The organism is Streptomyces fructofermentans (genome assembly GCF_014651055.1).
GTDB lineage: Bacteria > Actinomycetota > Actinomycetes > Streptomycetales > Streptomycetaceae > Streptomyces > Streptomyces fructofermentans.
Map to the genome: position 1 here is coordinate 1 of NZ_BMWD01000035.1, position 57,671 is coordinate 57,671.

The 57,671-nt window shown below is 73.3% G+C and carries 33 protein-coding genes (1 of these 33 running past the window's edge); 19 read left to right on the forward strand and 14 right to left on the reverse strand.

The window, feature by feature from the left end; translation table 11 throughout:
* Positions 1-239 precede the first annotated feature (239 nt).
* The 3 genes from IE265_RS33465 (at position 240) to ppk2 (ending at position 2,499) form a co-directional block, all read left to right on the forward strand.
* Entirely contained in the window at positions 240-743 is a 504-nt protein-coding gene (locus IE265_RS33465) for a GNAT family N-acetyltransferase (protein WP_190039520.1), read from the forward strand.
* A gap of 180 nt (positions 744-923) precedes the next feature.
* Positions 924-1,166 carry a DUF6411 family protein gene (locus tag IE265_RS33470; protein ID WP_190039521.1) on the forward strand — a complete coding sequence of 81 codons (243 nt, stop codon included), beginning with the start codon at positions 924-926 and terminating at the stop codon, positions 1,164-1,166.
* A 304-nt stretch (positions 1,167-1,470) separates the two neighbouring features.
* The gene (gene ppk2, locus IE265_RS33475) at positions 1,471-2,499 is read left to right on the forward strand and encodes a polyphosphate kinase 2 (protein ID WP_190039522.1); all 1,029 of its coding nucleotides are present in this window, start codon (positions 1,471-1,473) and stop codon (positions 2,497-2,499) included.
* A gap of 45 nt (positions 2,500-2,544) precedes the next feature.
* Here the strand turns inward: ppk2 and IE265_RS33480 are convergent, their stop codons facing one another.
* The 5 genes from IE265_RS33480 to IE265_RS33500 form a co-directional block, all read right to left on the reverse strand.
* Positions 2,545-4,452 (reverse strand): M48 family metalloprotease, encoded by a 1,908-nt coding sequence (locus IE265_RS33480; protein ID WP_190039523.1) that lies wholly within the window; start codon positions 4,450-4,452, stop codon positions 2,545-2,547.
* Positions 4,452-5,519 (reverse strand): hypothetical protein, encoded by a 1,068-nt coding sequence (locus IE265_RS33485; RefSeq protein WP_190039524.1) that lies wholly within the window; start codon positions 5,517-5,519, stop codon positions 4,452-4,454. Before IE265_RS33485 ends, IE265_RS33480 begins: the two co-directional genes overlap by 1 nt.
* Positions 5,520-5,586: 67 nt before the next feature.
* Entirely contained in the window at positions 5,587-6,447 is an 861-nt protein-coding gene (locus tag IE265_RS33490) for a hypothetical protein (RefSeq protein WP_190039525.1), read from the reverse strand.
* A gap of 223 nt (positions 6,448-6,670) precedes the next feature.
* Positions 6,671-7,249 carry an MSMEG_1061 family FMN-dependent PPOX-type flavoprotein gene (locus IE265_RS33495; protein ID WP_190039526.1) on the reverse strand — a complete coding sequence of 193 codons (579 nt, stop codon included), beginning with the start codon at positions 7,247-7,249 and terminating at the stop codon, positions 6,671-6,673.
* 226 nt (positions 7,250-7,475) lie between these two features.
* Positions 7,476-8,369: a siderophore-interacting protein gene (locus IE265_RS33500; RefSeq protein ID WP_190039527.1), complete on the reverse strand. Its 894-nt coding sequence runs from the start codon at positions 8,367-8,369 to the stop codon at positions 7,476-7,478.
* A gap of 148 nt (positions 8,370-8,517) precedes the next feature.
* Here IE265_RS33500 and IE265_RS33505 point away from each other — a divergent pair, with 148 nt between their 5' ends.
* From IE265_RS33505 to IE265_RS33555, 11 genes are all read left to right on the forward strand, one after another.
* Positions 8,518-9,393: an ABC transporter ATP-binding protein gene (locus IE265_RS33505; RefSeq protein ID WP_190039528.1), complete on the forward strand. Its 876-nt coding sequence runs from the start codon at positions 8,518-8,520 to the stop codon at positions 9,391-9,393.
* Positions 9,390-10,364: an ABC transporter substrate-binding protein gene (locus IE265_RS33510; protein ID WP_190039529.1), complete on the forward strand. Its 975-nt coding sequence runs from the start codon at positions 9,390-9,392 to the stop codon at positions 10,362-10,364. The genes IE265_RS33505 and IE265_RS33510 overlap by 4 nt, the downstream gene beginning before the upstream one ends.
* Positions 10,365-10,370: 6 nt before the next feature.
* Entirely contained in the window at positions 10,371-12,437 is a 2,067-nt protein-coding gene (locus tag IE265_RS33515) for an iron ABC transporter permease (RefSeq protein WP_190039530.1), read from the forward strand.
* A 553-nt stretch (positions 12,438-12,990) separates the two neighbouring features.
* Entirely contained in the window at positions 12,991-15,396 is a 2,406-nt protein-coding gene (locus IE265_RS33520) for a ricin-type beta-trefoil lectin domain protein (RefSeq protein WP_373303081.1), read from the forward strand.
* Between the two features lie 543 nt (positions 15,397-15,939).
* Positions 15,940-29,016, forward strand: a complete 13,077-nt coding sequence (locus tag IE265_RS33525; RefSeq protein WP_190039532.1) for a non-ribosomal peptide synthetase/type I polyketide synthase — start codon at positions 15,940-15,942, stop codon at positions 29,014-29,016.
* Between the two features lie 155 nt (positions 29,017-29,171).
* Positions 29,172-30,821 carry a GMC family oxidoreductase gene (locus IE265_RS33530; RefSeq protein ID WP_190039533.1) on the forward strand — a complete coding sequence of 550 codons (1,650 nt, stop codon included), beginning with the start codon at positions 29,172-29,174 and terminating at the stop codon, positions 30,819-30,821.
* Between the two features lie 231 nt (positions 30,822-31,052).
* On the forward strand, positions 31,053-31,703 hold the full coding sequence (locus tag IE265_RS33535; protein ID WP_190039534.1) for a DUF4328 domain-containing protein: 651 nt from the start codon (positions 31,053-31,055) through the stop codon (positions 31,701-31,703).
* Positions 31,704-31,909: 206 nt separating this feature from the next.
* Positions 31,910-32,761: an ATP-grasp domain-containing protein gene (locus IE265_RS33540; protein WP_190039535.1), complete on the forward strand. Its 852-nt coding sequence runs from the start codon at positions 31,910-31,912 to the stop codon at positions 32,759-32,761.
* A 180-nt stretch (positions 32,762-32,941) separates the two neighbouring features.
* Positions 32,942-33,391, forward strand: coding sequence for a DUF6325 family protein (locus IE265_RS33545; RefSeq protein ID WP_190039536.1), 450 nt, complete (start codon positions 32,942-32,944; stop codon positions 33,389-33,391).
* 75 nt (positions 33,392-33,466) lie between these two features.
* Positions 33,467-33,751, forward strand: coding sequence for an SHOCT domain-containing protein (locus IE265_RS33550; protein WP_190039537.1), 285 nt, complete (start codon positions 33,467-33,469; stop codon positions 33,749-33,751).
* A gap of 599 nt (positions 33,752-34,350) precedes the next feature.
* Positions 34,351-34,881: a lamin tail domain-containing protein gene (locus IE265_RS33555; RefSeq protein ID WP_190039538.1), complete on the forward strand. Its 531-nt coding sequence runs from the start codon at positions 34,351-34,353 to the stop codon at positions 34,879-34,881.
* A 705-nt stretch (positions 34,882-35,586) separates the two neighbouring features.
* On the opposite strand, the gene IE265_RS33560 is transcribed toward IE265_RS33555, so the two are convergent.
* Positions 35,587-36,879, reverse strand: coding sequence for a DUF2254 domain-containing protein (locus tag IE265_RS33560; protein WP_190039539.1), 1,293 nt, complete (start codon positions 36,877-36,879; stop codon positions 35,587-35,589).
* 260 nt (positions 36,880-37,139) lie between these two features.
* Here IE265_RS33560 and IE265_RS33565 point away from each other — a divergent pair, with 260 nt between their 5' ends.
* Positions 37,140-39,062 (forward strand): glycoside hydrolase family 15 protein, encoded by a 1,923-nt coding sequence (locus IE265_RS33565; RefSeq protein WP_373303082.1) that lies wholly within the window; start codon positions 37,140-37,142, stop codon positions 39,060-39,062.
* Between the two features lie 118 nt (positions 39,063-39,180).
* Here IE265_RS33565 and IE265_RS33570 read toward each other — a convergent pair whose 3' ends face one another.
* The 6 genes from IE265_RS33570 to IE265_RS38760 form a co-directional block, all read right to left on the reverse strand.
* Positions 39,181-40,227, reverse strand: a complete 1,047-nt coding sequence (locus tag IE265_RS33570) for a cytochrome d ubiquinol oxidase subunit II (protein WP_190039541.1) — start codon at positions 40,225-40,227, stop codon at positions 39,181-39,183.
* Positions 40,224-41,693 (reverse strand): cytochrome ubiquinol oxidase subunit I, encoded by a 1,470-nt coding sequence (locus IE265_RS33575; RefSeq protein ID WP_190039542.1) that lies wholly within the window; start codon positions 41,691-41,693, stop codon positions 40,224-40,226. Before IE265_RS33575 ends, IE265_RS33570 begins: the two co-directional genes overlap by 4 nt.
* Positions 41,694-41,729: 36 nt before the next feature.
* Positions 41,730-42,569, reverse strand: coding sequence for an SDR family oxidoreductase (locus tag IE265_RS33580; protein WP_190039543.1), 840 nt, complete (start codon positions 42,567-42,569; stop codon positions 41,730-41,732).
* Positions 42,570-42,733: 164 nt separating this feature from the next.
* Complete coding sequence (locus tag IE265_RS33585) at positions 42,734-44,314, reverse strand: GMC oxidoreductase (RefSeq protein WP_190039544.1); 1,581 nt, start codon at positions 44,312-44,314, stop codon at positions 42,734-42,736.
* Between the two features lie 138 nt (positions 44,315-44,452).
* Entirely contained in the window at positions 44,453-45,403 is a 951-nt protein-coding gene (locus IE265_RS33590; RefSeq protein ID WP_190039545.1) for a cyclase family protein, read from the reverse strand.
* A complete protein-coding gene (locus IE265_RS38760; protein WP_190039546.1) occupies positions 45,400-46,932 on the reverse strand; it encodes a gluconokinase, GntK/IdnK-type in 1,533 nt (510 codons plus the stop codon). The genes IE265_RS33590 and IE265_RS38760 overlap by 4 nt, the downstream gene beginning before the upstream one ends.
* Positions 46,933-47,455: 523 nt before the next feature.
* Here IE265_RS38760 and IE265_RS33600 point away from each other — a divergent pair.
* Both IE265_RS33600 and IE265_RS33605 read left to right on the forward strand, forming a co-directional pair.
* A complete protein-coding gene (locus IE265_RS33600; RefSeq protein WP_190039547.1) occupies positions 47,456-49,792 on the forward strand; it encodes a SpoIIE family protein phosphatase in 2,337 nt (778 codons plus the stop codon).
* A 136-nt stretch (positions 49,793-49,928) separates the two neighbouring features.
* A complete protein-coding gene (locus IE265_RS33605) occupies positions 49,929-50,363 on the forward strand; it encodes a DUF7144 family membrane protein (protein WP_190039548.1) in 435 nt (144 codons plus the stop codon).
* Between the two features lie 84 nt (positions 50,364-50,447).
* Here the strand turns inward: IE265_RS33605 and IE265_RS33610 are convergent, their stop codons facing one another.
* Positions 50,448-51,641 carry an acyl-CoA dehydrogenase family protein gene (locus tag IE265_RS33610; protein ID WP_190039549.1) on the reverse strand — a complete coding sequence of 398 codons (1,194 nt, stop codon included), beginning with the start codon at positions 51,639-51,641 and terminating at the stop codon, positions 50,448-50,450.
* A 235-nt stretch (positions 51,642-51,876) separates the two neighbouring features.
* Between IE265_RS33610 and IE265_RS33615 the strand changes: the two genes are divergently transcribed.
* Positions 51,877-56,070, forward strand: a complete 4,194-nt coding sequence (locus IE265_RS33615) for a SpoIIE family protein phosphatase (RefSeq protein ID WP_229916819.1) — start codon at positions 51,877-51,879, stop codon at positions 56,068-56,070.
* The gene (locus IE265_RS33620; RefSeq protein WP_190039551.1) at positions 56,070-56,408 is read left to right on the forward strand and encodes an STAS domain-containing protein; all 339 of its coding nucleotides are present in this window, start codon (positions 56,070-56,072) and stop codon (positions 56,406-56,408) included. Before IE265_RS33615 ends, IE265_RS33620 begins: the two co-directional genes overlap by 1 nt.
* A gap of 16 nt (positions 56,409-56,424) precedes the next feature.
* Here the strand turns inward: IE265_RS33620 and IE265_RS33625 are convergent, their stop codons facing one another.
* On the reverse strand, positions 56,425-57,671 hold the 3' portion of the coding sequence (locus tag IE265_RS33625) for a serine/threonine-protein kinase (protein WP_308434839.1). 355 nt of this gene lie beyond the right edge of the window; 1,247 of the gene's 1,602 nt are visible here — the last part of the coding sequence; the start codon falls outside the window, past its right edge — the gene reads right to left on this strand; the stop codon is at positions 56,425-56,427.

A 57,671-nucleotide genomic window follows, 5' to 3' on the forward strand; every position in this document is an offset into this window, starting at 1 on the left:
CCGGCCCGGAGGCACACCCCGCCGCCTCGTACCCGCGCCCACGCCCACGCGGGCGGGGCCCGGAGGCGCCAGGCCGTACCCCCGACACCCCTGGCACCCCACGCCCCACGCCCCACGCCCCGCCGGACGGCATCACGGGCCGTGGTCCGGCTCCGCCCGCCCGTCCGTCCGTCCCGCAGGGAGCGCGGGCCGGCGGGGCGCCCGCACGCACACCGACCTGGAACGGGTACTCCCTCACCATGCAGAACTGGATCACGCGCACCGAGACCGGCGCGGACGTCCCCGCCGTCCGCGAGATCGTCCTCGCCGCCTTCGGTACGCCCGCGGAGGCCGACCTCGTCGACGCGCTGCGCGCCGACGCCGCCTGGATCGACGGTCTGTCCGTCGTCTCCGCCGGCGACGACGGCAGGCCCGTGGGCCACGCGCTGCTGACCCGCTGCCACATCGGCGACACCCCCGCGCTGTGCCTCGCCCCCTGCGCCGTTCTGCCCGAGTACCAGCGCACCGGTGCCGGCTCCGCCGCCATCCGCGCGGCGCTCGCCGCGGCCCGGGAGCGGGGCGAGCGCTTCGTCACCGTCCTCGGGCACCCCGACTACTACCCGCGGTTCGGCTTCACGCGTGCCTCGGCCCACGGCATCGGGCTGTCCATCGAGGTCCCCGACGAGGCGCTGATGGTCCTCGCACTCCACGACGACGCGCTGCCCTCCGGAACCATCCGCTACGCCGCGCCCTTCGGCATCTGACCGCCGGCCGCCCCTCCTGTCGCCCGGCACGGCCGGCGGGACGGCCGACCGCGTCGCCGGAACCGGGTGCACGGCAGCCCCGCGCGGCCCGTCCGATCGCGGACAACAGGCCCGCGGCCCACATACCGGCGACCGAACGGGGCACCCGGACAACTCCCACCGATTCGAGGGAGTTCGCTCGTGATAGTTGTCGCCATCGTCGGCGTGTGTGTCGTCCTCGCCGTACTCGCCTTCCTCGTCCCCCGCTTCTCCCGCCACCCCGAACGCGGTACGCAGCGTTCGCTCGGCGCGGGCGCCCAGGCGGGCGGCAAGGCACCGGGTGTGCTGGGCAGGCTGCTCAGCAAGCCCTTCCGTTCGAGTTCGCGCGCCGTGGGCCGCAGTGGTTCGGCCGGCCGCCGCACGCGCGGACGCATGCCCTTCTGAGGGCCGGTGCCGGAGCCTGCGGCAGCCGCCCGGCCGGGCCCGGCCCCAGCCCCGTCCCGGCGCCCACCCGTCCGAGCCCGACCGCGCGTGCCCGCCGCGAAACCGTCGTGCGGGCCCTGCCCACGGCCCGCACGACGGTTTCGTGGAGGGGCCGACCCGGTCCACCGGGTCGGCCCCTCCACGGAGGCCACAGGACGCCGAGCGGGCGCGCGCGTGACATTCTTGGCGATGCCGGTCCTGTCCGACGGGCACGCGTTCCGTCCATCCGCGCGAGCGACCGCTCCGCCCTGCGAAGGGACCCCCCGTGGCTGATCCCCAGAAGCCGACGGCCTCCGGGCACGGCTCCGACGCGTCCGCGGACGCGGGGCTGCTGACCGGACTACTGGTGGACGAGGAGCGCCCCGAACAGCCCGTGCTGCTGGACCAGGAGGGCAACCCCCTCGCCACCTGGCGCGAGAACTACCCGTACGAGCACAAGCTCCGGCGCCGCCCGTACGAACGGGAGAAGCGGATCCTGCAGATCGAACTCCTGAAGCTCCAGAAGTGGGTACGGGAGACGGGTCAGCGCGTGGTCGTGGTCTGCGAGGGCCGGGACGCGGCGGGCAAGGGCGGCACCATCAAGCGCTTCACCGAGCGGCTGAACCCCCGTGGCGCGCGCGTGGTCGCGCTGGACAAGCCCACCGAGCGCGAGGCGGGGCAGTGGTACTTCCAGCGCTACGTGCCCCATCTGCCGGGCCCCGGCGAGATCGTGTTCTTCGACCGGTCCTGGTACAACCGGGCCGGTGTGGAGCGGGTCATGGGGTTCTGCACGCCGGACCAGTACCAGCACTTCTACACACAGGCCCCGATCTTCGAGAAGATGCTCACCGACGACGGGGTCGTACTGGTGAAGTTCTGGTTCTCGGTGTCGCGCACGGAACAGCGCACCCGGTTCGCGATCCGGCAGGTCGACCCGGTCCGGCAGTGGAAGCTCTCCCCGACCGACCTGGCCTCGCTCGACCTGTGGGACGCGTACACGGAGGCGAAGGTCGCCATGTTCCGTGCCACGGACACCGCCTACGCGCCGTGGACCGTGGTGAAGAACAACGACAAGCGCCGCGGCCGCCTCGAGGCGATGCGCCATCTCCTGCTGCGCTGCGACTACGGGGCCAAGGACGAGAGCGCCGTCGGCAAGGAGGACCCCCTCATCATCGGCGCGGCCAACACCCTGCTGGAGAGCGGCGAGGAGCCGACGGACCTCTCCCCCACGACGCTTTCGCCCCACAGCCACGGTCCCGGCCGGCACCCCCGGGAACCGGAGGCCGAGTCCCGGGAGCCCGGTACGGCGGGCTGACGCGCGCAGTCACCGGAGCCGCGGCCGGACGCGCCGCCCGGCCCGTCACTCCGCCCGCAGCCGGAGGGTCACCCGCATCACGGTCCGGGACACGGCCGTCGACTCCCGGCAGGCGACGACGGCCCGCAGGACCTGGGTGACCGCTCTGACGAGTTCCAGCCGTACCGACCCGTTCCCGTCGGCGCCGAGCCGGGCCTCCGTCCAGGTCGTCGTCGCGCTGACGTCGGTACGCGTCGTGCGGCGCCCGCCCAGCAGGCGCGTCGGCCCCTCGGCGGCGGTGGTGCGCAGCACCGGTACGTCAGCCGCGTCCGAGGTCAGCCGGCCGTCGGCGTGCAGCGTCCAACGCGCCCCTCGGAGACGGTCCCCGAAGTCCCGCGCCCAGGCCGCCCGTCCCGACAGCCCCTCGGCCGACTCGACCGCCGCCGTGCGGTAGGCGCCGGGCGCCGGAGGCGCGGTCCCGGCCGGAGCGGGCGGCGGTCCGAAGGTGGGCAGGCCGGTCGGCGCGGCCGGTGCCGGTGGCGCGGAGGCGCTGGGACAGCTCTCCGGCCGGGCCCCCTCCGCGCCGGGCCGCGCGGACGCGGTCACGCGCGGGGCGGGGTTCCGGTCCCGGGCGTACAGGTCGTCCGCCGTCCCCGGCGCCAACGGCAGCAGACCGACCGTCAGGAGGCAGGCCGGCAGCAGGGCGGCGACCGCGTGGGGCCGGGACGGCAGGAGCCTTGGGCGACCGCCGCCCGACCGCGCCCCGGCAAGGAGCGGCCACAGCAGGACGACGGCGAGCGTCGCCCACCACGCGGGGTCGGCCGTGAGCGAGGAGTGGGCCAGTGCCAGCACATGTCCCGGTACGCGCTCGGGCCGCGCCCCCAGCAGCACGAACGCCGTCGCGGCGCCCAGCGTGGTGAGCAGCAGCTGGACCAGCAGGGCGAACGGCCACAGCAGGGTCAGCAGCAGATGCGTACCCGCCTCCCCGGACCGCAGCGCGCAGCGCGTCCGCAGCCGTACGGGCGGGTGGTGCAGCCGGGCGAGTCCGCCGTGGTCCGCGGCCCCGAGCGACCGCAGGGCGCGTACGAGGCTGTCGGGCCCGCAGGACGCCAGGGCGCGGCGGTCCGCGGCCAGTTCCGCCGACCACAGCGCCGCCACCACGAGGAGCAGCACCTTCGGCACGCTCAGCAGCACCAGGACCACCTGGGCGAGCACCGGACGGGCCGTGGCGTCACCCGTGGCGAAGAGCAGGACGACGGGCACGACGACGAGCCCCGCGAGTACGTACGGCCAGGCGCGGACCAGGGCGACGAGAGGGCTGCCGAGCCCGGCCACGTGCTGGTCGCCCTGGCGCACATGGCCCAGCTCGTGCAGCAGGACCGCGCGGGCGGCCTCGGGGTCGGTGTGCCAGAGGTGGACGAGCGGCGCGAAGACGCCGATCCTCGCTGTGCGCACCCCTGCCGGGTAGACGCGGGCGGAGGGCCGGGACCGGGTGCTGACGCGCAGTTCGACACCCGGCGCGTGCTGCGCCAGTACCGCGGCCATCTGCTCGTGGAAGTACGGCACCGGCGTCTCGCCGACTCCGGGGCGCCGCCGTGCCGGGGGTGCCACCAGCGGGTGGTCGGGCGGGAGCAGCCCGTACCGCCGTTCCACGTGGCGGCAGCGGGCGCGCGGGGCGAGCAGGGCCAGGACCGCCGCCGACAGGAAGAGCAGGGGCAGCAGTTGTACGAGGCCGAGCAGTGTCGTGGTGAGGAGGCCGTGCTGCGTCCCGTCGATCTCCCCGAGTTCGCGGCCGGCCCCGACGGCACGGCCGATGGGGCCGGGCACCTGGATCGCGAAGAGGATCAGGCAGAGCCAGAGCCAGGGCGGGGGCCCCGGAACGTCCGAGGTCCGCGGGGAGGGCCGTACGTCGGGGGCGCGCCGGTGCGGTGGCGCGGTGCGCCGACGCCGGTGTCCGGCCGGCGGAAGGCCCATCAGCGGTCCGTCCCCTCCCGGCCGCGAGGGGTCCGGCGTCCGGCTCTCCGGGCCGTCCGCCCGAGGCGGGCCAGCAGTCCCGAGGCGGCCGAGGCCGCACCGGCCGGGCCGCCGCGCACGGACCGGCGGGGCGGCTCCCGGGCGATGAGCGCGTCGAGGAACTCGGCGACCTCGCCGGGCTCTCCGTGGGCGAGGAGTCGCGCGGTGACCCGGGTCGCAAGTTCGTCCGCCACCGCCGGGTCGAGCCCCCGGGCCCGGAGCCGTGCGCTCACCCGCAGGACCGCCCGCATCACCGCGGCGGAGGGCAGGGCGGGATCGTGCGGGGCGGAGTCGTGCGGGGCGGGCTCGGCACGCGGTTCGGGCTCGGCGTGCGGGGAGGGCTCGGCACGCGCGGCGGTCCGGGCCTTCTGTCGGCGGTCCGGGGCGCCGTCGCGCGGTCGTGGCTCCCCGGGGGGTATGCCTTCGCCGACGGGACCGTCCTCGTCGGGGCGGATGCCGGCTCCCACCGGGCCGCCCCGGCGGCTCCCCGGGCCGCTCAGGGACGGCTTCGGCCCCGCACGGTCGGGTGCGGTGGCGCCGGGTTCCGGGGCGTCGGGCTCCGGGGCGTCGGGTTCGCCGGGCTCCGCCGCGGACCGGGACGTTATCGTCCCGTCACCGTCCGCGTGGCCGGTCCCGCCACCCTCCGGGGCGCCGTCGGGCCTCCCCTCCCTCGCGGCTCCCTCCTCGCTCGCGGCGGTCCCGGCTGTCCCGGCGCGCTCCGCTCTCTCCGCCCGGAGGCCGAGCGTGAGTGCCGTGGCGGCGAGGACGTTGCCGAACTGGGCGCTCCCGAGGGCCGACTTGAGCCACTCCGCCGCGTGGGCCAGCGCGTCCAGGACGTCCGGCAGGACGGTGGCCCCGCCGCCGCCCATGCCCGCGGGCACCGAGCCGCCCCGGGCGAAGAGCCCGCGCCTGGCGCTTCCTCCGGCGGCGTAGGCCCTCGTCGTCTGGGCCGCCATGGAGGCCTCGCCGGGGGCCGCCCAGGTGGCTATGCGGATGCCCCAGCGGTCCAGCCGCTCGGTGTCGGTCACCGGTCGGCTCCCGCGTGCTCGGACGGCGCCCGGCGTCCGAGCCCGGGTATGTGCCCGGCCGGGCCCGTCACTGGGCGGTCCCGGTGAACTCGATCCGGAACTCCAGGAGGCTGTCCGTGCTGGTGCCCTGCCCCGTGAGGGACGCGCCGGAGTCGTCGAGCCGTCCTGCGAGGGTCGTGCCGGAGGCGAGAGCGTGCGGGAAGCCCCCCGGCAGTTGGCCGAGGTCGTCGCGGCAGGCCACGACCGGGGCGGACCAGTTGAGCAGGTTGAGGGCGACCGCCTGTGACGTGTGCGGGTCCGTGAGAGTGGCGTCGAGTTCTCCGTCGGACCAGTCCATGTCCCAGTACGTCAGCAGGGCCTGCGGGTCACGGGGGTTGCCCGCCAGGTCCTGTGCCGATGCGGTGCCGACGGCGGAGGACCAGAAGGAGACCGCGCCCGCGTCGGCCGGATCGCCCGCGGCGAACAGGAGGGAGAACGGGTTGTCCTCGGTCTCACCCCCGCCGGTGCGCGGGCGGCCCAGGTCGAGCGTGGAGTCCACGGTGTAGGTCCGGCTGTCCGCGAGGCGCCGGGAACCGTCGGAGGAGCAGAAGTCGTAGACGTCGACGGCGACTTCGGCGGTGCCGGTGTACCGCGTGCCCCACAGGCCGGCGGCGTCGGGCTCGTCCTGGGTGTCCGGCTCCTCGTCCGGTGCCGCCGCGAGCGGTGTGTCCCGCACGGTCGGCGTTCCCGTGTCCGACGGCGCCGGGGCGGGCTCCGTCGTGGACGGCTGCGCGCCGGCTGCCCCGGTCTCCACCGGGGCGCCGGACGCGACGGCCGGTTCCCGCTTCCCGTCGCCGCATCCGGTCAGCGCCACCGCGAGCAGCACCGCGCACACCGCGCCCGCCGACCTGAACGGGCCTCTTCCGGGCAGCCTTCCGCGACCTGCCATGTCGGGCATGACATCCCCCTCCCCCACACCCGGAGGCTCCCCCAAGAGGCCCCGGGAGAGGGGACGTTACGCTTCGCACTCGATCAACTACAGCGTACAAATCCTTCGTTATCGTTTCGTGCCCGCAGGCGGGGGCGGTGGATGCGCGAGCGGACCCGGGCGTGCCGGGCCGGCGTCTGCGCGGGGCCCGTACGGCCCGGAGTCACCGCTGTGCCGCCGCCGGTCAGCGCCCGCCGGCGTCCTCCCAGGTCTCCGGGTCCCAGACTCCGGATCGGCGCAGCGACTGGGGGCAGTGCAGGAATATCTCGTCGATCTCCATGAGGAGAGCGAGCGAGGGCCTGCGGCCGGCCGCGGTCATGGCGTCGAAGAACGGCGCGTCGGTGAGGATGCGCACCCTGCCGTTGACCCGCAGGACGTCCTTGCTGCCGGGGACAAGGTAGAGCAGGCCGGCGTGCGGGTTGTCGAGGATGTTGCGGAAGCTGTCCCCCCGTCTGTTGCCGGGGCGGTCGGGCAGTGCCAGGACGCCGGGGCTCACCACGTGGGTGAAGCCCGGCCCGTCGCCGCGCGGCGAGACGTCGCAGTTGCCATGGCTGTCGGACGTGGCGAGCAGGCAGAAGGGCGAGCGCTCCAGGAGGGCCCTGTCGTCGTCGGTGAGTCGGTCGTGCACCTTGTCGATCACTATGGGATGCGGTTCCCCGCCCAGGAGTTCACCGAGCTGGTCCGGAGTGGTGAGCTCGACGAAGCCCTCGGCGTCCGGGACGGCGTCCGCGAGCCGCGAGCAGGCGTCGTTGTTGGGGGGCATGGAGGACAAACCGTCTCCCGGATACGAGTGGACGTGCGGATGGATGGGAGTGTGCGTGCGGTGGCGCCGACCCGGAAGCGGCGAAATCCGGCGGGAGCCGGCGGGAGCCGACACCGGACCCTGCGCGGGCGGCCGATGCGGACGACACCGGACCCGGCAGGGGCGACCGGCGGACGCCGCCACCGATCGGGGGCGGAGCCGGAACCGCCGTGGTGGCACTGCTGGTTCAGAGCCCGAGGGCGCCGAGCCGCTCCTCGTACGTGAGGTTCAGGTCCTCGGTGTCGACGGTCGGCTTCTCCCACATCTCGGTGAGTTCCGTCTTCACCTCGGCGGGCAGCGCGTCGTAGCGGCGGCGCCAGCTGTCGGCCTCGGGCATCCAGTAGCCGACGACCTTGAACCGGTCGGTCGCCAGGCCGAGTTCCTTGCGCAGATAGCGGCGGACCGTGCGCAGTTCACCGGTCTGCCCGGCGACCCACACATAGCCGCCGGTGAGGTCCGCGCCGTGCGGGACCCGCGCCGCGACCAGTTCGGCCAGCCTGCTGGGGCCGTGCCCGTTGCCCCCGTACTCCCAGGTCACCGAGTCGCCGGGCCGTGCGGGGAGTTCCAGCCGGGACGACGGCCCGGGCACCTCGACGACGGTCCGGCTCCGGACGCCCTCGGGCGTCTGCTCCAACAGGCGGGCCGCGGCGGGCAGTCCGGTGAGGTCGGTGACCAGGAGCTGCCACGCCAGGTCGGCCGGGGGCCGGTACAACGCGGTGGGTCCGGTCAGTCCGACGGGGTCCCCGGGGCGGGCGGCGGCGGCCCATTCGGAGGCCGCTCCGTGGTCGTGCCGGACGAAGTCGATGTCGACCTCCCCGGCCTCCGGCCGCACCGCCCTGATCGTGTAGGTCCGCATGGGCGCCTCGGGCCGCCCCTCGGGCGTCCGCCATCCTCCGCCGTCCACCGGTTCGGGCAGCGAGAGCTCGCCGCGGTCCGTGCCGTGCGGGAGGAAGACGCGCACGTACTCGTCGCCGGTGCCGGTCGAGGTGAACCCGGCGAGACCGTCGCCGTGGAGGGTGACCCGCGTCATCGTCTCGCTGAGCCGACGGACGGACGCCACTTCCGCGCGGTGGATGGCCACGGGTTCCCTGCGCTTTCCATGGGGGACTTGATCGTTATCGAAGTTAGGCTAACCTAACCTCCCTTCCGCCATGAGGCCACCCCCGCCGCACGCACCGGGAGGGGAACCGATGCGGAAGATCAAATAAGGTTAGGCTAACCTTCGCCTCGTGAGATCTGGTGAAGAGACTGCCGCGCACTCCCGACTGCGTGGTCACGAGCTGTCGGCCCGGAACGTCACCGTGTCGTACGACGGCGTGGACGTCGTGCACGACGCGGCCATCACGCTCCGGCCGGGCGAGGTGACCTCCCTCGTGGGCCCGAACGGCAGCGGCAAGTCGACGCTCCTGCGCACCCTGGCACGCCTGCAACGGCCCAGGACCGCCACACTGTCGGTCGGCGCCGAGGGTGAGGAGGGCGGGACCGACGGACTCGCCCTGACGGCACGGGAGTTCTCCCGCCGCGTGGCCCTGCTGACCCAGGGCCGCCCCACCCCGAGCGGTCTGACCGTGCGGGACATCGTGGAGTTCGGCCGCTACCCGTACCGGGGGCGCTGGGGCAGGCCGGACCCCGGCGGTCCCGCGGCGGTCGACCGGGCCCTCGCCCTGACCGGTGTCCAGGACCTGGCCGGACGCGGCGCCGAGAACCTCTCCGGCGGACAGCTCCAGCGCGTCTGGCTCGCGAGCTGCCTGGCCCAGGAGACCGGCGTGCTCCTCCTCGACGAACCCACCACCTACCTCGACCTCCGCTACCAGGTCGAACTCCTGGACCTCGTCCGCGATCTCGCGGACGACCACGGCATCGCCGTCGGTGTCGTCCTGCACGACCTCGACCAGGCGGCCGCCGTGGCCGACCGGATCGCCCTGCTCAGCGCCGGCCGGATCATCGCCGACGGGGCGCCCGAGGACGTACTGACGCCCGACCGCCTCACCGACACCTACGGCATCAGGATCGACGTGGACACCGACCCGTCGACGGGCCGGCTGCGCACCCGCGCCATCGGCCGCCACCACACCCGAGTTGAAAGGCTCCGCACCACCTCATGAGACACCCCCTCCTCCTCGCAGCCGCCGCCACCGCCGCCGCCCTCGCCCTGACCGCCTGCGGTACGACCGAGCCCGCCGCCACCAGCTCCGACAAGCCGGCGGAGAGCATCACCCTCACCGACGCGACCGGTGCCAGGATCAAGCTCGACGGTCCGGCCAAGAAGGTCGTCGGCACCGAGTGGAACGTCGTCGAGAACCTGGTCTCGCTCGGTGTGGACCCCGTCGGTGTCGCCGACGTCAAGGGCTACACGGCCTGGGACAGTTCGGTCCCGCTCAAGAACAAGCCGAAGGACATCGGCACCCGCGGCGAGCCCAGCATGGACACCATCGCCGGGCTCTCCCCCGACCTCATCGTCGCCACCTCCGACCTGCCGAAGGCCGCCGTCAAGCAGCTCCGGAAGATCGCCCCGGTGCTGGAGGTGCGTGCCGCCGACGCCGCCGACCAGATCGGGCGGATGAAGGGCAACCTCGACCTCATCGCCAAGGCGACCGGCACCACCGCCAAGGCGAAGGAACTGAAGACGGCGTTCGACGCCAAGGTCGCCGAGGGCAAGAAGGCCCTGGCCGACGCCGACCTCGCCGGTTCCGAGTTCGCCTTCGCCGACGGCTACACCGCCTCGAACCAGGTGTCGATCCGCCCCTACACCAGCGGCTCGCTCGTCGGCTCCGTCAACGAGGCGATAGGCCTCAAGAACGCCTGGAAGGTCAAGGGCGACGAGAGCTACGGGCTCGCGACCACCGACGTCGAGGGCCTGAGCGACCTCGGTGACGTGCAGTTCGCGTACATCGGCAACGCCAGCGAGCCGAGCGACCCGTTCAAGGACGACCTCGCCAAGAACTCCGTGTGGAAGTCCCTCCCGTTCGTGAAGGACGGCAACGTGCACCGGCTGCCCGACGGCATCTGGATGTTCGGCGGTCCCGAGTCGATGGAGGCGTACATCGACGCCGTCGTCGGCGCCCTGACGAAGTAGCGCGCCATGGCCGTCACCGCAACGACTCCCGCAGCCCGTCCGACCACGCTCACGTCCACGACGGGCGCGGTCGCGGTGACGGCCGCGCTCGTGGTCCTGGTCGCGGCGCTCGCCGTCGTCGACATCACCCAGGGAACGGCGTCCGTCGGAGCCTCCGAGGTCTGGAAGGCCCTCACCGGCCGCGCGGACCCCGCGGACGCGTCCGTCGTGGTCGCCTCCCGGCTCCCCAGGATGACCGCGGGCCTTCTCGTGGGCATCGCCCTCGGCATGGCCGGCGCCGCGCTCCAGGCGGTCAGCCGCAATGTGCTCGCCGCGCCCGACACCCTTGCGGTGAACGCCGGTTCGTACCTCTCCCTCGGACTGCTCACCGTCACGGGCACGTCCATCCCCCTGCTCGCCTCCTCGGGTGTCGCGTTCGTCGGCGGGCTCGCCGCCGCGGCCACCGTGCTCGGGCTGTCGGGCCTCGGCACGGGCACCGTCCGGCTCGTCCTGGCGGGCAGCGCCCTCACCCTCGGACTCACCTCCGTCACCGAGGGGCTGCTCCTGCTCTACCCCGAGCAGACCAACGGGCTCTACCAGTGGAACCAGGGCAGCATCAGCCAGAACGGCTTCGACGGAGTCGTACAGATGGTGCCCCTCGTCCTGGTCGCGCTGGCAGGCATCCTGCTGCTCGCCCGACGGGTCGACGCCCTCGCGCTCGGCGACGACGCGGCCCGCGGCCTCGGCGTCCCGGTGCGCGGCACCCGGATCACGACCGTCGTCCTCGCGGCCCTGCTGTCCGCCGCGGCGGTCACCCTGGCCGGGCCCATCGGCTTCGTCGGCCTGTGCGCCCCCGCCCTGGTCCGGCCGCTGGCCCGCCGCTTCCGGGGGCTGCTGCGCACCCGGGTGGCCATTCCGGTCGCCGGGCTCGTCGGCGCGGCGCTGGTGCTCGGCTCCGACGTCGTGCTCAGGACCCTCGTGAAGGCGGACACGGCGGTGTCGGTCCCCACGGGGGTCGTCACCAGCCTGGTAGGAGCGCTCTTCCTCGTCACGATGGCGATGCGGACGCGGGACACCACCGGAGTGAGCGCCCCCGACCGGCTGCGCATCCCGAGCAGGACCGTGTTCCTGGCCACCACGGGCGTACTGGTCGTCGCCCTCGTCGGCCTGGTCGTCGCGGGCGTCCTGCTCGGCGACTCCAAGCTGCTGATGGGCGACGTGGTCAACTGGGCCTCGGGGCAGGCGGGCCGGACGGTCTCCTTCGTCCTCGACACCCGGGTGCCGCGCGTCCTCGCGGCGCTGCTGGCCGGCTCCGCGCTGGCCCTGTCCGGAACCCTGGTGCAGGCGGTCACCCGCAACCCCCTCGCGGAGCCCGGAGTCCTCGGCGTGTCCGGAGGGGCCGCGCTCGGCGCCGTCCTGCTGGTGACGACGACCCCGGTCGCGTCCTCGTGGGGTGTCGCCGGCGCGGCGTTCGCGGGAGCGGCGGCGGCCTCGGTCGTGGTGTTCGGGCTCGCCGCGCGCGGCGGGTTCCAGCAGAACCGACTGGTCCTCGTCGGCATCGGCGTCGCGGCGGGGAGCACCGCCCTGATCAGCCTGCTCATCGTCCTCACCGACCCGTTCAACGCCACGAAGGCGCTGACCTGGCTGTCGGGCTCGACGTACGGGCGGACCCTGCCCGACGCGGTCCCGGTGGCGGCGGCGCTCGTCCTGGGCATCGTCGTCGCCGTGCTGCGGCGGACCGAACTCGACCTGGTCTCGCTCGACGACGACACCCCGGCACTGCTCGGCCTGCGGCTTCCGCCGGCCAGGCTCGGGTTCCTCGTCGTGGCCGTCCTGCTCAGCGCCACGGCCGTGGCAGCCGCGGGCACCATCGGTTTCGTGGGCCTGGTCGCCCCGCACGCCGCGCGCGCCCTCGTGGGCCGCAGGCACGTGCGGGTCGTCCCGGTGGCGATCCTGCTGGGCGGCGCGCTGGTGGTGGCGGCGGACCTGATCGGCCGTACGGTCATCGCCCCGGCCCAGCTCGGCGCGGGCCTGATGACTGCGGTCATCGGCACGCCGTACTTCCTGTACCTGCTGGTCCGCAGCCGCCGTTGAGCACACCGGCCCACCCCCGCGGCGGGTTCCCGCGGCACGACGCGGGCGCCGTGTCCCGGCCGCTCGTCCCGGGACGGGCGGCCGGGGCGCGGCGCCCGTCCCGTACGACTCGCCCACCCCGCACACCGTCGCCCGCGCAGGGAGCCGCCCGGAGGCCCGGCACCTGCCCCGCCGATGCCGCCCCTCATTCCGCCTCCGTACGGAACCGGCGACGGGGGGTGGTTCGGCTTCGGGCCGGGACAGGGCTCCTCGCCCGGGGGCCGGTGTCGAGCAGTTGACGGCACGGGATGGTGGCTCCGGTCCGTCGGGGTGCCATGTTCCTGGAGTGGAAACCGCTCAGGCCGGTCAATGCCGGGAAGCTTTGGCCCCAATGAGGACAGAGTATGGACGAGTTCGGAGAAAGTCCCTACTGTGTCGGTCGCGACGGAGACGGAGTCTCATTCGTCCCGTACGCCACTCTCCGTATCCGGTGCGACGGCGCGCACCGGCAGCGGTGGATCTCCTCACTCGTCCATCTGCGTTCCCCCACGGCGGGGAGCGAACAGGAGGCCACGTGTATCCACGGCTGTTATCAGGGCGACTCGGCAGACGCCTGGCCGCGACCATCGTCACTTCGCTTCTGGCACTCGAGCTGTCCGCCCCCACGGGTTCGGCCGCCCCGACCGAACGATCCGTCAATGCCCTTCCTCCGCAGGAGCCGGGTGTCACCTTGCGTGTCTTCGACATGCAAGTACCGCTCGAGAAGCTGTGCGAACTGAAGCCCGGCCAGACTCCGAACATCGACAAGCTGATGCCGGTGATCGACTGGTCCTCCGACGCGGACTTCGGATTCGGCGCCAACTTCGTCTCGCAGACGATCGCCAACCTCGACGTCCCCACGGCCGGGACATACACCTTCCGGCTCACCACCGACGACGGTTCCCGGCTGCTCGTCGACGACCAGGTCATCATCAACCACGACGGGTTGCACGGCGCCGATCCGAAGGACGGCAACGTTGTCCTGACGGCCGGACACCACTCCATCCGCATCGACCACTTCGAGAGGAACGGCGGGCAGCAGGTCACCCTCGCCTGGAAGCCGCCCTCCGCCGCCGACTTCACCGTGGTACCCAACTCGGTGCTCAGCACGGACGCCGACGTCGTCCGGGTCACGGCTCCGGGACGCAAGGAATGCGAGCTGGCCGGCGATTCACCGGGCGACGGCCTGCCGCTGACCGGCGTACACCCGAACTACACCCTGACCAACCTGCGGCCCACCGGGTTCGAACCGCAGGTCTCCGCCATGGACTGGCTTCCCGACGGCAGGCTCGCCGTAGCCACCTGGGGCGGTTCGCAGAACACGACGGGGGAGGTCTACCTGCTCAACAACGTCACCGGAGACACCGGACCGGACAAGGTGACGCGCAAAAGGGTGGCCTCGGGTCTCAAGGAGCCCATGGGCATCAAGTACGTGGACGGCAAGCTGTACGTGTCCCAGAAGCACGAACTGACCGAGCTCAACGACACCGACGGCGACGAGGTCACCGACACCTACCGGCGAGTCGCCACCTGGCCCCATGGCGGCAACTTCCATGAGTTCGCGTTCGGCCTGCTGTACAAGGACGGCTTCTTCTACCTGAACCTGTCCGTGTCCATCAACTACGGTGGAGCGACGACGAATCCACAGCCCGCGCCGAACCGCGGCACCACGATAAAGGTCGACAAGGCCTCCGGGGCGGTCAGTTACGTGGCCGGCGGCCTGCGCACCCCCAACGGCATCGGATGGGGCCCCGAGGGTGACATCTTCGTCACCGACAACCAGGGCGGCTGGCTGCCGTCGTCGAAACTCGTCCGGGTCAGGCAGGACAACTTCTTCAACCACTACACCAACCCCGCGGGGCCCTTCGACTCCCGGAACGTCACCAAACCGGTGCTGTGGCTCCCCCAGAACGAGATTGCCAACTCCCCCAGCACGCCACTGCAGTTGGACAGCGGGCCCTTCGCCGGCCAGATGCTCTTCGGCGACGTGACCTACGGTGGCATCCAGCGCGGATACCTGGAGAAGGTCAACGGCGAGTACCAGGGCGCCGTGTTCCGCCTCACCCAGGGCCTGGAAGTCGGAGTCAACCGGATCAGTGTCGGGCCCGACGGCGCGCTCTACGTCGGCGGCCTCGGAGCGGACGGCAACTGGGGCCAGGAGGGCAAACTCAAGTTCGGCCTGCAGAAGCTGACACCGTCCGGCAACGGCGCCTTCGACATCCGTCAGATGCGTGCCGTCGACGGCGGATTCGCCATCGAGTACACCCAGCCGCTGTCGACCGGGACCGCCGCGGACCTGTCCGTCCGCTACAAGGTGAAGCAGTGGCGCTACGTGCCCCGGTCCGACTACGGCGGCCCCAAGGTCGCCGAGGAGACGCTGACCGTCCAGTCGGCCACCGTGTCCGGCGACCGCAGGACGGTCACCCTGGCCATCCCCGGCCTCAAGCCCAACCGGGTGGTCCACCTCCGCTCGGCCCGCCCCTTCAGCTCGGCCGACGGCAAGCAACTCTGGAGCACCGAGGCCTGGTACACCCTGAACCAGCTCCCCGGTACGCCATCGCGCACCGGAGAGGTGAAGGGTGTCGGCAGCAAGTGCCTGGACGTGGACAACGCCAACACGACCGACGGCACGAAGGTCCAGATGTGGACCTGCAACAGCACCGCGGCCCAGGAGTGGTCCCTGCTCGGCACGGGGGCGGTTCGCGCACTGGGCAAGTGCCTGGACATCGACAACTCGGGCACGGCCGACGGCACGAAGGTGCAGCTCTACACGTGCAACGGCACCGCGGCCCAGATCTGGCAGCCCCAGACCAACGGAACGCTGCGCAACCCGCAGTCGGGCAAATGCCTGGACGTCTCCGGCGGCGCATCGGCCGACGGCACCGCGGTCCATCTGTGGACGTGCGGCAGCCAGCAGAGTCAGAAGTGGGTCCTTTCGTAGAGGTTCCACCGGAGGATGACCGCTGCACAGCGCCGAGGGCCTCGGATTCGGGGCCCTCGGCGCACCCGGACGCGAAAGGCGTCCCAAATGCCGGACCTCCTCACTACGCAGGGGTCCCGGAGAGCTGGTGACCCGGCCCGGGTCCAGGCTTCCGCACAGGCCGGCACGGCACGTCCGGCCCGACGTCACGAGCGGGGCCGACTGGGAGGCCGCGGCGATGCGGGGCTTGACGGCCCGCACCCCGGCTCGCTGCATCGTGGCCCACTGCCTCGGGCCGGGCGGGCCGCATCGTGGAACGCCCGAGTCGCTGCCGGAAGCACCGCGACCGGCAACGCGTGCGCGGCACGCCGCAGCGGCCACGAGGCCCCGCCCGGGGCCGGAACCTAGGGTATGGCCGGGGACGGAACCCGCCACCCCTCAGAACCCTCCCACCACTCGGAACCCCGCCACCTCCAGAGCCGAAGTACGCACAGAGCCCGCAGTCCTCGCCGAACCCTCCGCGGCCACCACGCCGGACGCCGCCCAGCACGAACGAACGGACCCATGAACTCTGCAACGCTGTTGGACGTCCTGCTGGACGCGGCCGGAACGGCTCCCGAGCAGGTCGTCGTCCATGTCCACGGCGACGGCAGCGAGCGGACCGTGACGTTCCGGGGACTCCTCGAGGAGTCCCTGCGGGTCGCGGGCGGTTTCCGTGGCGCCGGAGTCGAGCCCGGCACCTGCGTGCCGCTGATCGCGGAGCGCAGCGAGGACTTCCAGCCGATGTTCTGGGGAGCCGTCGCCGCCGGGCTCGTACCGGTGCCGCTCGCGCCGGACGCGCGGCGGGTCGGCCCGGTGTGGGAGCACCTCGGCAGGCCTCCAGTCGTCGTCGACACCGCCTGCGAGGCCGTCACCGCCCAACTCCCGTCCGACGCACGCGTACTGCGGCTGGAGACCTTGCGGGAGTGCGCGACGCCCCTGTCCCCGGTCCGGCCCTCCCCCCAGGACCTGGCCTTCCTCCAGTTCTCCTCCGGGAGCACCGGGGCACCCAAGGGCGTGGAGCTGACGCACGCGGCCGTGGTGGCCAACCTGGCGCAGATGGCCGCCGCTTCCGCGCTCGACGAGCACGACGTGGTGGTGAGCTGGATGCCCTACTTCCACGACATGGGCCTCATCGGGACCCACCTCGCGCCACTCGCCGTACGGGCCAAGCAGGTGAAGATCGGTCCGCTGTCCTTCGCGAAGCGACCGCGCCTGTGGTTCGACGTGGCCGCCGCGCACCGGGCCACCGTGCTCTCCGCGGCCAACTTCGCGCTCGCGCTGGCGATCCGCCGGATACCCGACGAGGTGCTCGCAGGGCAGGACCTGAGCGCCGTACGCCTGATGCTGGTCGGGGCCGAGCCCATCTCGCCCACTGTGTGGCGCGCGTTCGCCGCGAAGACGCGCCCCACCGGGCTCGACCCGAGGGCGGCGACTCCCGTCTACGGCCTGGCCGAGGCGACACTGGCCGTCACGTTCCCGCCGCCGGGCGAGGTGGCGGAGCCCGTGACGCTGGAGCGTGCGGCCTTCAGCCGCGGCCGGGCGGTGGAACTGGCGCCGGGCGGGGACGCCGTGGAGCTGATGGACGTCGGCGTGCCGGTGCCGGGGTGCTCGGTGCGGATCACCGACGGGTCGGGGCGGCCGCTGGGCGACAGGCGGATCGGCCACATCGAGGTCTCCGGCCCGCAGATCGCCCGCGGCTACCACGGCCTCGCGGCGTCGACGTCCGAGACGTTCGCCGACGGCTGGCTGCGCACCGGTGACATGGGGTTCCTGCGGGACGGCCGCCTGTGCGTCAGTGGCCGCCACAAGGACGTCCTGTTCCTCAACGGCCGTACGTTCCACGCACCGGACATGGAGGGCGTGGCCGGGGCGACCCCGGGGCTGCCCGCCGGGACCGTCGCCGTCGTCGGCTCCACCGATCCGGTGACCGGCGGCGAGCGGGTGGTCGTCTTCGTCTCCTGGCCCCGGCCTCCGCGCGGGGCCGGCGAGGTGCTGGACCGGGTGGCGGGACGCGTACGTGCGGCACTCGGCCACGACGACGTGCGCGTCCTGGCGCTGCCGCCGTCGGCCTTCCCCCGCACCACGAGCGGCAAGGTGCAGAGGCAGCGGATGCGGGCGCGCTTCGAGGCGGGGGCGTACCGGCCGGCCGCCTCGTCCGGTGCGCCGTCCTCGTCCGGTGGGAGCGCCGTTGCCGGTGGCCCGGGGAGCACGGGCGGCGCGGGTTTCGCGGGCGCTGCGGACGCTGCGGACGCGGTCAGCGGTGCGGGCGCCCCAAGTGGGCTTGGTCGTACGGGCGTTGCCGGTGACGCGCTCGCCCCGGGGCCTTCGGGTGTCGGGCCGGTGCCAAGCCGTGGCGGCGACGAGGCTGTTGCGGGAACGTCCCAGGTCGCGCCCCTGTCGCGCGGTGAGATGCGTGCGCTGGTGCGCGAGGTCTGGGCCCGCGTGCTCGGGCTGCCGCAGGGCTCCTTCGGGGACCGGGACCGGTTCACCGGGCTGGGCGGCACCTCCCTCAGGGCCATGGAGGTGCTTGCAGGTCTGGAGCAGGCCCTGGGGGTCGAGTTGGGCCCGGCGGTGATGCGCGACGACACGGTCGGGGCACTCACCGACCACCTGCTGGCCGCGGTGGGCGGCCCGGTGGGGCCGCGACCGTCCGCCGGAGGCGGGCAGCCGGGCCGACGGACGTCCGCCCCGGGCGGAGGCACTGCCGGAACCGGACGTACGGACGAGTCGACGCCCGCCGCAGCCGAGAGCGGGCACGCGAGCGCCGAAGAGGCGTCCACTGCGGCGGGGACCGCGGTCGCGTCCGGCGACCCGTCCGCGACGGCGGTCGTCGCGATGGCCTGCCGGTTCCCGGGCGCCCACTCGCCCGAGGAGTTCTGGGACGTGCTCGCCTCCGGCCGCGACCTCGTCACCGAGGTGCCGCCGGGCCGCTGGGACGACGGGTTCCGCCCGGCCCCGGCGGAACCCGGCACGGCGGAGCGACGGACGGCGACCCCGGTGCCGGTGGACCCCGGGGCGGCGTACCGACGCACGCCAGACCCCGCCTCGACAGAACCCGGGCCGGCCGGTCCACTCGTGGTGGACCCGGTCCCGGCGGGCCCGCGAACGCGGGCCTCGGGCACACCGGCCCCGGAGGAGCCGAGCGGGCCGGCCGGGTCAGCCGCCGGGCCGGGTCGGCGCTGGGGCGCCTTCCTGGACGACGTGGAGGGCTTCGACGCCGCGTACTTCGGCATCGGCGACGAGGAGGCCCGCGCCCTCGACCCGCAGGCCCGCATCCTCCTCGAACTCGCCCACGAGGCACTGGAACGAGCCGGATACGCGGGCCCGCGCCGACGCGGCCTGCGGGTCGCGGTCTTCGCCGCCGCCGGGGACAGCGGCTACCGGGAGGTCCTCGCGGACGCGGCACCGGCGGGCCGTCCCGCCCCGGCAACGGCACTGACCGGGAACCTCCCCAACCTCCTGGCCGCCCGCGTCTCCCACTGCCTCGACCTGGACGGCCCGGCGCTCGTCGTGGACACCGCGTGCTCGTCGGCTCTCGTGGCGCTGCACCTGGCCCGGCGCAGCCTCGCGGAGGGCGAGTGCGACATCGCCGTGGTCGGCGGGGTCAACCTCCACCTCACCTCCGCCGCACACGGGGCGTTGGAGGCGGCGCGGGCGCTGTCCCCCACCGGGCGCAGCCGCGCCTTCAGCACGGCGGCCGACGGTTTCGTACCCGGCGAGGGCGGGGCGGCGCTCGTACTGCGCCGCCTGGCGGACGCCCATCGGGACGAGGACGAGGTCCTGGCCCTCGTACGCGGCACCGCCGTCAACAACGACGGCGCGTCCCTGAGTCTGATGGCGCCCAATCCGCTGCGGCAGCGCGAGGTGATCGGCCGCGCGTACGAGGCGTGCGGCGTCGACCCGTCGTCGGTGACGTACGTGGAGGCCCACGGGACGGGCACGGCCGTCGGCGACCCGATCGAACTGCGTTCCCTGGCCCACGCGTTCCCGGCCGGGCCCGACGGCCGCGCGCGGTGGCTCGGGTCCGTGAAGACGAACATCGGGCATCTGCTCAACGCGGCCGCCCTGCCCGCTCTCGTCAAGGTCGTACTGGCCCTCGGGCACGGCCGGCTCCCGGCCTCCCTGCACCACACCACGCCGTCGCCCGCGGTCGAAGGGGCCGGCTTCGCCCTGGTCACCGAGCTGACCGCGTGGGAGTCGTCGGGTCCTCGACGGGCCGGGATCAACGCGTTCGGCTTCGGCGGCACCAACGCGCACGCCGTCCTGGAGCAGGCACCGGCCCGCCCCGCGGAGCGCGAGGGCAGCGAACGGCCGCAGTTCGGCGGGCGCGGGGCAGGCGGCCCGTACCTGCTGACCCTTTCGGCCCGCGGGCCGGCCGGCCTCGAGGCCTGGGCGTCCCGGCTCGCCGGACACCTGCGCGACCACCCGGAGTTCACCGAGGGCGAGGTGTGCCGCACGGCTTCATCGGCACGGGACGAGGCCGCCCACCGGCTCGCCGTCGTGGCCGACGGCGACCTGCGGGACCGGCTCACCCGTGCCACCGGTCCCCGCGCGGAGCGACCGAGTGCCGTGGTCGCCGGGACCGTGGCGCACCGGCCGCGGACCGTCTTCGCCTTCCCCGGGCAGGGTGCGCTGCGCCCCGGCCAGGGCGGCGCGCTGTACGCGACGGCGCCGGTGTACCGGGACACGCTGGACGAGGCGTCCGCGCTGGTCGGCGCCGTGCGCGGCCGCACGCTGACGGAGTGGTGCGTGGACGGGTCCGCGGACGCGGCGGAGCAGTCGGCCACCGAGGTGGCGCAACCGCTGCTGGTCGCCCACGGGGTGGCCCTCGCACGGCAGTTGACGGTATGGGGCATCCGGCCGGACGCGTTGGTCGGACACAGCGTGGGCGAACTCGCGGCAGCCTGCTTCGGCGGGTCGATGTCGCTGTCCGACGCGGTGGGCTTCGCCGCCGAACGCGGCAGGCTGATGGGCGGCTCGACCGCGCCGGGTGCCATGGCGGCGGTGCTCGGGGCCGACGAGGAGGACGTCGCGGCGCTGGTGGCCGGCTCCCCCGCGGAACTCGCCGTCGCCGCGTACAACGGCCCTGGCCGCCTGGTGCTCTCCGGCACTCCCGAGGCGGTCACGCGCGCCTCGGAGAAGCTCACCGGGCAGGGCGCCTCGGTACGCCCGTTGCGTGTGTCGCGCGCCTTCCACTCGCCGCTGATGCGGCCCGTCGCGCGGGAGTTGACCCGGGCGGCGCGGGACCTCGACGTGTCGGCTGCCGGCATCCCCCTGATGAGCACGCTCACCGCGCGCTGGCAACCGCCGCTCGATCCCGAGTACCTGTGTGAACACGCCCTGCGGCCCGTGCTGTTCGGTCAGGCCGTGGCGCGACTGCTGGAGGAGGGCTACGACACGTTCGTGGAACTCGGCTCCGGTGCGGACCTGGCAGGACCGATCCGGGCCGCCGCCGCGCGCCGCCGCGCCGATGCGGCGTACCCGTCGGCGGCCGGCGCGACCGGCGCACGTCCTCCGGAGGAGCGTTCCGGAGCCGAGGTGCTCGTCGTCGCCGCGCCCGGGCGGCGGGACCGTGCCGGAGTCACCCGGGACGACGGGCCGGGCGGGGCACGGGAGTTGATGGACACGGTCGCCCGGCTGTGGGTACGGGGCGTGGCGCTGGACCGTACGGCGCTCGACGCCGGACACCGGCGTGTACCGCTGCCGACCTACCCGTACGACCGGCGCCGCCACTGGCCCGACCGCGCACCGCAGGCACCGGTGAACCGCGGGCTGCTGCACCGTGTCGCGTGGCGGACGGCACCGCCGCCCGACGGCGCCACCGGCGGACCCGTGCTGGTGACCGGGTCGGACAGGGCCGCCGTGGGTGCACTCGTCGAGGGTCTCGCGGACCTCGGTCTGGAGGCCTCCGCCGTCCCGGGCCCGGTCCGCCCGGAGGCGGTGATCCTGCTGGCCGCCGCCGAGCGGCACGACACGGCAGCCGGACTGGAGCGCGGCGCGCGCCGCTCGGTCTCCTCGTTGCGCGAGGCACTCGCCCTGCTCGACCGGACCGGGGCCCGCCGACTGGTGGTCGTGACCCTGGACGCGCATGTCACCGGGTACGGAACGGAACAGCCCGACCCCGGGCAGGCGGTGCTCGGCGGACTGGCCCTGGCCGTCCCCCAGGAGTCACCGGGGGTGGTGGCGAACTGGGTCGACCTGGCGTCCCTGGACGGCTGCGGGGAGCACCTGCGCGCGATCGCCGCCGAGACCGCCTCCCCCCAGGCGGACGGCGCGGTCGCCTGGCGGGCGGGACGGCGACTCGTACGCACGGTCGTGCCTGACACGGCGGGCCACGCGGACACGGCTGCCACAACGCCGCACGTGCCCACGTCGGTCGGGGCCCCGGAGGCGGGGCCGAGGCTCTCCGGCGCGGACCCGCTGCCCGCGGACGGCACCTTCCTGATAACCGGCGGCGCCGGGGGCCTCGGCTCCGCGCTCGCCCGCGAACTCGCCGCACGGGGACGGCCGGTGATCGTCCTGTCGGGACGCTCCCCCCGGCCGCCGGAGGGTCTGCTCGACGAGCTCGCCGCCCTCGGCGCCGATGCCCGCTACACGCCGGCCGACCTCGCCTCGGCGGACGACGTCGAACGGCTGGTGTCCACGCTGCCTCCGCCCGACGCCGTCTTCCACGCGGCCGGGGTGGTGACCCCGGGAAGCCTGCGCGGCTCTGAGGCGCGCGACGTGCTGGACGTGCTCGCCCCGAAGACGCTCGGCACCGTACTGCTCGCCGAGGCGCTGCGTCGGCACGGCCGCCGCCCCGGTCTGTGCGTGGCGTTCTCGTCCGTCTCGTCGGTGCTTCCGGGGCTGACCGGCGCGCTCGGCGCCTACGCGGCGGCCAACGCCTTCCTGGACTCCTTCGCCGCCGCCGAACGCCGGGCCGGCCGCCCGTGGCTGTCGGTGAACTTCGGCCCCTTCGCCCAGACTGGGCTTGCTTCCCATCCCGCCACGGGTTTCGGCACCGGGCTCGCTTCCCGTCTCGGCACCCGTCCCGGCACCGGTCCCGCCTCCGGTCCCGGCACCGGTCCCGCCTCCGGTCCCGGGGCGGGGAGCATCGTCGCCGCCGGGGGGCGGCCTCTGTCCACCGGGCCCGCACTGGCCGCACTGCGCTCCGCGTGCGGCACGGGCGCGGCACAACTCGTCATCGCGGACCTGGTTCCCGGACCGGGCCGTGAGCATCCCGGCCCGGGGGCAGGGGAGGCCTCAGGCACCGCGTCACGCGAGGCCGGGGGTTCGACCGCCTCCTCGCCGTCGCCGCGGGCCGTCCCGTCGCCGGCCCCGCAGCTCGCGCCGGCCCCGTCACACCTCGCGCGACTCCCCGACGTGTCGACATCCGCCCACGGCGCGTCGGGCAGCGCTCCCGTTCTCCGGGAACTGCTGGCGCGGTCGCTGGACATGGCGCCCGCCGCCGTCGACGACGAGGCACCGTTCCTGTCCCTCGGGCTGGACTCCCTCGGCGCCGTCGACCTGGTCAAGCGACTGGAGCGGAGGCTCGGCCGCACGCTGCCCGCCACCCTGTTCTTCGAGTACCGGACCGTGCGCGAACTGGCCGCCCACCTCGACACCGACCAGGAAGCCCACCTTGCGGAGGGCCCTGGCACCCGCCTCGAACCACCCTCCCAGGGCGCTCCGTTCGCCCTCACACCCGTACAACTGGCCCTCTGCGTGAGCAGCCGGCTCCACCCGGACGTCCAGGCGCGCGGGCATCTGCGGATGACGGTCCGCGGCCCGCTCGACACGCACGTACTCGGCCGGGCGCTGACCTCCCTGACGGAGCGTCACAGCATGCTGCGCATACGGGTCGACGCCTCCCTCGACGCCCCGGCGCAGCGCGTGGCGGCACCGGTACCGCTCGCGGACTGGTACGGGGAACGCGTCTGCGCGGCAGCCGACTTGGCGGCCGCCGAATCGGCCCTGGCCAACCTTCCGTTCGACCTGGACTCGGGGCCGCCCGTGCGGGCGGTGCTGCTCCGGGAGGACGCGGATGTCGCCCATCTGGTGCTGGTGGTCCATCACGCGGCGGTGGACGGATACAGCCTGAACGTCCTGGCCGAGGAACTGTGGACGATCTACACCGCGCTGTGGCGGGGCGAGCGCCCGGTGCTGCCCGTGGCACCGGACTTCGCGGCGTACGCCACCGCGGCCGCTCCGGGCTCCGTGGCGTCGGACGACGATCTGCGGTACTGGGCCGGCCGTCTGGCGGACCGGGGCGAACCGCTGCGGCTGCCCTGCGACGGCGATCCCGGCGCACCCCCTTCGGGGCCCCTCGTGCAGCACCACGGCGTACTCGACGAGGAGGCCGCGTCCGGTCTCGAACGGCTCGCCGCCGAGCACGGCGTGTCGCTCTTCCACCTGCTGCTCGCCGCGTACGTACGCTGCCTGGCCCGGTGGACGGGCCGGAGCGACATCGCGGTGAACGTGGCCCGCGGCCGCCGCGAGCACCGATTCGAGGGCGTCGAGCGGCTTGTCGGTCCGCTCGCCGACACCCTCCCCCTGCTGTGCGAGGCTGTGGACGGCGAACCCCTGACGGCGCTGGCCGACAGACTCCGCGCCGGCTGGCTGGACAGCGAGCGGCACGCCGGTGTGAGCAGCCTGGATCTGGCCGGCCTCCTGCCCGGCGACGGCGGCGGGCCCCGCACGGCGAGCCCGGCGGGCTTCAGTTTCGCCCGCTTCCCGGCCCGGACGGCGGCGGACTGCCCCGTTGAGGTGCGGGCGACCGCGGCCGGCACCGGTTCGGCCGCCACCCGTCTGAGCCTGCTGTGCTGGGCGGACGGCCCGGTCCTGCGCCTGTCGTGGAACTTCCCGCTGCCGCTCTTCCGCCGCGGGACCGTGGCACGCCTGGACCGTGAGTACCGCCGTGAGCTCACGGCACTGTGCGCGCCGGACGCGCCGCAGGCACAGTCCGCGCCGCGCGTACCGGACGCTTCCGACATACCGCGCACGGCCACCGCGTCCGCGCCGCCCGTGCCGTCCCCCGCCGCCACAGAGTGCGAACCCCGTGGCCTGGTGGCCCGGCTCCTCGCACGGTTCCGGGCGACTCCCGGCGCCACGGCCGTCGACGCCGGGGACACGTCGCTCACCTACGCGGCACTCGACGACGCCTCCCGACTGCTGGCGGAACGTCTGCGGGCCCGTGGTGTCCGTTCCGGCGACCTCGTCGGACTGCTCACCGAACCCGGCCCGGACACGGTGATCGGCGTGGTCGGCGTCCTGCGCGCCGGGGCGGGCTGGGTCCCCCTGGACGCTGGGCATCCCACCGCGCGGCTGGCGGACCAGCTCACCCGCACCGGCGCCACCACGGTGGTGTGCCACTCCGCCACCCTGCGGACCGCCGAGGCCCTCGGCGGCGTGCGCCCCGTACCGGTGGACGTGCCCGACGCCGGCGCCCTGCCCGACCGTACGGCCGCGCCCGCACCCGGGCCCGGGGACGAGCACGGGGACGAGCCCGGAAGCGGGGCGATCGCGTACGTCATCTTCACCTCGGGCTCCACCGGCCGCCCCAAGGCGGTGCCGATCACGCGTCTCGCGATGGAGAACTACCTCGACTGGGCCCTGTCGACGTTCGGTTACGGCGCCGGCGACCGGCTCGCCCAGACCGCGTCACCCTGTTTCGACGCCTCCGTACGGCAGTTGCTCGCGCCGCTGCTCGTGGGCGCGACCGTGGTCACCGTGCCCGGCGGACTGCTGCGCGACCCCGAACTGCTGCTGGAGTACGTCGAGCGGGCCCGGATCACCGTGTGGAGTTCGGTTCCGACCCTGTGGGAGCAGATCCTCTCGGCGGCCGAGGACCGGGTGCGCCGAGGAGCGTCGGGCCCCGGTCTGCCGTCGTTGCGCTGGGTCCACGTCGGAGGGGAGGCGCTGCCGGTCGAGCACGTACGCAGGTGGTTCGACCTGTTCGGCGCCGGGAGCCGGATCGCCAATCTCTACGGTCCGACCGAGGCGACCGTCAACGCGACCTGCCATGTGATCCGCAGCCGGCCCGCCGACGACGTGCGGCGGCTGCCGATCGGACGGCCCGTCACGGGTACCGAGTTGGAGGTGGTCGGTCCCGACGGCACGGTCCTCGCTCCGGGCGAACCGGGCGAGCTGCTCATCGGCGGCGTCTGCCTCACCCCCGGCTATCTGGGTGAACCGGAGCTGACCGCAGGGGCGTTCACCGTACGGGGCGGACGCCGCTGGTATCGCAGCGGCGACCGGGTACGCCTCGGCCCGGACGGCGAACTGGATTTCCTCGGGCGGGTGGACGACCAGGTGAAGATCCGCGGCAACCGCGTGGAGCCGGGCGAGGTCGAGGCGGTGCTCCGGACCCACCCGGCCGTCGCCCAGGCCTCCGTGGTCGCGCGCGAGGGGCGTCTGCTGGCGTTCGTCACCGCACGGCCCGGCTGCGGCAGCCCCGACACGCGTGACGTGCGCCGCCGTCTGGCCGACGCCCTGCCCCCGTACATGATTCCGTCGCGGGTCACCGTGCTCGACGCCCTCCCGCTGACCGGCACCGGCAAGGTGGACCGGAGGGCGCTCGCGGACCGGGCCACGACCCCTGTGCGCGGTACCGGCACGGCGGGTCCGGGGCCCGCGGCTCCCCATGCGGACAGGACCGCGGCCGCGGTCCCGGACACGACGGCCACGGACAGGTGGGACACCGCCGGGCGCACCCGCCCGGCGACCCCCACGGAGCGCCGACTCGCCGCCGTCTGGGCGGAGTTGCTGGACGTCCGCGAGGTCTTCCGCGAGGACGACTTCTTCCACCTGGGCGGCGACTCGCTGCTCGTGCTCCAGGTGTTCGCCCGGCTCGCAGAGCACCCCGGCCGGCTGCCCAGGCCGACCGAGATCTACCGCCACCGCACTCTCGGGGCGCTCGCCGCGGTGGTGGACTCCGCCGCGGAGGGTGCCGGCCCCGCGGGTGCGGGCGGGACCGTCGGCCACGGTGACAGCGGGCCCGGTACTCGGGCCCGGGCGTCGGGCCCGTCGAGCGGCACCAACACCGACGCCGACGCCGACGCCGCAGACTCCGACTCCGACTCCGACTCCGACTCCGACTCCGACTCCGACTCCGAGGTACAACGGCCGTTCTCCGGGCCGGAGTCGGGTGGTCCTGGGCACGGGGGCGGGCACGCGACTCCGTTCCCCGTCACCCCGGGGCAGCGGGGCTTCCTGCTCGCCGAGGCCCTCTCGCCCGGGGGCGGGGCCTGGCTGGCGCGGCTGAAGCTGTCCGGCCCTCTGGACCCCGATGCCTTCCAGTCGTCGGTCGACCTCCTCGTGGAACGCCACGGCATGCTGCGGACGGTCTTCCCGGCGGGTTCCCGGCCCCCCGTGCAGCAGGAACTGCCGCGCTCGCTGCGCCTGCCGGTCGTGTTCGAGTCGGTGGCGGACCGGGCCGAGGTCGACGAGCGCTCGGCAGCCGAGTCCGAGCGCCGCTTCGAGCCCTGGGCCTGGCCGCTGCTGCGGCTCCGCGTCCTGACCCTGTCCCCCGACGAGCACGTACTCCTCGTGCACGCGCACCACCTCGTCGGCGACGGGTACAGCGCCGCGCTGCTCGGGCACGAACTCACGTCGGTCTACGCCCGGCTGGTCGCCGGACAGCCGGTCGAGGTGTCGACTCCGCGCACCGCGTTCCGCGACCACGCCCTCCGGTCGGCCGGTGCCGACCCGTCCGACGCACCGGGCGCGCGGGAGCGCTCGGCGCGGGTCTGCGCCCCGTACGAGGCGCCGGTCCTGCGAAGCGCCGACAACACCACCGGAACGGACGGCGGCGACGCTCCCTTCCTCACGGCGGGGTTCGCACTCGACGCCCGTGGGACGGCTGCTCTGCGCAAGCTGGCGGCCGACGCGGGGGCGACGCTCTACGCGCCTCTGCTGACGGCCTACCACCAGCAGTTGACCGTGACGACCGGCCGGGCGGACCTCGTGGTCGGCCTCGCGGTGAGCGGGCGGGACCGGCCGCTGCCCGACGTGCACCGGGTCTTCGGCCCGTTCGCCACCGCCGTCCCCGTACGTCCGGCCGTCACGGGGAACTCCCGGGCAAAGGAGGCGGGGGACGACTTCCGCGCGGCACTGCTCCGGATCGTGGCCGAGGCCGAGGAGGCGAGGACGCACGAGGACGTCGTACCGCGTGCGGACGACGGCCTGCCGCTGACCTCGCAGTTCTTCTTCACCTTCCTGGACTTCACCGCCCTGGACTTCTTGTCCCCGAACCTCCCTTCCGACAGCGGGATCTCGCTGTCCTGGGAGGACGGGGACAGCGCGTTCGCGCCGCCGTCCGCGGCGACGGACGTGTTCATGGCCGTGCGGCCGGACGGGGACGGGCTGCGGGTGACCGTGCGGGCGTCGTCCGCGGCCTTCTCGCCGGCCGCGCTCGACGCCTTCGCGGGTTCGCTGCGGGACCGGCTCGGACGGGCCGTGGATGCCCGGCCCGCGGCGCCCCGCCCGGCGGCGCGGCGGACGATGGACGCGGCGCTCGTCGGCTACCTGCCCGCACCGGACCACCTCGCCCTGTCGGCGGGACTCCCCGCGGGGGCGCTGCCGCGGGACGAACTCCGAGCGATGCTGTTCCCGGGCGGCGAGCCGCGTCTGCTGGAGACCGTGGAGACGCCGCTCGGCCGGTCGGGCTTCGTCTGCGTACCGCTGTTCGCCGACGAACTCGCCCTCGACGGCGGCCTGGTGGGGCACACGGCCCGTGCCGTGTCCCTGTCCTCCGACCTGGGCGCGCGCTGTGTCTCGCTGGCGGGGATGATCCCCTCCCTGACCTCGTACGGTTTCGACGTGCTGCGGTCCGTGGAGGGGCCCGCCGTGGTGACGACGGGGCACGCCGCGACCGTCGTTTCGGTGGTGCGGACGGTGCATGCGGCGCTGGACGCGACGGGCCGGGACCTGGGCGACCTCGACACGGCGTTCGTGGGACTCGGCTCGATCGGCGCGTCCTCACTCGAACTGCTGCTCACCCTGGCCGCCCGTCCACCGCGACGGCTGGTCCTGTGCGACGTGCCGGGCAGCCGGCCCCGGCTGACGGAACTGGCCCGGCGGTTGCGTGAACGGGGCCTGGCCGGGGAGGTGGTGACCGCGGTGTCCTCGGACGGGGCGCTGCCCGACGCCGTCTACGGAGCGGGGCTGCTCGTGACCGCGGTCAGCGGGAACACCGCGGTCCTGGACGCCGACCGGCTCCGTCCCGGCACGACGGTGGTGGACGACTCGTTCCCGCACTGCTTCGACACCGTCCGCGCACTGGCCCGCATGCGGGAGCGGCGGGACGTACTGCTGCTCGGCGGCGGTCTGCTGCACGTCGGAAGCGCCCGGCGCGAGGTCGCCGACGACCTGCCGGCCGCCGCGGCGGCCGGCTACCTCGCCCAGCCATGGATCGAGGGCACGCTCGCCTCCTGCCGTACGGAGTCGCTGCTGCGTGCGGCCGTACCCCAACTTCCGCCGGTGCGCGGCCTGGTGACCGGTGACGTGGCCCTCGCCTACGCGCGGGCCGTCGAACGCGCCGGAGTGACCGCGGCGCCCCTGCACCTGCTGGGGTACACCGTGGACCGGGACCTCGCGGCGGAGGTGGCGTCGAAGCGCTGACCCACGGCGACGGCCGGACCCCGCTGCGGCGCCCGGCCCCGGTCGCCGCCGGGCCGGGCCGTGCACCCGTCCGGCGGACCCGCTCCCGCGTCGGCGCCGGTGACACGGGACCGGGGCGCGGGCACCATGAACACCCAGCCGAGCGAAGGAGCCCGATGAGCCCCAGTGCGCCAAGTCGTGGACGGCCGGCCCGCATTCCGCTGAGCCGGGGCGCGTCCGGCGTCCCCGGGAGCGTCGACTACGTGGTGGTGGGCGCCGGTTCGGCGGGGGCCGCGCTGGCCGGTCGGCTGACCGGGAGCGGGTCCGCGTCGGTCGCCCTCCTCGAGGCGGGCGGCCCGGACAAGAAGGCGGCGGTCCACATACCCGCCGCCTTCGCGCAGTTGTTCAGGACGGACCTCGACTGGGACTACTCGACGACCCCGCAGCCGGAGCTTTCCGACCGCCCCGTCTACTGGCCCAGGGGCAGGATGCTCGGCGGCTCGTCGTCGATGAACGCCATGATGTGGGTCCGCGGGTTCGCCGCCGACTACGACGAGTGGGGTGCCCTCTGCGGCTCGGACTGGTCGTGGGAAGGCCTGCTGCCGTACTTCCGCCGGGTGGAGCGGACCGCCGGCGGCACCGACCCGGACCACGGGCGTTCCGGCCCGATGCGCGTCGAGGCGCAGCGCAGTCCGAGTCCGCACACCGCCGCCTTCCTGGAAGCCGTACGGGAGTTGGGGCACCCGGTCGAAGCCGCCAACCGGGCCACTCCGACGGGCTTCTCGCAGACGATGGTGAGCCAGCGGCGCGGCGCACGTCACAGCGTGGCGGACGGCTACCTCAAACCGGCGCGCGGTCGCTCCAACCTCCATGTGGTCACCGACGCCCGGGCGACCCGCGTGCTCTTCGAGGGGCACCGGGCCGTCGGTGTCGAGTACGTCACCGGCGGCGTCTCCCGCAGGGTGATGGCGCGCCGTGAGGTCGTGCTCAGCGCGGGCGCGGTCAACACACCGCAGTTGCTGATGCTGTCGGGCATCGGCCGCGCGAGCCATCTGCGTGAACAGGGAATCGACGTGCTGGTCGACGCTCCCGAGGTGGGCGCGAACCTCACCGACCATCTCATCAGCGGCCTGGTCGTCGACGTCCCGGGCAGGACGCTGCTGTCGGCGGAGCGTCCCACCGAACTCCTCGACTACCTCGTCCGCCGCCGCGGAATGCTCACCTCGAACGTCGGCGAGGCGTACGGGTTCGTCCGCAGCCGGCCCGAGCTCGAACTCCCGGACATCGAGATCATCTTCGCGCCGGTGGCGTTCGTGGGCGAGGGCCTGGTGGATCCGCCGGGGCACGGAGTGACCGTGGGCGCGATCCTGCTGCGTCCGCGGAGCAGCGGCTCGATCACGCTCGCCTCGGCCGACCCGCTCGACAAGCCGCTGATCGATCCGCGCTATCTCACGGACACGGCCGGGGCGGACCGTGCGGCCCTGATGGCGGGTCTCGACGTCTGCGAGCGGATCATCGAACGCCTCACCGCCCGCGGCCTGTCCACGGGACGCTTCCTGATGCCGGAGGGCGCGGAGTCCCTGCCGCGCGAGGAGCGCGACGCGAGGACGCTGTCCGAGTACTCCCACACCCTCTACCACCCGGTGGGTACGGCACGGATGGGCGGTGACGCCGCCTCGGTCGTGGATCCGCAACTCCGCGTCCGAGGAGTCGAGGGGCTGCGCGTCGCGGACGCCTCGGTCATGCCGACGATCATCCGGGGCCACACCAACGCCCCCGCCATCGTCATCGGGGAGAAGGCGGCGGACCTGCTGGGAGCGGACTGAGCGCACCTCGGCGGGCCGGACGAGTGCCGCGAGCGACGACGCACCGGCCGTGGCCCGGGGCGGCGGGTCCTGGAACCCCGCCCCCCGGAGGCCCGTCCCGGCCGGGCGTGCGCACGGGCCCGGGCACGGCGAAGGGCGGGCCGGGGGCCCGATGTGAACCGGCGCTCCGGGCGTCACGTAGGGTCCCGGTCCGCGGACGATCACGTACGGCCGGCGATGCGGGGAGACGGCGTGTTGAGGGGTTCCGGAGCGGTGACCTGCCTCGCGCTGGGCGTGAACATCGTCATGGCGTTCACACTCCTTGCCTCCCGTGTGCACCTGCACCACGTTCTCGGGATCACCCCCGGCGGCGAGCCCGCCCTGCGCGCGTCGATGTGGGTCCAGAACCTCTCGGGCGGCCAGAGCGCCGTGGTCGCCGCGACCGGTGTGCTCTTCGTCGGCTGGTTCTCCGAGGTGGGCCGGAACGCGGCGGCGCTCGGGACCCTCAGCCGCTGGAAGGGCGACAAGTGGACGATGGGCGCCTGGGCCGTCCCCGCGGTGAACCTGGTCCTGCCCCTGGTGATCGCGCTCCACATCTGGGTGTCGAGCCCGTTCCCCGACCGTGCCCGCCGCCGCTCACGGCTCTGGGTCGTCGCGTGGTGGTCCCTCTTCGTCGCGTGGGCCCTCACCGACGGGTGGGCCCGGAACCTCTACGAGCAGGCGACGGCCGCCGAACCGCTCAGGGCGGCCCTGCGCGCGGGGATGCTGTCGGACATCCTGTGCGTGCCCGCCGCGGTCGCGGCCATCGCCTTCGTCCGGCACCTGGCGCGCGCACAGGGCCACCGGGCGCCGGACGGTCCGTCCACGGGTCCCGCCCGACCTGCCGCGCCGACGGCCACCTGAGCGGGGCACCGGCCCACGAGCCCGCCGGCCGACCGCCGCGGGGTTCGAGCGGCCGTCGGACGCGTACACCTGGAAGGCCCGGCGGGCCCGGTGCCCGGACGCGTACCCCGGAAGACGGCACCGACCCCCTCGGCCCGCCCGCTCCCTTGCCCGGAGCAACCCCCTGACCAGCCGTCCCTCAGGGTTGGGTAGGTTGGCGAGCACCGATGGAGGAGACCGCCGTGACCGCCCGCCGCAGCATTCTGTTCGTGTCCGATCTCGCCTATCCGGCCCGGGGACGGCGTTACTGCGACGAGGACATCTTCCTGACCTCACGCCTGCGCGACACGTTCGACGTGGCCCTGTGCCACCCGCTGGACGCCGCCGCTCTCATGGGCGCCTTCGACGCGGTGGTCGTCCGCAACAGCGGTCCGGTCCTGCACTACCAGGACGCGTACGACGCCTTCCGCGCCCGCGCCCGGGCCCAGGGCACACGGGTCTACAACCCGCTGTCCGGCCGGGGCGACATGGCGGGCAAGCAGTACCTGCTGGACCTCACGGCCGAGGGCCACCCGGTCATCCCCACCGTGGACCGCCTCCGGGACCTGGACCGTCTGCCGGAGACCGACCTGTACGCGGTCAAGCCGAAGGCGGGCGCGGACTCCATCGGTCTGAGCTTCGTGCCCCACGCGGAACTGGACGGCCTCACGTACGGGGACCTCCTCGTCCAGCCGCGCGTGGACTTCCGCTACGAGGTGTCGTTCTACTTCGTCGACGACTCCTTCCAGTACGCCCTGCACGCCCCCGATCCCGAACGGCGCTGGGTCCTGGAGCCGTACGAGCCCACCCGGGCGGACCTCGCGTTCGCGCGCCGCTTCGTGGACTGGAACACGCTGGACCACGGCATCCAGCGGGTGGACGCCTGCCGGACGCGGGACGGCGAACTGCTCCTGGTCGAGTTGGAGGACCTCAACCCGTACCTGTCCCTGGACCTCGTCACCGACGAGGTGCGGGACACGTTCGTGGCGGCCATGGCGGCCTCGCTGCACCGCTTCCTGGACAGCGCGCCGCGCGCCTGAGTCCCGCACCCCGCGCTGCCGGGGCCCGGCATGTCGTGCCGGGCCGCCACGACATGCGAACCCCTCCTCCGGGTGCTGGAATGGCGGGAAGGCCTGTGCTGTCGGCCGCCTCCCGCCCGGTGCGCGCCGGCGGGACGGGCGGGCAGGGCCCGTTCCCCGATGCCCGCACGAGGAGTGGCGATGAGCGACGATCTGTCAGACCTGGACGAGATGGGACCCGTCGACTACCTGGTCGTCGAGTTCCCCGGCAGCCGTATGACAGGGGAGGGCTTCCCCCTGCTCCTCGACCTGGTGGACCGCCGCATCATCCGCATCCTCGACCTGGTGTTCATCCGCAAGGACGCCGACGGCACCGTGTCGGGGGTGGAGCTCAAGGACCTGGGCGCCGAGGTGGACCTCACCGTCTTCGAGGGCGCCTCGTCCGATCTGCTGGGCCAGGACGACATCGACGAGGCGGGCCGTGCGCTCGACCCCGGCAACGCCGCGGGCATCATCGTGTACGAGAACCTCTGGGCGGCCCCCTTCGCGCGGGCCATGCGCCGCAGCGGCGCGCAGGTCGTGGCGGGCGGGCGCATCCCCGTGCAGGCCCTGCTGGCCTCGCTGGACGCCGTCGAGGCCGAGGCCGGGTGACCGAGGCCGTCGGATGACCGGCGAGCCCGAGGGCACACGGACCCGTTCCGCACCCATCTCAGGAGTTGAGTGATCATGCCAGGACTTCTCCGGGGCGTCGCCCGGACCGCGGTCGTCGCCGGCACCGCCACCGCGGTGTCGAACCGGGTGTCGCGCCGCCAGGCCGGCCGCTGGGCGCAGCAGAGCGCCGAGCAGCAGCCGCAGTACGCGCAGGCGCCCCCTCCTCCGCCGCCGCCCGCCCCGGCCGACGACATGACCAGCAAGATCGACCAGCTCAAGCAGTTGGGCGACCTGAAGGCCCAGGGCATTCTGACCGAGGCGGAGTTCGCGCAGCAGAAGCAGCGGATCCTCGGAGCCTGAGGGTCCGTTCCGCGACCCGCACTCCTCGGCCCGGACGAACGGGCGGCGACCGCCGGTGCCGCGGGCGGCGGCGCGCAGTCCGTGTCCGACGCGCCGCGGGCCGGGACACCACAGGTCGAGACGCCCCACGGGGTGGGGGCCGCCCGGCAGGAGGGGCGACCCCCACCCGTCGGGCACGGACCCGCACGCCGGCTCCCGACCGGACGGGTGACCCGTAATACGTACTGTTCGGCTGCTTTCTGACGCATGTTCTAAAAACAGGGTTTCTTGTCTGTTACGCATTTCGTCCCATCGGGGCGGGGTGCGGTGGGGGTGGCTTTGGGGGGTGGGTAAGCGGTTGTGGGGTTGGGGTTGCGGGGTGGGTGTAGTGGCCGTGTAACTCGGAGTAGGGGTGGGTTGGTGTGGTGGGTGGGGGTGGTGGTTCGTCACTGAAATGTCCGCATACGGTAACTGCAAGTGGGACATGTCGTGTGGGGGTGGGGTGGTGGCGGAGGCTGTGGGTCCTCGGCACGAAGCCGGGGTTCGCACATCGCCTGCTGTACTGCCGCCGGTCAGGGCCGGGGGCGGGTGTGGTGGGCCAGTACCTGGAGGACGGTTTTATGTCTTCTCGTTCCATCCGTCGTTCGGTGGCCGTGACGCTCGCGGTGGGTGCCGTGGTGGGGGCGGCGGCGCTGCCGGCGACCGCCGCCGACGGTCCCGGTCGTGACCGCGACCGTGACCGTTCGCGTGTGGTGATCAGTGCGGTGCAGTACGACTCGCCGGGCTTCGACAACGGTTCGAACCGTTCGCTGAACCGTGAGTGGGTGGACATCACCAACCGGGGCCGGCACGCGGTGAACCTGAGCGGGTGGAAGCTGTCGGACCGTGCGGGGCACACGTTCACGTTCCGTCACTTCCGGCTGGACGGCCGGTCCACGGTCCGTGTCCACACCGGGGTCGGCCGTGACACGCACCGTGACGTGTTCCAGGACCGCCGCACCTATGTGTGGGACAACCGGTCGGGCACCGCGACGCTCACCAACCAGCGGGGCCGGTTCGTCGACGACGCCTCGTGGGGCCGCCACGGCCGTCCGGGCGACGGACGCGGTCACGACGGCCGCGGCAACGACCGCCCCGGCAACCGCCACTGACCCACCCGCGACCGGGGCAGCACTGACCCACCGCCCCGCCTGACCCACCACCACCGGGACCACCGACCACCACAACGGTGTCCCACCCGACGTGCGGTGTGCCGACCGAACCGGCACACCGCACCGTCATGTCCGCACCCGCACGACGGACCCCGCTCACGTACACGCTCATGTTCCGATCATGTGCGGTGGACCGGTAGCCTCGGCCCAGGAGTTGGGACGAAGCTCCGTGACCGCACCGGCTGCCCGTCCCGCGCCCACCCACCGGCCCCGCACGGGCCGGTGTCGGGCACAGCCGGCCAGGACCTGCTGGAGCCGCAGCGCCGACACCGCGGCTCCAGCCGTCCTCCCGCACGGGAACTCCCGCGTCCCGCCGGGAGGACACTCCGCGCGAGGGGCCGACAAGGGGAGCCTCGGTCCTCGCGCACGGCGGGCCGCCGTCACCCGACCGGACGGCGGCCCGCCCCTCAAGGGGCGGCATCCGCCGGACACTTCCACGCTACGCCTCCGGCTCCCCCGCGCCTGCCCCCGGGACACGCGCAATCGCACGGGCGGGACACCTCGGGCCCCGGGGCGCGCGGGTCGGCACGCGGGCCCCACCCGTGACAGTCCGTGCCGCCTCCCGCCCGGCACGCTCACGGGCATGCGGGCCCGCACACGGTCATCCCGCCGACACCGGGACCACGCCCGCAGTCGCGCCCGCGGTCACCGCGCCGGACCGGCCGGGCGGTACCGGCCGCCGATCCCCTGGCTGTCGGCCGTCGACGCGAGCGCCCTGTGCCCCGGATCGATGAAGGTCCGCTCGACCGAGTCGCGCAGCAGGTCCAACTCCGCGCGGACGGCGGGAAGGCGGGATGCCGGCAGCGTGTCGAGCAGCCCTTCGAGCAGTGCCTTCAACCGCCGGCACACCTGCACGGACGAGGCGCCGTAGTGCCGGATCTCGGAGACGGCGAGCTGCAGGTAGTCCTCCCAGTCCCGGCCCAGCAGGGCGAGTCGGGGCCTGCCGTCGTCCCCGGCCAGGACGTAGCGGCCGGGCAGCGGGCTCCTTCCGACGGTGTGCAGGAACGACTCGACGTGGTTGAGGACCTGTACGGCGGTCGAGGGATCGTTCACCGCCGGGGACAGGGCACGGATGGCGATGTCGACGAGGATCCGCAGGGCGAACGCGGGGTCCTGCTCCACGGTCCGTTCGGCGCCCAGCGCCACCAGGCCCGCCACCCGCTCCGGATCGGGCGGGGACCCTCCGGATCCGTGGACCTCGACGAGCACGCCGCCGGGCGGTACGAAGTCCCCGATGACGTGCGGCACGACGAGGACGCAGTCGTGCCGCGAGGCGACGGCCAGCAGCCCGGCCGCGTTGTAGGCCTGGATGGCGCCGCCGCGCGGGGAACGGACGAGTACGACCGGCCCGCCGGTCGCTTCCGGTGCCTCGCGGGCCGTGGCACCCCGGATCACCGCGGCGCCGCGTACGAAGACCGTCTCGCCCATGCGGCCGACGATGTCCGCGATGGCCACGGGCCTGAGGTTGTGCGTGAACCGGTTGAGGTAGACGAGGAGCAGCACCAGGCTCACGGCCACGGCCAGGCCGGCCATGGTCACCCCGAGGTCGGGCACGGAGTCCGCCTCGATGCTGCGCAGCAGGGAGTAGGCGAACGCGAAGGTCCCGGTGAAGGTGGCGAGCACCGTCTTCTGCAGCCGGTCCCGGTACCAGAGGCGCATGTACCGGGGCGAGAGCGTCCCGGTCGCCTGCTGGATGACGAGCACGCCGATGGTGACGACGAAGCCGAGCAGTGCCACCATCGCTCCGACGACGGAGCTGAGGACACCGCTGGCCGTGCTCGCGGAGTAGCGCCAGCCGTCGGGCGGCCAGCCCGATCCGTCCACACTGATGGCGCCCTCGGCGAGCGCGACACCGAGGACGAGTCCGATCAGCGGCACGATCCACAGGCTGGCCTTCATGTACTGCCGCAGCCGGAACGCGGAGGCCCAAGGGATCATGCTCCGCACACCGTGCCCCTTCCTTCGCCTTCCCTCGCGCGGCGGGTTCCCGTGCCCGGCATCGGGCCCGGCGGTCGCCGGCGCGGCGTGCTCGGCTCCCGGCCGGGGACGGCCCTCACCTCACGTTAGGGCCGGTGGGGGGTGGCCGCAGCGGGACGGGCGCCGATCGCGGGGCCCTCCGCTCGGCGGGCCCGGCCGCGGAACCGCGCATAAGCTACCCGTAGAACATCGGACCCCCTGTGTCCGCGGACGCCGGTGCGATGGCGACGGCACGGGTCGATTCATGTCCGAGCCGTGCGGGCCGCTGCGTCGGTACCCGGCGAAAGGGTCTCCTGATGGACGAATACCCCCTGATCGAGAACCACGGCCTGATCGGTGATCTGCAGACCGCGGCACTGGTGTCCACCGACGGGACCATCGACTGGTTCTGCTGTCCGCGCTTCGATTCGCCGAGTGTCTTCGGCGGGCTGCTGGACAAGAAGAAGGGGGGCCGCTTCAGTATCGGCCCGACCGAGAAGACCCACGCGACGAAGCAGCTCTACATCCCCGACACCGCGATCCTCGTGACGCGCTTCATGACCGAGTCGGGTACGGGCGAGGTCGTCGACTTCATGCCGGTGACCGGAACGACGGCCACCGACCGGCACCGCCTGGTCCGCATGCTGCGGTGCGTGCGGGGCAGCATGACGTTCGAGGGCGAGGTCGCCCCCCGCTTCGACTACGGCCGCAAACCCCACACTCTCCATCTCACGCAGCATGGCGCCCTGTTCACGTCGGACGGGCTCGACCTGGCCGTGCACGCCGTCCGGGAGCCGGGCGACGAACGGCTGCTGAGGCTGTTCCCCGGTGAACGGGACTTCCACTTCACGCTGACCCTCAAGGCGGGTGAACAGCGCGGTGTGGTGATGGAGTCGTCGCCCGACGGCATGCCGCACGAGTTCCGCCTCGCGGAGTTCCAGCAACTCTTCGACGAGACACTGCGCTTCTGGCGGTCGTGGCTGGGCCAGTCGGTCTACACGGGTCGCTGGCGCGAGGCGGTGGAGCGCTCGGCCGTGACGCTGAAGCTCATGACGTACGCGCCGAGCGGGGCCCTGGTCGCGGCGCCCACGGCGGGACTGCCCGAGCAGTTGGGCGGTGAGCGCAACTGGGACTACCGGTTCACCTGGATCCGTGACGCCTCGTTCTCGGTGTACGCGCTGCTCGGCCTGGGCTTCAAGGAGGAGGCGCACGCGTTCATCGGCTGGCTGAGCGACCGGGCCAAGGAGAAGGCGGGCGCCGACAGCGACACGGGCCCGCTGAACATCATGTACCGGGTCGACGGCTCCTCCGACCTGGTGGAGGAGACCCTGGGGCACTGGGAGGGCTACTGCGGCTCGTCCCCCGTACGCATCGGCAACGGCGCCGCGACCCAGCTCCAACTGGACATCTACGGCGAGGCGATGGACAGCATCTACTTCGCGAACCAGCACGGCATCAAGCTGGGCACCAAGGGCTGGCGCTCCCTGCACACGCTCCTGGACTGGCTCGTCGACCACTGGGACCAGCCGGACGAGGGGCTCTGGGAGACGCGGGGCGGCCCGAAGGACTTCACGTACGGCCGGGTGATGTCGTGGGTCGCGTTCGACCGCGCTCTGCGGCTCGCCGCCGCCAACGGCCGTCCCGCGACGCGCGGACGGTGGACCAGCGAGCGCGACAGGATCTACGAGCAGATCCTGGACCGGGGCTGGGACCCGGGACGCGAGGCCTTCGTGCAGTACTACGGCAGCGACGTGCTCGACTCCTCGCTGCTGCGGATGCCGACGGTCGGCTTCATCACGCCCGACGATCCGATGTGGACCTCCACCCTCGACGCGATGGACCGGGACCTGGTCACGGACAGCCTCGTCTACCGCTACGACCCCCAGTCGTCGCCGGACGGACTGCGCGGCTCCGAGGGCACGTTCTCGCTGTGCACCTTCATGTACGTCGACGCCCTGGCCAGGGCGGGACGGACCGAGCAGGCCAGGCTCGTGCTGGAGAAGATGCTCACGTACGCCAATCATCTGGGCCTGTACTCCGAGGAGATCGACCTGACCGGCCGCCAACTGGGCAACTTCCCGCAGGCCTTCACGCATCTCGCGCTGATCGACGCGGCGATCACCCTGGACGCGACCCTCAACGCGGCGCGCGGAGCCGGACGGTAGAGGCCCGGGTCGGGCGGGTCCTGCGCGCCCGCCTCCCGCTTCTCGCCGGACGAGAAGGACGCGGCGCCCCTGCCCATGGCGCCGCGACGCCGCGGCACGCGCCGTGAGTCCTCAGTCGTCAGTCCTCAGTGGAGGGTCCGCTGCCGTCCCGGCGCAGCTCGGACTCGGTGAGTTCACGCAGCTCGCCGCGCGTGTCCAGCCAGTACAGGAGGGCGACGGCGGGGACGACGAGCACCAGGGCGACGAGGGTCACGATCGCCAGCCAGGTCAGCGTGGCGGGCGCGCCCGCCGCGTCGGAGACGGTGAGCGAGGTCGGGATCAGATAGGGGCGTTGGGCCATGCCCCAGGCGATGACGGCGAAGGCGACGACGGAGACCGCCGCGACGCGCGCCGCCGCGTGCGGTGTCCGCCGGAGCAGCCACGCCGAGACGAGGCTCGCGGCCCCGGCCAGGACGACGAAGACCAGCCCGGCTCCACGGGTGAGGCCGCGCCACACGTACGGGGCGTCCTGGTGGGTGACGAGGAGGGTGAGTACCGCGAGTGCGGCGAGGACGGCCAGTGCGCCGAGGGCGCGCTGACGGAAGTGGCCGACCAGGTCGGGCGCGTCGAACCGGTGGGCGTCCCCGGCGAGGAAGACCGCGCCGAGGAAGGCGGTCGCGGCGACGGCGAGCAGCCCGAACATGACGGAGGTGGGGTTGGACCAGGCGTCCGCCGTGGCTTCGGTGCCGACCGACACCCGCCCCGAGGCGATGCCGCCCGCGGCGGCGCCCAGGAAGAAGGGGGTGACCAGGGAGGCCACGGCGAACACGGCACCGTAGAGGCGTCGGCCCGCGAGCCGGCTGGAGAGCTTGCGGAAGGCGAAGCCGGCGCCCCGCAGCACCATGCCCACGACGGCCAGCGCCAGGGGGAGCCACATCGCGGAGAACACGGTCTGGAACACGGTCGGGAAGCCGGTCCACATGATGACGAGGATGAAGACCAGCCAGACGTTGTTGACCTCCCACACGGGGGCCATGGCGTGGTCGATCAGCCACCGGGGGCGCCTGCCGCGTTCCGCGCCCCCTGCGGTCAGGTCCCAGAATCCGGCCCCGTAGTCGGTGCCGCCCGCGCACGCGTAGGCGGCCACGGCGAGCAGCAGCACGACGGCGATGAGGTCGGCGGTCACGGCCGGTCCCCCGGCCGGGTCGGTCCGCCGCCGGCGGACGCGTCGCCCGCGGGTACGGGTGCCCTCGGTCCGTAGGGGGTGTCCTCCTCCGGCGCCCGGGCGGAGGCGGCGGCACCCGCGTCGGCGAGTCGCCAGCGGGTGCGCATCTTGAGGAGTACGGCGAGCAGCGAGCCGAAGACGAACACGTACACGACGACCACCACGCCGAGCATGATCCACAGAGTGGTGGAGCGGGTGGCGGTCACCGCGTCGGCGACCCGCATGTTCTGGTAGACGATCCAGGGCTGGCGTGCCACCTCGCTGGCGATCCAGCCGCATTCGACGGCCACCACGGAGGCGACGCCCGCGCACGCCGCGCTGCCGTAGAACCACTTGGACGCGGGTGCCCTGCGGTGCCTCAGCCACACGAGGCCGTACCAGAGCGCGAGCAGGGCCAGGCCCGAGCCGATGAACACCATGATGTCGAAGGCCCAGTGGGCGATGGTGGCCTGAACCGCGGTGGGCCGCTCGTCGGCGGGGACGGACGACAGGCCGACCACCTCGGTGTCCGCGCTGAATCCGGCGAGGAAGGAGTCGAGCAGCGGGATCCTGATGCCGCCGGTGACCGTTCCGTCCTCGTGCAGCCGGCCGAAGATGTACTCGGGTACCCGCGTGTCGGTCTTCCAGACGATCTCCATCGCGGCGAACTTCACCGGCTGCTCCTGGAACACCGACCGGGCGATGGAGTCGCCCAGGACGAACTGGACCGGTGTGGCGATCGCGGCGAGGGTGAAGGGGACCGCGAAGCCGAGGCGGTGGTAGTGGTCCCGGCGTCCGCGCAGCCATCCGACCGCGTAGACACCGGCCACCACATAGCCCGCGGTCAGCAGCATCGCCACGACGAAGTGCCAGTACTGCGGCCCGAACATCGGGGTGAAGATCGCCTTCCAGACGTCGACGTCGACCGGGTTCCCGTCGGCGTCGAGCGAGAAGCCCCGCGGGGTGTTCATCCAGGAGTTGGCTGCCAGGATGCCGAACGCGCCGAGCAGCGCGGTGGCCGGGAGCGGCAGCCCCAGCAGGAAGTGGGTACGCGGCTTCAGCCGTCGCCAGCCGTACAGGTAGATGGCGATGAGGACGGCCTCGAGGAAGAACGCCCAGGCCTCCACACCGAATCCGATGCCGAACACATCGCCCCACCGGCCCATCAGACCGGGCCAGAGCAGTCCGAACTCGAAGGAGAGAACGGTGCCGGTGACCACTCCGACCGCGAACTGCACGGCCATCACGGCGGACCAGCGCCGGGCCAGCAGGAGGGCTGTGGCGTCCTTGCGGCGCAGCCCGATGCCGTGCATGACCAGCGTGATGAGGGGGAGCGCCACCCCGAGCGGCACCAGGATGATGTGGGAGGCCAGGGTGAAGGCCATGAGTTCGCGGGCCGGGAGGAGTTGGGCCGGGGCGTCCGACAGCAGTTGGACGGAGGTGTGCATGGGAGCCTTCCCTGTTCGGGGCGTACAGGGAGGTGGTCAGCCGCCGGTGGCGAACCCGGGGAAGAGGGTCATGCCTCCGTCGACGTAGAGCGTCGTCCCGATCACGTAGTCCATGAGGTCGGAGGCGAGTGCCACGACGGCGTTCGCGATGTCGTCCGGGTCGCCGATCCGGTCGTACGGGATCAGCCTGAGCAGGTCCTCACGAGCTTCGGCGGTCTCCCAGGCGCTGCGGTTGATCGGTGTCCTGATGGCGCCGGGAGCGACGGCGTTCACGCGAATCCTGTGCGGTGCGAGTTCCTGGGCCAGGGTCGCCATCATCATCTGGACGCCGCCCTTGGAGGAGGCGTAGTTGACGTGCCCGGACCAGGGGATGAGCTGGTGCACCGAGCTCATGCAGATGATCTTCCCGGCCGCGCGGGAGACCTCCGGTACCACTCCGCGGCGCCGGAACTCCTTCGTCGCCTCCCTGGCGCACAGGAACTGGCCGGTGAGGTTGACGTCGATGACCTTCTGCCACTGCGCGAGTGTCATGTCGGTGAGCGCCGCGTCACGCTGCATGCCCGCGTTGGCCACCAGGATGTCGATGGTCCCGAACTCCTGGACCATGCGGTCCATCATGGCCGTGACCTGGTCCTCGCGGGACACATCCGCCTGGTACGCGGCCGCTCGCACTCCGAGTGAGGCGATCTGCTCGACCACCTTGTCAGCGGCTTCGGGGTCGGCGACGTAGTTCACGACCACGTCTGCGCCCGCCCGGCCCAGCGCCACGGCGGTGGCCATGCCGATGCCCGAGTTGGCTCCGGTGACCAGTGCTTTCTGGCCCTTGAGCAGATGCGCCGGAATCACGGCGTGCGATGCGCCGACCGATGAACCCATCCTGTGTTGCCTCCCCGCTGCGCGGCTCTCGTCCGCCCGGCCGCAGCCGGCTGGTCAGGAGGGTCACGCAATCACCGGCTCCGGGGGGCTGCGAGCAGGGCGGGCCGACAGTGGGCCGTTGAGCGGTACTTCTTCCCCCGTTCGGGCCAGCACCGGCCCGGCCCTCAGTTGAGCCGGGCCTTGAGGTGGTCGCCGACCCGCAGCGCGTTGGCGATGGCGGTCAGGGACGGATTGACCGCTCCGACGCTCGGGAAGAAGCTCGTGTCGACGACGTACAGGTTGTCGAGGTCGTGTGCCTTGCAGTTGACGTCCAGGGCGGAGGCCGCCGGGTCGGTGCCGAAGCGGACGGTGCCGGCCTGGTGGGCGGTCGCCCCGATCGGCATGCCCTTGTGCAGATAGATGCTGTGGGACAGCAGCTGGTGTTCCTGCATGCCCAAGTGCCCCAGCATGCCTTGGAGTTTGTGTCGCAGCCGCTTCAGCCCTTCGATGTTGTTCCTCTCGTCGAGGGTGAGGTGGATCCGGCCGTCGCCGTCCAGGGTGACCCTGTTGTCGGACACGGGCAGGTCCTCGCCGCAGAGCCAGAAGTCCACGGCGTGGTGCGCCATGACCTCGAACGGCTTGTCCGGGGTGACCGCACCGGCCCATCGCGGTGCCTCGCCGTGGATCTGTTCGGCGTCCGACTTGCCGAGCATCTGGATCCCCCCGAGCGGGAAGTCCCAGTCGTCGGCGCCCAGATACCAGTCGTGCAGGGCCAACGTCTTCTGGAACCGGGTGTCGTTGGGCTCCTTCGACAGGGCCATCAGCGCGAGGTTGTTGTGCCGCATGTAGAAGCGGCCGATCACGTCGGAACTGTTGGCGAGGCCCCGCGGATGGTGCTCGTTCGCCGACGCGAGCAGCAGGGCGGCCGAGTTGACGGCCCCGCAGGAGACGACCACGACATCGGCCGTGTACCGGACCTCCGAGCCGTCGGCGAGCCGGCCGACGACGCCGCTGACGCTGCGCCCGCTCGCGTCGGTCTCCAGCCGGACCACACGAGTGCTGGTCACCATCTCGACTCCGGGGTGCCGAAGAGCCGGTTCGACGCAGATCACCTCGGCGTCGGACTTGCCGCGCACGAGACAGGGGAACCCGTCCACCCTGTCGCACCGGATGCAGACACTGGTGTGCGTGGCCCGGCCGTCACGGTCCTGGGTGAGGTCGACCCCGATCGGCAGGTGGAAGGGGTGCAGCCCGCGCTTCTCCAGATCGTCGCTCAACTGCTGGATCCGGGGCTCGTGTTCGACGGGCGGGTGGGCGTACTGGGCGCTCGCCGCGCCCTCGCTCGGATCCTCACCGTGCCGTCCGTGCACGAGATAGAGGTGCTCGGCCTCGGTGTAGTAGGGCTCCAGCTCCTCGTACGGGATCGGCCAGGCCGGCGACACACCGCCGTGGTGCCGGATCTCGCCGAAGTCCTCGGGCCTGAGCCGGAAGAGCGCGGCGCCGTAGAACTTGGTGTTCCCGCCGACGTAGTAGTTGACCTCGGGCGGGAATTCGTCACCGTTCCGGTCGAGCCAGAACTCCGGCGCCCGGTACTTGCCCTTCACGAACACACTGGTGGAGTCCCAGTTGTCCCTCTCGCGCGGGAGGTGGCCGCCGCGCTCCAGGAGGAGGACCCGCTTCCCCGACGGGGCGAGCCGGTGGGCGAGGGTGCCGCCGCCGGCTCCGGTGCCGATGATGATGACGTCGTAGTGCGGGGAGTCGCCCACGGCGACCTCCGTCCTTGCGCTCAGGGCCCTGCCTGCCGCACGGGCCTGTCACTGCGCGCGGCGGAGACCAAGCATTGCCGACTAAAGGAACATATACGCCTTTCCGGTGAACGGCGACGCGTGACGGGAGCACCGCGGTCACAGCACAGCGATCGGGTTGACGGGAGAACCGGTGGCCGCCGGCAGCCTCAGCGGCGCGACGACGCAGAGGAAACTCCAGCGGCCCGCGCGCGCACAGGCCGCGGTCAGCTCCTCCAACTGCAGGTAGTCCATCAGGTGCACTCCCATGGCATTGATGGCGAGCACGTGCACGGGAAAGCCGACGCCCGGCACCGCGCTGGGGGCAGTGTCGTTGTTGCCGTCCCCGCCCAGGACCGCGACCCTGCGTTCGGCGAGGAACGCAACGGCCGCCGGATGCAGCCCGGCCCGTGCCCGCGACGCGTCCCACGCGCCCAGCTCCGCGCGGCGGCGGCGATGACCGACCCGGACGAACAGGAGGTCGCCGGGTCCGACCCGGACGCCCTGTGCGGCCTCGGCGGCTGCCAGGTCCTCGGCGGTCACATGGTCCCCGGGTTCCAGCCAGGGCACTCCGCGCAGGGCCGGGATGTCCAGCAGTACGCCGCGGCCCACGATGCCGTCGGCCGCCAGTTCCACGGCGAGGGCGCGGGCACCGTCGGCACCGATGCTGGACGCGGGCACACCGCCGTACAGGGCGCCGTCGAACAGGACGTGGCACAGGGCGTCGAGGTGGCTGTCCGCGTCCCCGTGCACGTTCATGGCAAAGCGGTCGGTGGCGAAGTGGAGCCCGTCCGACGTGAGGTCTTCGAGGGCGGGCACGGTGATCCGGTGGGTCGCGGGCTCGGGGTTGTCCGGGGCAGGGTGCGTCTGGATCTCGGCGGCCAGCGACACAGTGAGTCCGAGCCGGACCTCGGTGGCAGCGGCCGCCACCCGCTCCGGTGTGAGCTGGTCGAGGGCTCCGCGCTCCGCGTTGCCCGCGGTGCGCGCCATGGCACGCAGCCGCTCGTGGAGCGTCCGGAACTCGTCCGCGGTCAGGCGGGGCTGCTCAGCCGGGGGCGTCGGTGATGTCATGGGCGTTCCCACGGTCTCAGGCCCCAGTGGAGCGTGTGGCGGGCGCCGGGCTCGAGCACGGTCAGCCCGGTGCCGCTGCGGAACGCGTCCGCAGGGCATGACATGGGCTCCACCGCGACACCGGTACGCCTGCGCCCGGGTTCGGCCGGCGTGTCGCCCGTGTAGATCTGCACGTACCGCGTGCCCTCACCCAGCTCGACGTCGACGCCCCTCAGGCCGGAGGGGTGGGCGAGCCGGACGAACGCCCGGCCGCGGGCATCGCGGTCGAGTCCGGTGAAGGCGGTGTCCAGTGGCTGCTCGCCGATGGGACGGGCCGTACGAAAGTCGAACGGGGTGCCGTCGACGGACTCGCGTCCCGTCGGCAGGCCCCGTTCGTCGGTCTTCAGCCGGTACCGGGCGGGCACGGTCAGCAGCACGCTGTCGGCGGTGGCGGTGCCGACCGTCACGTACGGGTGCTGCCCCACGCCGTACGGGGCGGGTGCGTCCCCCGTGTTGGTGGCGCGGAGGGTGGTGTCGAGCCCGTCGGGGCCCAGTCGGTACTCGGCGGTCACATCCAGCAGGAAGGGGTAGCCCGGCTGCGGGAAGAGCGTGGTGCCCAGCAACACCATGTCGTCGCCGCGCGCGAGCAGCTGCCAGGGATGCCAGCGGAGCAGACCGTGGATCGCGTTGTTCTTCTCCGACTCGTTCAGCGGAAGCTGCAGGTCCTGGCCGCCGAACCGGTAGCGGCCGTCGCCGACGCGGTTGGGCCAGGGTGCCAGGATCTGGCCCCTGCCACCCAGGACGGGGGATCCGGCGTCGAATCCGTCCAGTACAGGCCTGCCGTCCACCTCGTAGTGGCGCAGCCCGGCCCCCATCCGGACCACGACGGCCGTATGCCCGCCGCTGCTCAACCGCCACTCGTCCCCGGTGGCGCTGGAGGGTACGTGCACCCCCTCGGCCGGTGCGGCAGTGCTCGCTGCGGCGCCCACCCCGAGCACTTCCGGTTCCGCCCCCCGGTACATGAGTGACAGCACCTCGGTGACGATCGCCTCCGGCGTCTGGTCGATCTCGACCGTGAGCGGGTGCTCGTCCGGCCCGGGCTCCTGCAGGTCCGCAAGCTGGCTTTCCAGCAGGCGGGCGGGGAAGAAGTGACCGTGCCTGGATGCCAGCCGGTCATGGATCAGAGCCCGTGAACCGTGCAGGTACACCAGCCGCGCCTCCGGCCGGCCCGACAGCAACTTGTCCCGGTAGGCGCGTTTGAGAGCGGAGCAGGTGACGACTGCCGGTTCCCCCGCCGCGATCTCACCGTCCATCCAGGTACCGATCGCATCGAGCCAGGGCTGCCGGTCGGCGTCCGTGAGGGGGTGGCCGGACGCCATCCTGGCCCGGTTCTCGGGGGAATGGAACTCGTCCCCGTCCCGCAGGCGCCACCCGAGCCTCTCCGCCAGGAGCCGGCCCACCGTGGTCTTGCCCGAACCCGACATCCCGACGATCAGCACCAGCCTCGGCGCCCCGGCGTGCACGGCCCGCGGGGCCGCCTCGGCCGTCATGGGGCAGTGACGGGCCGCAGCCCTGCCGAGGGCGGCGGACCGACTGTGGCGCCGTGGCCCCCGCGTGTCAGCGGTCCGGCGCGGCGGTGACGCTCCCGGAGCGCCCGTCCACGGGCCGGGCGCGTCCCCCCGAAGCGCCGGCCCGTTCCTCCTGTACCGGAGTACGTGCTCCCGGTATCGGCGCGGACTCCCCCGGGGACCAGGACACCCCCCGCAGCGCCGGACGGTAAGGCCGTCTCAGCGAAGACGCTCGCAGGACTCGTCATGCCACTTTCCCTTCGTGTCCCACGGCCGTCCCGCGGGATGTGGCGGGTGCTACGCCATTTTCGGCGCCTGTCTCCACAGGCGCACGCCGACGGCGGGGCACGTCGTGCGTCGAACGCGCTCGACGCGGTGGGTAGGTGGGTACCCCCGATGTGCGGGGCGTCACTTCAGACCTCACCCTGGGAAGAAGGTCCGGACGCGTGACGACGCGACGGCCCGGCCGAGCCGTCGAGGCAAGTGACCCGGAGGCGATCCGTCCATGTCATCGTCATCCGACGACGCGCTGCTGGTGGTGGACGCGGCAGGGATCGTGCGCGAGTGGAGCGACGAGGCCCGGAGGGTGCTCGGCCGCACCGCGTCCGAGGTCGTGGGCCGGCCGGCCGGAGCCGTCATGAGCGGCATCCTCGCGTCGTCCGACCGCGAGGCCGTCGCACGGACCCGTGCGGTGCTCACGAACGGACTGCTCCTGCTGCCCCTTGCCCTCCCGGACGGCTCCGGAGGGTGGGGGGTGTACCGCGCGCCGCTGAACGGCGTCCCCGACCCGGTCGGCCTGGCCCTGCTGGAGGCCCTTTTCACGCTCTCCCCCATCGGTATGCAGGTCGTCGACCCCGAACTGCGCGTCATGCGGGTGAACACGGCCACCAAGGGCATGAGCGGGCTCCACGACGCCGACATCGTCGGGCACCGGCTCACGGACGTGGCCCGGCTGACCGCACCCGAGGCGACCGACGCGATGCTGCGCGACGTCATGGCCTCCGGTGAGCCGGCGATCGACCAGCTCCTCGGTGCCCGTCCGCCCAGCGACCCCGACCGGGAGCACCTCTACTCGGTGTCGATCCTCCCGCTCCGCGACAGCGCGGGGCGGACCCTCGGGGCGGCCACCTCCGTGGTCGACGTCACCGAGCACGAACGGGCCCTCGCCCGGACACGGCTCCTCAACACGACGCGCGAGAACGTCGGCCGCACGCTGGAGATGGACACCACGTGCGCCGAGTTCGTCCGGGTCCTCGTACCCGACTTCGCGGACGACGTCGAACTGGACCTCCTGGACTCCGTGGTCCGCGGCGACGAACCGCCGTCCGCGCCGATCGCACGCGACATGCCCCTACGCCGCATCGCATCCGCCTCGGGCGACCGCCTGCACGAATCGCCGGGCGCGCACTCCGGGCCCGTCCGCTTTCCGGCGGCCTGGCTGGAGTCGCTCGACGACCTCCAGCCCCACCTCGTGACCTACCGGCCGCCCCCGGTCGCCCGACTGGACATCCCCCTGTCCGACAGCGGCCCCGCGGGCGACCCGTACTCCGCGATCGTCGCCCCGCTGACCCTGCGGGGCGGAGTGCTGGGAACACTGAGCCTCTACCGTTCCCCCGGCCGGCCCCGGTTCGAGGCGGAGGATCTCGACCTGACGCGGGAGCTGGCCGCGCGCGCCGCCCTGCACATCGACAACTCCCGTCGCTACACACGGGAGCACACGATCGCGGTGACACTGCACCGCTATCTGCTCCCGGAGAACCCGCCGGACCCCGCCGCGGTGGAGACGGCCCACTACCACCGGCCCACGCGGGCCAGCGGCGGCTGGTTCGACGTGATCCCGCTCTCCGGCGCGCGGGTCGCGCTGACCATGGGCCGGGTGTCGGGCGCGGGCATCCACTCGACCACGGCGATGGGCCAGCTCAGGACGGCCATCCGCACCCTGTCCTCGCTCGACCTGGAGTGCGACGAACTGCTCGCCCAGCTGAACGACACCGTCATCCGCCTGGCCGCCGAACGGGCCGCGCTGTCCATCGGCCGGTCGCCCCAGGAGGAGCCGCTGACCGCACGGTGCGCCTACGGCATCTACGACCCGCTGACGCTCAACCTCACCATCGGGCTCGCCGGACACCCCCCGCCGGTCCTGGCACTCCCGGACGGGACCACCGAGGTCCCCGACATCGCGCAGGCGCCACCTCTCGGCAGTGACGACGACGGTGCGGTGTTCGCCTCCACACGCCTGCGACTGGAGGCGGGAACGGTCATCGGGCTGCACACCGACGCGTTCCAGCCGGCCGACACCGGCGCGCAGGCGCACCTCGACCCCCTGAGGCGGATCCTTGCGGCCCCGGGCCTCTCCCTGGACGCCATGCGGGACGAGGCAGCCCGCCTGGCCACGCCCGAGGAGCCCGACGCCGACGCGATCCTGCTCCTGGCCCGCACCCGGGCGCTCGGCTCCGACCAGTTCGCCACCTGGGACCTTCCGGCCGACCCGGCGGCCGTGGCCGAGGCGCGCCGCCAGGTCCGCTCCCAGCTCGAGGCCTGGCACCTCGACGCACTCATCTGGGACGCCGAGCTGGTGGTGAGCGAGCTGGCCACCAACGCGGTCCGGCACGGCACTCCGCCGTTCACGCTGCGGCTCATCCGCAGTCGCACCCTGACCTGCGAGGTCAGCGACTCGAGCCCGGTGTCCCCGAACCTGCGCCATGCGCAGGCCGGCGACGAGGGCGGGCGTGGCCTCTTCATCTGCGCCGAACTGGCCCAGCGGTGGGGTGCCCGCTTCACGAACGCGGGCAAGACCATCTGGACCGAGCTGGAACTGCCCGGCGGAGCCCCGGCCCGTTGACGCCCGCTGCCCCCGCGCGCCCGGCCGGGGTCACGAGGTGCGGGAGGCACCCGGTTGGCCGACATTGGGAGGTGACCCCGCCGGCCGGGCCCCACACCGCCCGGCCGGTCGGCCGCACGACACGAAGGAGCCGGTGATGGCGAGTGAAGTGAGCGGGATCCGGCCGGACGCGGGCGTCCGGAGCTCCGCCGCGGCAGGCGTGAGCGGCGGATGGCTGGTGTTCGCGGCCGTCCTGATGATCCTCGGTGGACTCATGGCGCTGTTCGCGGGCATCTCCGCCATCGCCGACGACGACGTGTTCGCCACGACCCGCAACTACGTGTTCGCGTTCGACCTCACCGCATGGGGCTGGATCCACCTCGTCGTCGGCCTGGTCGTCACCCTGGCCGGCGTCGCCCTGTTCCAGGGAGCGGTCTGGGCGCGGGCCGTGGGTGTCGTCGTGGCCACGCTCTCCCTCATCGCGAACTTCCTGTGGCTCCCCTACACCCCGTTCTGGGCCGCGACGCTGATCGCGCTGAACGCCGTCGTCATCTGGGCGCTCTGCTGCGCACCGAGCCCTTCGGAGGACTGACCCCGCCGGACCCGGCTCCCGGACCCCGCCGGAGCCGGGTCCCCGCACCCGGCTCCCGGGACCCCGTCCCGGGAGCGGCCGCCCTCACACGAAGGCGCTCTCGCCCGTGATCGCCTTTCCGACGATGAGGGTGTTCATCTCCCGGGTCCCCTCGAAGGAGTAGATGGCCTCCGCGTCCGCGAAGAACCGGGCCACGTCGTAGTCGAGGTCGATGCCGTTGCCGCCGAAGATCTCCCGGGCCCAGGCGACGACCTCCCGCATCCGCGTGGTGACGTACGCCTTCGCGAGCGACGAGTGCTCGTCCTCCAGCACCCCGGAGTCCTGGAGGCGCGCGAGCTGGAGCAGGAGCGCCCAGGAGGCGGTCACGTTGCCGAGGCACCTGACGAGCAGGTCCTGCACGAGCTGGAAGCCGGCGAGCGGACGACCGAACTGCTGCCGCTCCTTGGCGTAGGCGAGGGCCAGTTCGTACGCCCCGACCATCACGCCGAGCGCCTGCCAGGCGACGCCGCTGCGGGTGGCCCGCAGGACCTCCGCGACGTCCCGGAACGAGTCGACGTTCTGCAGGCGGTCCCGCTCCGGCACCCTCACGCCGGTCAGGGTGATGTCCGCGTTCTCCACGATGCGCAGGGAGGTCTTGCGCGCGATCTTCTCCGTGGCGAAGCCCTCCGTCCCCCGGTCCACGACGAAGCCCCGGACCTGGTCGTCCTCCACGTCACGGGCCCAGACCACGACATGGTCGGCGAAGGTGGCGTTGCCGATCCACCGCTTGGCTCCGTCGAGGACCCACACGTCCCCCTCGCGCCTGGCCGTGGTGCGCATACCGGCCGCGACGTCGGACCCGCCCAGCGGCTCCGTGAGGGCGAAGGCGCCGATCGTGTCCATCCGGGCCATGCCGGGCAGCCAGCGGTCCCGCTGCTCCTGGCTGCCGCCGGAGTGGATCGCGTACATGGCGAGGCCGTTGTGGACGCCGAAGAACGTGGCCACGGACGCGTCGACCCGGCTCATCTCCATGGCCATCATCCCGCTGAGCAGGTGGCCGGCGGCCGGACCGCGGTCGCCGTACTCCTCGAACGACAGGCCGACCAGGCCGCTTTCACGGAATCGGTCGATCAACTCCCTGGGGAAGACGCCGTCCTCCCAGCTCTTGTTCACCAGCGGCGCCACCTCGTTCCGCATGAACGCACGTGTCTTGAGGAGTATCTTGCGGTCCTCGTGCGACAGCACGGACTCGAAGTCGTAGAAGTCGGCGGTGGTCCGATCGTCCATGTCAGCAGTCATGGCAGCCTTCTTCCACACTTTCGTTGCTCGATGCACACGAGTCCCCGCGGCCTCGCATCGCCCTTCCTTCAACAACAGGGTGCATTCCCCTCGTTCCGGGGAAGGGAGACGGCACCGGGCGTACCGGGCCCGGGTCGCGAAGCCCGGGGCGCGATGCACGGAGCACAAGCACAAGCACACAGCGCGAACGACACGGAGCCGGCCCGAGGGGCGGCCGCGGACGAAAGGGTGCCCAGTGGCGCAGTCGCACGACGCCGAGCGGGAGCCGCTGCCGACCGCATGGCGTGACGCCTTCGCCGCCGACGGCGGTACGGGCGCGGACCTCGCCGCGGTCGACTGGGAGGCCACGCCGCTCGGGCCGCCGGCCCAGTGGCCGCAGAGTCTGCTCACGGCGGTGGACATCCTGCTGTCGTCGCGCTTCTCGATGTGGATGGCGTGGGGCCCCCGGCTGACGTTCCTGTGCAACGCCGCCTATCGCAGCAACACGCTCGGCCGCAAGTACCCGTGGGCGCTGGGGCGTCCGGCGAGCGAGGTGTGGGCGGAGATCTGGCCCGACATCGGTCCCCGCATCGACCAGGTGCTGACCACGGGCGAGGCCACGTGGGACGAGGCGCTGCTGCTGTTCCTGGAGCGTTCCGGGTATCCCGAGGAGACGTACCACACGTTCTCGTACAGCCCTCTGCGCGACGACGACGGGGCGGTGGTGGGCATGCTGTGCGTCGTCAGCGAGGACACCGAGCGGGTCATCGGCGAGCGGCGGATGTCGACCCTGCGCGACCTCGGTTCCGACCCGAGCGTGGTGCGCACCGAGGAGGAGATGCTGGCCTTCGCGGGCCGGCAGCTCGGCCGCAACCGCGAGGATCTGCCCTTCACCCTGACGTACCTGTTCGAGGGGGGCACGGCACGGCTCTCGGGCACCACGGGCATCGACGCCGGGCATCCGGCCGCGCCGGAACTGCTGCCCCTGGACGGCTCCGGGGGCGTGTGGCCGGCGGAGGCCGCCGCAGGCGGGGAGCCCGTGTGCGTCCCGCTGGAGGGCGGTGCCTTCGCCGGTCTGGGTACCGGCGCGTGGCCCGAGTCACCGACGCAGGCGCTGGTCGTGCCCCTGTTGCAGCAGGGCAGGCCGCCGAGCGGGTTCCTCGTGGCGGGCCTCAACCGCTACCGCGCCCTGGACGACGGCTACCGGGGGTTCATCGAACTCGCCGCGGGATACGTCGGCGCCGGCATCGGCAGCGCGCGCAGCTATCAGGCGCAGCAGCGGCGGGCGGAGGAACTGGCCGAACTCGACCGTGCCAAGACGGACTTCTTCTCCAACATCAGCCATGAGTTCCGCACCCCGCTGACCCTGATCATGGGGCCCGTGGAGGAGCTGCGGAGCCGGCTCTCGGACTCCGACCCGCGGGTGCGGCAGGAGTTGGAGGCCGTCCACCGCAACGGCCTGCGGCTGGGCAGGCTCGTCAACACCCTTCTCGACTTCTCGCGTATCGAGGCGGGCCGGATGCAGGCCCGTTACGAGCCTGTCGACCTGGCCTCCGTCACCGCAGAGTTGGCCAGCGTCTTCCGCTCCGCGATCGACAAGGCGGACCTGGGCTTCACGGTCGACTGCGTGCCGCTGCGCGATCCGGTGCACATCGACCGGGGCATGTGGGAGAAGGTGGTCCTCAATCTGCTGAGCAACGCCCTCAAGTTCACCTTCGACGGCGGCATACGGGTCGCCGTGCGTGAGGAGGACGGCTTGGCGGTGGTCACCGTCGCGGACTCGGGAGTGGGCATCCCCGCGGACGAGATGCCGCGCCTCTTCGAACGCTTCCACCGCATCACGGGAGCGCGGTCCCGCTCCCACGAGGGCAGCGGGATCGGCCTCGCCCTCGTCCAGGAGCTGGTCGGCCTGCACGGCGGCACCATCGCGGCCGACAGCACCGAGGGCGAGGGCACCCGCTTCACGATCCGGCTGCCGTTCGGCACCGCGCACCTCCCGGCCGACACCGTCGCCGACTCCCCCGGGGTGCCCACCACCTCCGTCACGGCGGCGCCCTACGTGCAGGAGGCGCTGCGCTGGCTGCCCGCCGACGACACGGCCGCGGGCAACGAGCAGGGGCCCGACACCTTCGTGGCCCACGAACAGGGGCCCGACGCGGAGCCGGAGGCCGTCGGAGTGGACGCCGGCCCCGCGTCCCCGGCCCGTGTGCTGGTCGTCGACGACAACGCCGACATGCGCGAGTACCTCACCCGCCTGCTGCACGGGGCGGGGCACGAGGTGCAGCCCGTGGGCGACGGCGGGCAGGCGCTGGAGGCCGTCCGCAGGAACCTGCCCGACCTGATCATCAGTGACGTCATGATGCCGGGCATGGACGGCCTCTCGCTGCTGAACGCCCTGCGCACCGATCCGCGCACGGCGTCCGTGCCGGTGCTGCTGCTGTCCGCGCGGGCCGGCCAGGAGGCGTCCATCGAAGGGCTGGCCGCCGGGGCCGACGACTATCTCGTGAAGCCGTTCGCCGCCGCCGAACTGCTGGCACGCGTACGGGCGAACGTCGAGCTGGCGCGGCTGCGCACCCATCACCTGCGGTGGCGCACCGCACTGGTGGAGTCGCTCCAGGAGGCGTTCTTCGTCTGCGACGAGCACGGCGCGGTCATCGAGATCAACGCCGCGTTCAGCGACATCCTCGGCTACGGACCGGAGGACCTCCCCTTCGCCCCGCACCACCCCTGGTGGCCGGACCCGGTCACCGACCCCGAGGCCCACCAGCAGGTCGCCGAGGCCTTCGGGAGCCTCCTGGAGGACCGCCACCGCAGCCGTACCGTCCCCGTCACCCACCGGGACGGGCGCCGCCTGTGGGTCAGCGCCACGTACAACGGGACGCAGGACCCGGACACCGGGCGGCGGATGATGGTGGGCACCTTCCGCGACGTCACCGCCGAGCACCACGCCGTGCAGCGCGAGAGCGCGCTCGCCTCCCTGAGCACCCGCCTGTCGCAGGCCGGCACGCTCCCCGACACACTGGCCGCGGCTCTGTCCGAACTGCGCGGCCTGTGGCGCGCCGAGCACGTCCTCGCCACCGTCCACGGCGGGGGCGGGGAGCCGTACGTCACGGCGGACGGAGCGCCGGAGGGACACCTGCCGGACCGCGATCAGGAGGCGATGCTCGCGGAGCTGCTGCGGCAGCCGCTGCTCAATCCGGTCTGCGGAGACACCGGGGCCGGCATCCACCTGGAGCACCCCGACGGACCGATGGCCCTGTGGATCGAGTTCGGCGACCGGCGGCCGTTCAGCGCCGAGGACCAACTGCTGCTCGCGCTGCTGGCAGGACGCCTGGCCCAGGCCATGACGCGCGCCCACCAGATCGACCAGCAGCGCGACACCGCCCTGGCCCTCCAGCGCGCCATCCTCGGCCCCTCGCGGCTGCCCGACGGGTTCGCGGTGCGCTACGAACCCGCCACCCCGCCGCTGGAGATCGGCGGCGACTGGTACGACATCATCACGCTGCCCGACGGGCGGATGGGCATCGTGGTCGGCGACTGCGTGGGCCGGGGTCTCGAAGCCGCCACCGTCATGGGGCAGTTGCGCAGCGCCTGCCGGGCCCTGTTCCTCCAGGACCCCAGCCCCGCCAGGACGCTCATGGCCCTCGACCAGTTCGCCGCCGGCATACCCGGGGCCAACTGCACCACGGTCTTCTGCGGCGTGCTCGACCCGCGCACCGGCCGTCTGACGTACTCCAGCGCCGGGCACCCGCCGGGCGTCCTCACCTTCGCCGACGGGACCACCCGGCTGCTGGACCGCGGGCGCTCCCTGCCCCTTGCGGTGCGTCCCGGTACCGAGCGCCCCGAGGACGAGTGCCCGATACCCGCCCGGTCGACCCTCCTGCTCTACACCGACGGGCTCGTCGAGCGCCGCCGCAGGTCGCTCGACGTCGGCATCGACCAGGCGGCGGAGGCCCTGCGGACGGGCCGGGGCACTCCCGTGGAGGACCTGGCGACACACGTCATGTCCCGGCTGGCCCCCTCCGGGGGCTTCGAGGACGACGTGGCCCTGCTGATCTACCGTCACCCAGCCCCGCTGGAGATGGCGTTCCCCGCGGAGTCCGGGCAACTCGCGCCCGTGAGGAACGCGTTGCGCACCTGGCTCACCCGGTGCGACCTGCCGGCGCGAACGGCGCAGGACGTGCTCATCGCCGCCGGCGAGGCGTGCGCCAACGCCGTCGAGCACGGGCACCGGCACAGCCCGGGGGCCCCGATCCGCCTGCGGGCGGAGGCGTTGACGGACGGTCTGCGGCTGACCGTCGCCGACACGGGGCGCTGGAAGCCCGGTGATCCCGCGGCGAGTCCCCACCGCGGCCGCGGTATAGCGATCATGAAGGCACTGATGCACCACGTGACCATCACACCCGGCCCGGCCGGCACCACCGTCGACCTGCACACGAGGATCCCCTGATGCCCACCCCGCTCCTTGTCACGCGCGGCGAGCGCCCGGACGGCACTCCCCTGCTCGCGGTGGCCGGCGAGATCGACATGAGCAACAGCGACAAGCTCTCCGAGGCCCTCGTCGGCACGCTGGGTCCGCTCGTCCTCGACCTGACCGCCGTCGACTACCTCGACAGCGCCGGCCTCAACGTCCTGTTCGCGCACGTGGACCGGCTGGAACTCATCGCGACGCCGCTGCTGGAACCCGTACTGACGATCTCGGGCCTGGCCCGCCTGACGACGGTCCACTCGGCGCAGCCGGACTCCACGCAACCGGAGTCCGTGCGGGCGGACCCCGTGCAGGACTGAGCAGGAGGAGGACCGATCACGAGGAGGACGGGCGGAAGGTGTCCAGCACGGTCCTGAGCACCCGCTGGTTCCCGGCGCCCGTCCAGTCCTCGGCCGGCGTCGTCCAGCGCAGCGAGAAGCTCCGGCCGCCGCCGAGCAGGAAGCCCCGGCCGAAGGTGCGCACACGCGTGCCCTGGGCGTCGACGAGCCATTCCATGTCGGCGGCCTCGTAACCCTGGTAGGTGGTCGCGGTGATGCCGCCCAGACGGTCGTATCCGGACCGCCGCTGCAGCCCGGGCTCGACGTCGTCGCGCCATACCGCCACCGGGTCGGCCCCCGCGCTCGCGCTGTAGGTGACGGCCAGGCTCCGCGGGTCGTCCTCCGTCCCGAACACGACCCGGTACGCGCGGTCCTCACGCCTGGTGCTCACGGGCTCCCAGCCGTCGGGGAGCGCGACGCTGAAGCCCTCCGGCGCGTCGTACACGCGGAAGCCGTCGGGGAGCCCCCCGGGCGCGGAGGGTGAGGGAGAGGCGGAGGGCGAACCGCTGGGCGAGGGGGCCGCGGGCTCGGAGGAGCGGATCGGCGGCACACTCGGGCCGTCGGCGTCGGCCGGGGTGCGGGACGCGGACGCCCGGCCCGCGGAGGAGTCCTCGGGTGCGCCGTCACCCGCCGTGGCGAGAGCGGTGACCGTCACCGCGACGGCCACGACGGCGGCTCCGACGAGCGCGAGGCGGCCCGCGCGCCGACTGCCCCGGTCGCCGCCCACGAGGTGGCCGAGCGAGAGCCGCGAGGTCGTGACGGTGTGCTGGACGCCCTCCTGGTCGTCGCTGACGACCCGGGCGAGGGCCTCCCGGACGACAGGAGCGGTGATCCGTTCGCCGGGGCTCTTGCGGAGCAGTCCCTGCACGGTCCTGGCCAGCGGCCCCGCCTTGACCGGGGTGCGCAGCGGCAGCCGCTCGATCGCCTTGAACGTGGCCTCGGGCCGGCCCCGGTCCCGGAAGGGCGGGCGTCCCTCGGTCATCGTGTAGAGCAGCGCCCCCAGGGCCCACAGGTCGGCCGCCGGACCTCCCGGCCCTCCGCGTGCCTGCTCCGGAGCCGCGTACAGCGGCGCGCCGAGACGCACCGGGGGAACCGTGCCCGCCAGTCCGAACCCGGTGAGGACCACACCGCCCTGGTCGCGCACGAACACCTGGCCGAGGCTGAGTTCCCCGTGCACGACGCCCTCGCCGTGCGCGGCCTCCAGGACGTCGAGGATGTCGAGTCCGATGCGGGCGGCCCGGACGT

Bases quoted from the DNA above. Each gene is read 5' to 3' on its own strand.
- IE265_RS33610 (WP_190039549.1), bottom strand. From the start codon at position 51,641: ATGACTGCTGACATGGACGATCGGACCACCGCCGACTTCTACGACTTC.
- IE265_RS33540 (WP_190039535.1), top strand. From the start codon at position 31,910: ATGGAGGAGACCGCCGTGACCGCCCGCCGCAGCATTCTGTTCGTGTCC.
- IE265_RS33490 (WP_190039525.1), bottom strand. From the start codon at position 6,447: ATGGCAGGTCGCGGAAGGCTGCCCGGAAGAGGCCCGTTCAGGTCGGCG.
- IE265_RS33580 (WP_190039543.1), bottom strand. From the start codon at position 42,569: ATGGGTTCATCGGTCGGCGCATCGCACGCCGTGATTCCGGCGCATCTG.
- IE265_RS33620 (WP_190039551.1), top strand. From the start codon at position 56,070: ATGCCCACCCCGCTCCTTGTCACGCGCGGCGAGCGCCCGGACGGCACT.
- IE265_RS33545 (WP_190039536.1), top strand. From the start codon at position 32,942: ATGAGCGACGATCTGTCAGACCTGGACGAGATGGGACCCGTCGACTAC.
- IE265_RS33560 (WP_190039539.1), bottom strand. From the start codon at position 36,879: ATGATCCCTTGGGCCTCCGCGTTCCGGCTGCGGCAGTACATGAAGGCC.
- IE265_RS33515 (WP_190039530.1), top strand. From the start codon at position 10,371: ATGGCCGTCACCGCAACGACTCCCGCAGCCCGTCCGACCACGCTCACG.
- IE265_RS33590 (WP_190039545.1), bottom strand. From the start codon at position 45,403: ATGACATCACCGACGCCCCCGGCTGAGCAGCCCCGCCTGACCGCGGAC.
- IE265_RS33480 (WP_190039523.1), bottom strand. From the start codon at position 4,452: ATGGGCCTTCCGCCGGCCGGACACCGGCGTCGGCGCACCGCGCCACCG.
- IE265_RS33565 (WP_373303082.1), top strand. From the start codon at position 37,140: ATGGCGACGGCACGGGTCGATTCATGTCCGAGCCGTGCGGGCCGCTGC.
- IE265_RS38760 (WP_190039546.1), bottom strand. From the start codon at position 46,932: ATGACGGCCGAGGCGGCCCCGCGGGCCGTGCACGCCGGGGCGCCGAGG.
- IE265_RS33555 (WP_190039538.1), top strand. From the start codon at position 34,351: ATGTCTTCTCGTTCCATCCGTCGTTCGGTGGCCGTGACGCTCGCGGTG.
- IE265_RS33510 (WP_190039529.1), top strand. From the start codon at position 9,390: ATGAGACACCCCCTCCTCCTCGCAGCCGCCGCCACCGCCGCCGCCCTC.
- IE265_RS33575 (WP_190039542.1), bottom strand. From the start codon at position 41,693: ATGCACACCTCCGTCCAACTGCTGTCGGACGCCCCGGCCCAACTCCTC.
- IE265_RS33605 (WP_190039548.1), top strand. From the start codon at position 49,929: ATGGCGAGTGAAGTGAGCGGGATCCGGCCGGACGCGGGCGTCCGGAGC.
- IE265_RS33550 (WP_190039537.1), top strand. From the start codon at position 33,467: ATGCCAGGACTTCTCCGGGGCGTCGCCCGGACCGCGGTCGTCGCCGGC.
- IE265_RS33530 (WP_190039533.1), top strand. From the start codon at position 29,172: ATGAGCCCCAGTGCGCCAAGTCGTGGACGGCCGGCCCGCATTCCGCTG.
- IE265_RS33495 (WP_190039526.1), bottom strand. From the start codon at position 7,249: ATGCCCCCCAACAACGACGCCTGCTCGCGGCTCGCGGACGCCGTCCCG.
- IE265_RS33525 (WP_190039532.1), top strand. From the start codon at position 15,940: ATGAACTCTGCAACGCTGTTGGACGTCCTGCTGGACGCGGCCGGAACG.
- IE265_RS33600 (WP_190039547.1), top strand. From the start codon at position 47,456: ATGTCATCGTCATCCGACGACGCGCTGCTGGTGGTGGACGCGGCAGGG.
- IE265_RS33465 (WP_190039520.1), top strand. From the start codon at position 240: ATGCAGAACTGGATCACGCGCACCGAGACCGGCGCGGACGTCCCCGCC.